General features: G+C 40.4%; 46 protein-coding genes (1 of these 46 cut by a window edge). 18 read left to right on the top strand and 28 right to left on the bottom strand.

The window, feature by feature from the left end:
- Both rarD and AC2SLL_RS07630 read right to left on the bottom strand, forming a co-directional pair.
- Positions 1-616, bottom strand: the 5' portion of a protein-coding gene (gene rarD / locus AC2SLL_RS07635) for an EamA family transporter RarD (protein WP_486531090.1). It extends 389 nt beyond the left edge of the window; the window shows 616 of its 1,005 coding nt (coding positions 1-616); its start codon is at positions 614-616; the stop codon falls past the left edge of the window.
- Positions 617-712: 96 nt separating this feature from the next.
- Positions 713-1,387, bottom strand: a complete 675-nt coding sequence (locus AC2SLL_RS07630) for a DNA-3-methyladenine glycosylase family protein (protein ID WP_486531089.1) — start codon at positions 1,385-1,387, stop codon at positions 713-715.
- 105 nt (positions 1,388-1,492) lie between these two features.
- On the opposite strand from AC2SLL_RS07630, the gene AC2SLL_RS07625 reads away from it, so the two are divergent.
- Complete coding sequence (locus AC2SLL_RS07625; protein WP_486531088.1) at positions 1,493-2,623, top strand: endonuclease/exonuclease/phosphatase family protein; 1,131 nt, start codon at positions 1,493-1,495, stop codon at positions 2,621-2,623.
- Between the two features lie 6 nt (positions 2,624-2,629).
- Here the strand turns inward: AC2SLL_RS07625 and AC2SLL_RS07620 are convergent, their stop codons facing one another.
- The 4 genes from AC2SLL_RS07620 to AC2SLL_RS07605 all read right to left on the bottom strand — a co-directional run bounded on the left by AC2SLL_RS07620 (position 2,630) and on the right by AC2SLL_RS07605 (position 6,746).
- Positions 2,630-3,397 carry a TSUP family transporter gene (locus AC2SLL_RS07620; RefSeq protein ID WP_486531087.1) on the bottom strand — a complete coding sequence of 256 codons (768 nt, stop codon included), beginning with the start codon at positions 3,395-3,397 and terminating at the stop codon, positions 2,630-2,632.
- A 289-nt stretch (positions 3,398-3,686) separates the two neighbouring features.
- Complete coding sequence (gene nfsA, locus AC2SLL_RS07615; RefSeq protein ID WP_486531086.1) at positions 3,687-4,511, bottom strand: oxygen-insensitive NADPH nitroreductase; 825 nt, start codon at positions 4,509-4,511, stop codon at positions 3,687-3,689.
- 257 nt (positions 4,512-4,768) lie between these two features.
- Positions 4,769-6,097, bottom strand: a complete 1,329-nt coding sequence (coaBC, locus tag AC2SLL_RS07610) for a bifunctional phosphopantothenoylcysteine decarboxylase/phosphopantothenate--cysteine ligase CoaBC (RefSeq protein WP_486531085.1) — start codon at positions 6,095-6,097, stop codon at positions 4,769-4,771.
- 112 nt (positions 6,098-6,209) lie between these two features.
- Positions 6,210-6,746 (bottom strand): GNAT family N-acetyltransferase, encoded by a 537-nt coding sequence (locus tag AC2SLL_RS07605; RefSeq protein ID WP_486531084.1) that lies wholly within the window; start codon positions 6,744-6,746, stop codon positions 6,210-6,212.
- 199 nt (positions 6,747-6,945) lie between these two features.
- On the opposite strand from AC2SLL_RS07605, the gene radC reads away from it, so the two are divergent.
- The 3 genes from radC to AC2SLL_RS07590 all read left to right on the top strand — a co-directional run bounded on the left by radC (position 6,946) and on the right by AC2SLL_RS07590 (position 11,661).
- On the top strand, positions 6,946-7,626 hold the full coding sequence (gene radC, locus AC2SLL_RS07600) for a RadC family protein (RefSeq protein WP_486531083.1): 681 nt from the start codon (positions 6,946-6,948) through the stop codon (positions 7,624-7,626).
- 347 nt (positions 7,627-7,973) lie between these two features.
- Positions 7,974-10,769: an acyl-CoA dehydrogenase gene (locus AC2SLL_RS07595; protein WP_486531082.1), complete on the top strand. Its 2,796-nt coding sequence runs from the start codon at positions 7,974-7,976 to the stop codon at positions 10,767-10,769.
- 403 nt (positions 10,770-11,172) lie between these two features.
- Positions 11,173-11,661: a M23 family metallopeptidase gene (locus AC2SLL_RS07590; RefSeq protein ID WP_486531081.1), complete on the top strand. Its 489-nt coding sequence runs from the start codon at positions 11,173-11,175 to the stop codon at positions 11,659-11,661.
- A gap of 266 nt (positions 11,662-11,927) precedes the next feature.
- Here the strand turns inward: AC2SLL_RS07590 and AC2SLL_RS07585 are convergent, their stop codons facing one another.
- The 3 genes from AC2SLL_RS07585 to epmB form a co-directional block, all read right to left on the bottom strand.
- Positions 11,928-12,440: a c-type cytochrome gene (locus tag AC2SLL_RS07585; protein ID WP_486531080.1), complete on the bottom strand. Its 513-nt coding sequence runs from the start codon at positions 12,438-12,440 to the stop codon at positions 11,928-11,930.
- 2 nt (positions 12,441-12,442) lie between these two features.
- Complete coding sequence (locus AC2SLL_RS07580; protein WP_486531079.1) at positions 12,443-14,539, bottom strand: EAL domain-containing protein; 2,097 nt, start codon at positions 14,537-14,539, stop codon at positions 12,443-12,445.
- 481 nt (positions 14,540-15,020) lie between these two features.
- Positions 15,021-16,181 (bottom strand): EF-P beta-lysylation protein EpmB, encoded by a 1,161-nt coding sequence (gene epmB / locus AC2SLL_RS07575; protein ID WP_486531107.1) that lies wholly within the window; start codon positions 16,179-16,181, stop codon positions 15,021-15,023.
- A 74-nt stretch (positions 16,182-16,255) separates the two neighbouring features.
- Between epmB and efp the strand changes: the two genes are divergently transcribed.
- From efp to AC2SLL_RS07560, 3 genes are all read left to right on the top strand, one after another.
- The gene (gene efp, locus AC2SLL_RS07570) at positions 16,256-16,828 is read left to right on the top strand and encodes an elongation factor P (RefSeq protein WP_486531078.1); all 573 of its coding nucleotides are present in this window, start codon (positions 16,256-16,258) and stop codon (positions 16,826-16,828) included.
- Positions 16,829-16,989: 161 nt separating this feature from the next.
- Positions 16,990-17,427, top strand: a complete 438-nt coding sequence (locus AC2SLL_RS07565; RefSeq protein ID WP_486531077.1) for a secondary thiamine-phosphate synthase enzyme YjbQ — start codon at positions 16,990-16,992, stop codon at positions 17,425-17,427.
- 204 nt (positions 17,428-17,631) lie between these two features.
- Positions 17,632-18,315: a hypothetical protein gene (locus tag AC2SLL_RS07560; RefSeq protein ID WP_486531076.1), complete on the top strand. Its 684-nt coding sequence runs from the start codon at positions 17,632-17,634 to the stop codon at positions 18,313-18,315.
- A gap of 52 nt (positions 18,316-18,367) precedes the next feature.
- Here AC2SLL_RS07560 and ubiA read toward each other — a convergent pair whose 3' ends face one another.
- The 3 genes from ubiA to AC2SLL_RS07545 form a co-directional block, all read right to left on the bottom strand.
- Positions 18,368-19,360, bottom strand: a complete 993-nt coding sequence (gene ubiA, locus AC2SLL_RS07555) for a 4-hydroxybenzoate octaprenyltransferase (RefSeq protein WP_486531075.1) — start codon at positions 19,358-19,360, stop codon at positions 18,368-18,370.
- Positions 19,361-19,455: 95 nt separating this feature from the next.
- A complete protein-coding gene (locus tag AC2SLL_RS07550; protein ID WP_486531074.1) occupies positions 19,456-20,166 on the bottom strand; it encodes an HAD family hydrolase in 711 nt (236 codons plus the stop codon).
- Positions 20,167-20,169: 3 nt separating this feature from the next.
- Positions 20,170-21,294 (bottom strand): RluA family pseudouridine synthase, encoded by a 1,125-nt coding sequence (locus tag AC2SLL_RS07545; RefSeq protein WP_486531073.1) that lies wholly within the window; start codon positions 21,292-21,294, stop codon positions 20,170-20,172.
- 1,309 nt (positions 21,295-22,603) lie between these two features.
- On the opposite strand from AC2SLL_RS07545, the gene AC2SLL_RS07540 reads away from it, so the two are divergent.
- Complete coding sequence (locus AC2SLL_RS07540; protein WP_486531072.1) at positions 22,604-26,863, top strand: Rne/Rng family ribonuclease; 4,260 nt, start codon at positions 22,604-22,606, stop codon at positions 26,861-26,863.
- Between the two features lie 611 nt (positions 26,864-27,474).
- On the opposite strand, the gene AC2SLL_RS07535 is transcribed toward AC2SLL_RS07540, so the two are convergent.
- Positions 27,475-28,407: a DUF808 domain-containing protein gene (locus AC2SLL_RS07535; RefSeq protein ID WP_486531071.1), complete on the bottom strand. Its 933-nt coding sequence runs from the start codon at positions 28,405-28,407 to the stop codon at positions 27,475-27,477.
- Between the two features lie 575 nt (positions 28,408-28,982).
- Between AC2SLL_RS07535 and AC2SLL_RS07530 the strand changes: the two genes are divergently transcribed.
- The gene (locus tag AC2SLL_RS07530; protein WP_486531070.1) at positions 28,983-30,692 is read left to right on the top strand and encodes a vWA domain-containing protein; all 1,710 of its coding nucleotides are present in this window, start codon (positions 28,983-28,985) and stop codon (positions 30,690-30,692) included.
- A gap of 69 nt (positions 30,693-30,761) precedes the next feature.
- The gene (locus AC2SLL_RS07525) at positions 30,762-31,445 is read left to right on the top strand and encodes a hypothetical protein (protein ID WP_486531069.1); all 684 of its coding nucleotides are present in this window, start codon (positions 30,762-30,764) and stop codon (positions 31,443-31,445) included.
- A gap of 523 nt (positions 31,446-31,968) precedes the next feature.
- Here the strand turns inward: AC2SLL_RS07525 and ligA are convergent.
- The gene (gene ligA / locus AC2SLL_RS07520; protein ID WP_486531068.1) at positions 31,969-34,011 is read right to left on the bottom strand and encodes an NAD-dependent DNA ligase LigA; all 2,043 of its coding nucleotides are present in this window, start codon (positions 34,009-34,011) and stop codon (positions 31,969-31,971) included.
- A gap of 492 nt (positions 34,012-34,503) precedes the next feature.
- Between ligA and AC2SLL_RS07515 the strand changes: the two genes are divergently transcribed.
- Positions 34,504-34,722 carry a hypothetical protein gene (locus tag AC2SLL_RS07515; RefSeq protein WP_486531067.1) on the top strand — a complete coding sequence of 73 codons (219 nt, stop codon included), beginning with the start codon at positions 34,504-34,506 and terminating at the stop codon, positions 34,720-34,722.
- A gap of 578 nt (positions 34,723-35,300) precedes the next feature.
- Here AC2SLL_RS07515 and AC2SLL_RS07510 read toward each other — a convergent pair.
- Entirely contained in the window at positions 35,301-36,374 is a 1,074-nt protein-coding gene (locus tag AC2SLL_RS07510; RefSeq protein WP_486531066.1) for a cell division protein ZipA, read from the bottom strand.
- Positions 36,375-36,751: 377 nt separating this feature from the next.
- The gene (locus AC2SLL_RS07505; protein WP_486531065.1) at positions 36,752-40,579 is read right to left on the bottom strand and encodes an AAA family ATPase; all 3,828 of its coding nucleotides are present in this window, start codon (positions 40,577-40,579) and stop codon (positions 36,752-36,754) included.
- 345 nt (positions 40,580-40,924) lie between these two features.
- On the opposite strand from AC2SLL_RS07505, the gene AC2SLL_RS07500 reads away from it, so the two are divergent.
- Complete coding sequence (locus AC2SLL_RS07500; RefSeq protein WP_486531064.1) at positions 40,925-41,224, top strand: DUF4298 domain-containing protein; 300 nt, start codon at positions 40,925-40,927, stop codon at positions 41,222-41,224.
- A 127-nt stretch (positions 41,225-41,351) separates the two neighbouring features.
- Here AC2SLL_RS07500 and AC2SLL_RS07495 read toward each other — a convergent pair whose 3' ends face one another.
- Positions 41,352-42,167 (bottom strand): sulfite exporter TauE/SafE family protein, encoded by an 816-nt coding sequence (locus AC2SLL_RS07495; RefSeq protein WP_486531063.1) that lies wholly within the window; start codon positions 42,165-42,167, stop codon positions 41,352-41,354.
- 136 nt (positions 42,168-42,303) lie between these two features.
- Here AC2SLL_RS07495 and AC2SLL_RS07490 point away from each other — a divergent pair, with 136 nt between their 5' ends.
- On the top strand, positions 42,304-43,206 hold the full coding sequence (locus tag AC2SLL_RS07490) for a biotin--[acetyl-CoA-carboxylase] ligase (RefSeq protein ID WP_486531062.1): 903 nt from the start codon (positions 42,304-42,306) through the stop codon (positions 43,204-43,206).
- 116 nt (positions 43,207-43,322) lie between these two features.
- Here AC2SLL_RS07490 and AC2SLL_RS07485 read toward each other — a convergent pair whose 3' ends face one another.
- Positions 43,323-44,141, bottom strand: a complete 819-nt coding sequence (locus tag AC2SLL_RS07485) for an NUDIX hydrolase (protein WP_486531061.1) — start codon at positions 44,139-44,141, stop codon at positions 43,323-43,325.
- Between the two features lie 206 nt (positions 44,142-44,347).
- On the opposite strand from AC2SLL_RS07485, the gene AC2SLL_RS07480 reads away from it, so the two are divergent.
- Together AC2SLL_RS07480 and AC2SLL_RS07475 are read left to right on the top strand one after the other, a co-directional pair.
- Positions 44,348-44,911: an NUDIX hydrolase gene (locus AC2SLL_RS07480; RefSeq protein WP_486531060.1), complete on the top strand. Its 564-nt coding sequence runs from the start codon at positions 44,348-44,350 to the stop codon at positions 44,909-44,911.
- Positions 44,912-45,126: 215 nt separating this feature from the next.
- Positions 45,127-45,615 (top strand): DUF4124 domain-containing protein, encoded by a 489-nt coding sequence (locus AC2SLL_RS07475; protein ID WP_486531059.1) that lies wholly within the window; start codon positions 45,127-45,129, stop codon positions 45,613-45,615.
- Between the two features lie 201 nt (positions 45,616-45,816).
- Here the strand turns inward: AC2SLL_RS07475 and AC2SLL_RS07470 are convergent, their stop codons facing one another.
- A complete protein-coding gene (locus tag AC2SLL_RS07470; RefSeq protein WP_486531058.1) occupies positions 45,817-47,448 on the bottom strand; it encodes an NAD(P)H-hydrate dehydratase in 1,632 nt (543 codons plus the stop codon).
- 153 nt (positions 47,449-47,601) lie between these two features.
- On the opposite strand from AC2SLL_RS07470, the gene queG reads away from it, so the two are divergent.
- Positions 47,602-48,753 carry a tRNA epoxyqueuosine(34) reductase QueG gene (gene queG, locus AC2SLL_RS07465; protein ID WP_486531057.1) on the top strand — a complete coding sequence of 384 codons (1,152 nt, stop codon included), beginning with the start codon at positions 47,602-47,604 and terminating at the stop codon, positions 48,751-48,753.
- A 400-nt stretch (positions 48,754-49,153) separates the two neighbouring features.
- Here queG and lysM read toward each other — a convergent pair whose 3' ends face one another.
- The 6 genes from lysM to AC2SLL_RS07435 form a co-directional block, all read right to left on the bottom strand.
- Positions 49,154-49,648, bottom strand: coding sequence for a peptidoglycan-binding protein LysM (gene lysM, locus AC2SLL_RS07460; protein ID WP_486531056.1), 495 nt, complete (start codon positions 49,646-49,648; stop codon positions 49,154-49,156).
- A 579-nt stretch (positions 49,649-50,227) separates the two neighbouring features.
- Positions 50,228-50,464 carry an acyl carrier protein gene (gene acpP, locus AC2SLL_RS07455; RefSeq protein ID WP_486531055.1) on the bottom strand — a complete coding sequence of 79 codons (237 nt, stop codon included), beginning with the start codon at positions 50,462-50,464 and terminating at the stop codon, positions 50,228-50,230.
- 217 nt (positions 50,465-50,681) lie between these two features.
- A complete protein-coding gene (gene fabG / locus AC2SLL_RS07450; protein ID WP_486531054.1) occupies positions 50,682-51,413 on the bottom strand; it encodes a 3-oxoacyl-ACP reductase FabG in 732 nt (243 codons plus the stop codon).
- Positions 51,410-52,396 carry an ACP S-malonyltransferase gene (gene fabD, locus AC2SLL_RS07445; protein ID WP_486531053.1) on the bottom strand — a complete coding sequence of 329 codons (987 nt, stop codon included), beginning with the start codon at positions 52,394-52,396 and terminating at the stop codon, positions 51,410-51,412. Before fabD ends, fabG begins: the two co-directional genes overlap by 4 nt.
- Positions 52,397-52,651: 255 nt before the next feature.
- Positions 52,652-52,834 carry a 50S ribosomal protein L32 gene (gene rpmF / locus AC2SLL_RS07440; protein WP_486531052.1) on the bottom strand — a complete coding sequence of 61 codons (183 nt, stop codon included), beginning with the start codon at positions 52,832-52,834 and terminating at the stop codon, positions 52,652-52,654.
- 239 nt (positions 52,835-53,073) lie between these two features.
- Positions 53,074-53,682, bottom strand: a complete 609-nt coding sequence (locus AC2SLL_RS07435; RefSeq protein WP_486531051.1) for a YceD family protein — start codon at positions 53,680-53,682, stop codon at positions 53,074-53,076.
- A 167-nt stretch (positions 53,683-53,849) separates the two neighbouring features.
- Between AC2SLL_RS07435 and AC2SLL_RS07430 the strand changes: the two genes are divergently transcribed.
- Together AC2SLL_RS07430 and AC2SLL_RS07425 are read left to right on the top strand one after the other, a co-directional pair.
- A complete protein-coding gene (locus tag AC2SLL_RS07430; RefSeq protein WP_486531050.1) occupies positions 53,850-54,623 on the top strand; it encodes an elongation factor P hydroxylase in 774 nt (257 codons plus the stop codon).
- A gap of 28 nt (positions 54,624-54,651) precedes the next feature.
- The gene (locus tag AC2SLL_RS07425; RefSeq protein WP_486531049.1) at positions 54,652-55,272 is read left to right on the top strand and encodes an L-threonylcarbamoyladenylate synthase; all 621 of its coding nucleotides are present in this window, start codon (positions 54,652-54,654) and stop codon (positions 55,270-55,272) included.
- 285 nt (positions 55,273-55,557) lie between these two features.
- On the opposite strand, the gene rplQ is transcribed toward AC2SLL_RS07425, so the two are convergent.
- From rplQ to rpsD, 3 genes are read right to left on the bottom strand one after another with little or no spacing between them, the layout of a single operon-like run.
- Positions 55,558-55,917 (bottom strand): 50S ribosomal protein L17, encoded by a 360-nt coding sequence (gene rplQ / locus AC2SLL_RS07420; RefSeq protein ID WP_486531048.1) that lies wholly within the window; start codon positions 55,915-55,917, stop codon positions 55,558-55,560.
- Between the two features lie 19 nt (positions 55,918-55,936).
- On the bottom strand, positions 55,937-56,944 hold the full coding sequence (locus AC2SLL_RS07415; RefSeq protein WP_486531047.1) for a DNA-directed RNA polymerase subunit alpha: 1,008 nt from the start codon (positions 56,942-56,944) through the stop codon (positions 55,937-55,939).
- Positions 56,945-56,983: 39 nt separating this feature from the next.
- Positions 56,984-57,625 carry a 30S ribosomal protein S4 gene (gene rpsD / locus AC2SLL_RS07410; RefSeq protein WP_486531046.1) on the bottom strand — a complete coding sequence of 214 codons (642 nt, stop codon included), beginning with the start codon at positions 57,623-57,625 and terminating at the stop codon, positions 56,984-56,986.
- Positions 57,626-57,671 lie beyond the last annotated feature (46 nt).

The following is a 57,671-nucleotide window of genomic DNA, read 5'->3' as shown; positions in this document are numbered from 1 at the left end:
GCATCCCCGTCATAGCCGTCACACCCTGCAAACGACGCATAATATAATAAATAGGATAAGTGCCGCACACCCATAATGTCGCCCACGAAACACTTTGCGAGCGAAATATCTCTAAAGCAATGCCTAACATCGCAAAAACAACCGCCGCCCACTGCAAACGGCTCAACGTCTCTTTAAGAAAAAAGAAGCCAAACAGCACCATCATTAATGGGAATAAAAAATACCCCATCGCCACTTGCACCCCTTGCCCATTAACGGGTGCCCACATAAACAGCCACAGCTGACTAAAGAATATTGGTGTAGGCAGCAACAGCCACACTATCTGCTTAGGTTTATGGAATTGGCGTAAGATGGCAAGGTGCATAACCAATCGGCCTTTTACTATCAAAAAGCCCATCATGACGACCCACATAGACAGCATGCGCCAAATAAAAACTTGCGTGCCGGTTAAAGGTTGGAGCAGGTTACTATAAAAGTAGAGGATGCTGAATAGAATATTTGAAATAATCGCCAATATAGCACCGAGTATAACAACCCGTTGCTGTGCTTCGGTATTTGACCAATAGGTTAGAAGTGGCAACCCTGTTTTATTATGCGCTGTATTTTGATTAGGCATACGAACCCCCATAAACCCTCTGACTTTTAAAGACGTCTAATAGCCAAACGTTACGTTTATACCTACAAAACCTTAATAAAAAGACTTTATCAAAGTCTAAAGCGGAATGGCATTTCTATCTTTCAGCCACCCATAATGAGCCCACAACAATAAGCTGGCAGCACTTCGGTGTGGCGACCACGGCTCAGATAATGTCCTCAGTTGTTTTGGGGTAGGTCTGGCATCAAGTTCCAGTAATTCCATTGCGCCAACTTTAATAGCGAGGTCATCCACTGCCAGCACATCTGCCCGTCCAAGGCTAAATAATAAGTACATTTCCGCAGTCCACTTCCCTATGCCAGTGACCGCCGTTAAGGTCTTGACAACCTCAGCATCGGGTAGGGTTATCAGTGCCTCAAAATCAATATCATGCTCAACTAACGATCGAATATAACGAATCTTCTGCCATGACAGTCCGTTTGCCTTTAGAGCGTCATCTTCTGCCGCTAAAATAGCTTGCGGACTAATTAGTCCCGCAGTCTCAAGCTTATTCCATATGCTACGAGCGGCAGCAACTGAGAGCTGTTGTCCGACCATGGCCCGCATCAATTGATCAAATCCGCCGTCATTACGACGTAAACTGGGAACGCCCACTTGTTTGTAGATCGCTTCAAATCGTGGCTCAATCTTGATAAGCTCTTTGATATGCGACTCCAAATCTTTTGGCGTCTCAATGGTTGTAATCGTTGTCACTGATGGTTCTATATCATTATCATTGGGCGTTGAGGTCATGATGGTCGCTTAATTAGTTTGTTTGGTCGGTTAATAGAGGCCGAATTCAGCACTAAACTGAGTGCTAAACAGAGCTCCAAATTGAGCCCTAAACTGAGAAAAAAGATGACTAAATTGTATGACTTAATAAGTCGTTGTTTATTTTGGCTGACTACTGTTGGCATCTTGATAATGACCTTAAGTCAGCTTTTTGGTCGTTATTGTTGGCAGTTGGAACTATTTAGCCATTATGTGCCACATTTGGCAATTTTGACAATGCTAGCCACTGTTTTATATCCCAAATTCAAGCTGAATGTTAGAAGTATACGAACCATACGTTGGGTCTTTTTAAGCATTGGACTAGTTTTAATAGGCTGGAGCTTACAGCCATTATCTCTACTATTGCCTAAATCTATCGAACTGGCACATTTTAATTCTAAAATCGATAGCCATGCTGAAACTGTGTCTAAAACATCTTTATCTAATGCAAATCCAGACACTGGGCCTTCAAAATCACTCATCATCAGCTATCAAAACGTGAATATCGCCAATCAGTACCCTAAACAAACTATCAAACAATTAACCGAATTTGAAGTAACGTCAAGCTCGCTTGCACAGCCTGACCCTGACATTATCGCTTTGGTTGAGGCAGGCGGAACACAGTGGCAACCGACGCTAAGTAGCCTTGCCAAAGAATATCCAGCTCACTGCGGTGTCAACAAAGACAGCCCTTTTGCCCTGCAAATATTTAGCAAAGATAACTCTGCACAATGCGATATCATTATTTTATCTGGCTTTACTGTGGCGAGATTGGTATTCGCAAACCAATCATCTACTCATCATAACGGGCGATCTAGAGTGTTATATGTCGCTCACCCTCCACCGCCTTTAGGGCATGCATTTGCCGTCGCTAGAAACGACTATCTTGATCAATTGGCCAATCTCATTAAAGCCGATCAAGGACAATTGGTTATGGTGGTGGGAGATTTTAATCTATCTGCCTTTTCGCCTGTTTATCGAGACTTTATCAATCAGACTCAATCCTCTAGTGGCTCTTTAAATGGGACGTTTAGTGGGGCGTTATTTAATGATACGTCATTGCAGCGGACGACGCTAACAGGGCTACCCACATGGCGACCTTTTGGCATTGGGATTGATCATGTTTTAGTCAACTTCAACAAGAACGATGTAACCACTCACGCTATTGACTGGGTAGGATCAGACCATAGAGGGTTTATTATAGAATGGAGAGAGTGAACTTGGCTAAGCGAGTAAGCCAATTATTCCTTGCCAGCCGACGCGCAATCCTAACACGGTTAAAATTACCAACACCAATTGACGAAAGCGGGCTGCTGATAAATAGTGGCGCAGGCGGATGCCAACGATGATACTGCCTATCGATACGAGCGTTAATAGCGCAATTAATAACCAATCACTGGTAGGTAGTGCTTTTATTGGCCCCCATAAGACAATAATTTGTGCAATTTTCCCCAAAAAATAACACATATTACCTACCTTGGCGATAGTATTCTTATCATCGGTTGCAGATAACAAATACATCAGTAGCACGGTTGACATAGCGTTGGTGGAACCGCCAATGATACCCGCAATCAACCCTGTAGCAATCAGGACTGGTTTGGTATTGGGCAGAATGATACGTTTTCCAAGCGCATTACTGAAAACATAAAAGGTAATCACAGCAGCCAACAATAACAAAATATAGCTACTATCTACCCAAATCAAAAGTTTGACTCCCAGCAAACTGCCAAATAAGCTCATTAATGCCAGAAGCCAGTAGTTTTTTAGGTAATAGGTAAAGTCGCCCCACATAGTGCGCTCACCACCGTGAAGCCAAGTCATGATATTTAATGCCAGTGATGGAAAAATAATCAATATAATTGCATGTTGTAAGGAGTACATACTTGCCAGCGCAGTGGTAGTCACTAAGGTAACGCCTAGCCCACTAATGCCATGCAAAAGTGAGGCTACCGCAAAAATTAGCATCAATATAAGCTGTTCAAAGTCTGGCATCACACTTACCTTACCGAATCATTTGTTAGTATCTATTGACAAGAAAAGCCTACCAAGACCAGCTGTCACAGGAGTGCCCTACATAAGTTTGCCAACATATACCCCCTAACTATTATTTAATAGTAAATATTAGATATCATAACTAAATAGGGTGGTTACAGCATTACGTTGTAAAAAAATTGCTCTCAGTCTCCCTTAGTAAAGGGAGACATCAAAGCTAACCAACATTTAAATCGGCTCTAGGGTGTGTTGTAATCCTTTAGATTATTAGGGCACGCCTAGCCACTTCTTAGCGTTTCATAAAGCCTTGTTTGTTAAAGTAGTCTAATATATGAGGGCGTACAGGTTTTGCAAATGTATTATGAACCTGTTTCTGCCAGTCTAGCTTTTTCGGATTGCCACTATTACTACGCTCGGTATAGTAGTCCTCCACAGTGCTATTATACGCCTCTAGCACTGTGTCACTTGCTGGCTGATATTGATTCTCAGATACCAATACAGATAAGGGAAACCGTGGGCGCTGAGGAATGGCTTTTGCTGCTTCAGTAGGATGCCCTAAGCACATGCCAAATAATGGAATAACGTGTTTTGGTATATTGAGCAGATTGCTAGCACGTTCAATATCATTACGCATACTGCCAATATAAACGCCGCCCAAACCTAAAGACTCAGCCGCAACCATGATGTTTTGCGCTAAAAGAGAGGCATCTACCGCACCAATGATGCCTACTTCTGTCCAGTCCAATTGGGATTCAGGGGCAAGCTGATTATGACGATGGCTATCGATACAAAATACCAAAAACTCAGCACATGTCTCGATGTAATCATGCCCTAGACCCTTGCCGTCTGCTTGCGCTTGTTTGTACGTTTCCTCATCCATGCTGTTAGAGATTTGACGAAACTGGGTACGCAGCTTAGGGTCGGTAACTCGAATAATACTGGCTGCTTGTAAATAACTTGATGTTGATACCATACGTCCCGCTTGCAGAATGGTCTCTAACATCTCCGGCGCAATTGGCTCACCGGTATATTGCCGCACTGAACGATGATTCATTAAGGTTTCGATCGTTGAGTTTGAGATTGTTTTGGTCATGTTTTCAACTTGATTACTCATATGTCATCCTTTTTTAAGATTTAAGTGATCGGTATAGAATCATACCTTTACTAAATAAACCAAAAATAATAATGGGGTGCAATTAAATGCGCTTCACATACCTCACTTCACATGCCTAATTTGATACTTGTGATCTATTTACACTACTTTTTTATATTACTTTTCGCTCGTTTTCATCACCACTTTATTTTTGGGGCTACTATGTTTTTGGAGCTACTGTATTGTATAAAAAGCATTAACAATAAATTAAACAGGCTCTAAATAGTATTGCCAATTAAAGTTACTAACTGTTGAGCAATTACCTTTTTGCTAGCTTTGTCTAAGACAACAGGGGTCTGCTGATGTTTATCAGCAAAGTAGACAACCATAGCATTTTCATCACTTGCAAATCCGATGTCTTTACGTGAGACATCATTACAAGCAATCATATCTAACTTTTTCGATGCCAGCTTGCCCCGCGCATACTTCTCAACATCTTGAGTTTCGGCAGCAAAGCCTACCATAAAAATATCAGGATATTCGTGCGATATGGCCGCCAACACATCAGGGTTTTTAACCAGATCTAAGGTCATTTTATCTTGCGTTTTTTTGATTTTTTGCGGTGCCGCATCACGAGTACGATAATCCGCCACTGCTGCTGCTGCAATAAAAATGTCTGTGCCAGTCTGAGTGTGTGCTGGCTGGTCGTGGTCAGAGTGATTTTGATTAGCCGCTACTTGAGTATCAACATCTAACTTAAAAGGTTGAGTGGTAATACCCTTGGCACAAGCATGGGCAGCAGTGAGCATCTCTTCAGCAGATAACACATTAATGCGCTTCACGTTAAAGGGTGTTTTTAAGGAAACTTTGCCCCCCGCAATAATGGTCACGTTCGCACCCGCATCTCGGCAAGCACGTGCCAAAGCAAAGCCCATTTTACCCGTTGAATGATTAGACAAATAACGAACAGGATCTATTGCTTCAATCGTTGGCCCTGCGGTAATGGTCACATTCTTGCCCGCTAATACTTGGGGAATGGTAAGCTTGGCTTTTAGATTTAACACATACTGCAACAAGGTGTCTGGCTCTGGTAATCGCCCTGCACCAATGTCGCCACAAGCTTGATCGCCACTGTCTGGCTCAATGACATGATAGTCTAGGTCTTTAAGAGTCATTACATTTAAACGAACCGCAGGATGTGCCCACATTTGCTGGTTCATAGCAGGGGCAACCATAACAGGTGCCGCTGTTGCCAAACACACCGTGGTTAGCAAGTCATCCGCCATACCCATAGCAAGGCGAGCCAATGTATTGGCTGATGCTGGCGCAATAACCACTAAATCGGCCCATTTCGCTAACTCAATATGCCCCATACCTGCTTCAGCTGTCGTATCGAGCAGTTCGGTATGCACCTCATTCCCCGTTAGCGCTTGTAAGGTAAGCGGTGTAATAAACTCTTGCGCCCCTGACGTCATAATCACACGAACATCAAAACCCGCTTTACCTAATAGCCTTGCAAATAAGGCAGATTTATAAGCCGCAATACCGCCAGTAATGGCTAAAATAACCTTGTTAAAATTTTGAGAAGTCGGCTGTTCTAAAGTCATAATAGGATAATACCTTAATGCGCAAAAGTTTAAAAAAATTATAAAATGCAGTTATGGTAGCAAGATTATGCAGATATTGAATAGGTTTATTATTATACGCTTACCTTTGAACCTAGCTTTGTAAATTGTGACGATATTGAACCATGTCGGTTTTATGAGCGAGGCTATCATACAACTGACGTGCTGCTTTATTACCTTCTTGGGTTACCCAATAGACGCGATTACAATTTTTATCTTTAGCAAAGTGATAGACATGTTCAATCAAAGCTCTACCCACCCCTTCGCCTCTCATAGATCTTTCTACATACAAATCTTCTAAATAGCAGCACTCCGTTGTATCCCATGTATTTGGATGCAATACGACATGGGTAAATCCCACTAATTTATCGCAATCGCCTCTATTGTTGGAAATATTATTGTCAGAGGTCTTATTTACAAGACCCTCATTGCTAGAAACTTGATCCAAATAAGCCCCAAAACCATATATTGGCACGTCATCGTTTAACAGTTTATGCCACGTCAATTTACTAACCTCTAACGGCAGTTCCGTTTTATAAAATTGAAGATAACTCTCCCATAACATCAACCAAGCTTCAAAATCTGCCTCACTTATTGGCCGGAGCCTTATTTTAGTGCTTATATCTGTCATGTTATTGGCCTTACTTAGCAAAAAATGGTTGAATATAAAAAGTTCAAGTAGACAGTGATTCAATGCATTCAGTTAAACAAATGAAGTGTTCATATTATAACTATATGAGATTAGCATACTAATTTCTATTAACAATTGCTAAACTTTAGTAATTATTTTTAAATTTAACTGAATAATAACCTCAGCTACGGCAGGACATATGGCAATTAAAGACTGGCACGAAGATGATAGACCACGCGAAAAGCTACTAAAAGCTGGGGCAGAAAGTTTAACTGACGCTGAGATATTAGCTATTTTTTTGCGGACTGGTACCAAAGAGCATTCGGCTATTGAGCTTGCTCGAAATCTAATAGACCAGTTCGGCAGTATCGCCGAGCTGCTTTCTGCCCCTCAACATGCGGTGCTCGCCTGTCATGGGATTGGAACAGCTAAATACGCTCAAATACTGGCTAGCTTAGAGATGGGCAAGCGCTACCTAGATAGTGACTTAAAGGCAGGGCGTTCTTTAAACCGCTCCCAAGTTGTCAAAGACTATATTACCACTCAACTTCGCCATGAAACCAATGAAGTATTTGCCTTACTGTGCTTAGATAGTGGGTTAACGCTACTAGATTATACGGTGTTATTTGTGGGCGGTATTTCTTCTTGTTCAGTATGTGTAAAACAAGTATTACGTCATGCGTTATCACATGGAGCAAGTCAGCTAATCGTGGCTCACAACCATCCTAATCAAGATGCTAACCCCTCTCAAGCTGATATTGAAGTAACCAAAGCCCTCAAACAGGCATGTTACTTGATAGATATGACCTTAGCAGATCATATTATCATTGGACGTAATCAAACCCTGTCTTTTGCTGAAACAGGTATCGATCCCTTTTAAATACAACCTAGTGGTTAACCCTCCCTACAAATTAACCTTCATTTATTAAGGCCATACGTTTGGTATTCTATAATCTCTGCAAAAAACCTTCTCTTCAACAGACAACGCGCCAACACTTGTTGTGTTTTACAGACAAACCTTACGCCTGCATTTCTAAATCTTATCCCTTTGTCTATTAAATAGGCAACAATATGCATCACGTCTTGATTATCCAAACATATCTGCTTACTCTATAAGATATATACCTATCCATACTATACTATTGCTATACTTGTATTCATTGATACTTCTTTTTTTACTAATTTAATTCTTCACTCCTTTACCTCTCGTATTTTGGGTTTCTTACTATGACCGCACTTACCTTAATTGGTTTATTTATTCTTGCTATTTTGCTGCAACTTTTTGCGCTCTTATTGGTCTTTTTATTCAAATTAAACCGAGTTATAGGTGCTGTTATCATCATCTTAGTGGCTGTTGTGGCAGCTGCTTTATCCGCGTGGTCATTGTTATTAGGCATTCCTCTTATTCTAATGGCCTTGATTGTTATGATTTCGCCGTTACGTCAAACACTAATCTCTAAACCTGCCTATAAAAAATTAAGCAATGCTATGCCGAGCATGAGTGATACTGAAAGAGAAGCGCTCGATGCCGGTACGAGTTGGTGGGAGAAAGAGCTATTTATGGGTGACCCAAACTGGCAGGTGTTTGAAAACTATCCCTATCCCGCTCTATCCGATAAAGAACAAGCCTTTATCGATAATGAAGTTGAAACGCTTTGCCAAATGCTGGATGAATGGCAAATTCACCATCATGACAAAGATTTATCACCAGAGGCTTGGCAATATATCAAAGACAGTGGGTTTTTAGGCTTAATTATTCCTGAAAGCTATGGCGGACGAGAATTTACCCCCTATGCCCAAAGCCGTGTTATGAGCAAAATTGCGTCACGTAGCTTAACAGCGGCTGTATCTTGCATGGTGCCAAACTCACTTGGCCCAGGTGAACTACTCATGCATTATGGTACCGATGAACAAAAAGAGCGATGGTTACCTGGACTTGCACAAGGTAAAGAGATTCCTTGTTTTGGTTTAACTGGACCAGAAGCTGGCTCGGATGCGGGGGCTATTCCAGACACTGGTGTCGTGTGTTATGGCCAATACAACGGCGATACTGTACTTGGACTTAACATGAACTTCTCTAAGCGCTGGATAACTTTGGCACCGATTGCTACTGTTATTGGTCTAGCCTTCAAACTCCACGACCCGCATGGTCTATTGGGCAACAAAGATAAATCTGATTATGGCATTACCTGTGCTTTGATTCCTGCTGATTATGCAGGTGTAGAAGTGGGTCCTCGCCATAACCCAGGTTCGCCCTTTATGAATGGGACGGTTATTGGTAAAAACGTTTTTATCCCGCTCGATTTTATTATTGGCGGCGTTGAAAATGCTGGCAAAGGTTGGCGTATGTTAATGGAGTGCTTGGCGGTTGGTCGTGGTATTTCATTGCCTGCTTTATCAACCGCAGCAAGCGAAATGAGCTACTTAACGGTTGGTGCGTTTGCAAAAATTAGGGAACAATTTAAAATCTCAGTAGGCAAATTTGAAGGTGTGCAAGAAGCCAGTAGTGACATTGCTAGCGATACTTATATGATTGAAGCCTTTCGCCACTTGGTAACTTGTGGGCTAAATCAAGGAGGCACACCTTCTGTCATGACGGCAATGGCTAAGTATTATGCTACAGAAACCATGCGCAGTGTGGTTAACGATGGTATGGATATCGTCGGTGGGCGGGCAATTCAACATGGTCCACGCAACTTTTTAGCATTACCTTATCAGGCCATCCCAGTAGCCATTACCGTAGAAGGGGCAAATATTCTAACCCGCTCATTGATGATTTTCGGTCAAGGTGCCATGCGTTGCCATCCTTATTTGTTTGAAGAATTACAATTACTACAGAGTCCTGATAAAGACGTTGCGATTAAATCTTTTGATGATTTATTCTTCAAACATTTAGGCTATACCTTTAACCGTGCAGCGAAATCCTTCTTTTCAGGTTATTTTGGTGGCAGTGGTTCAGCACCTAAGTTTGCCGACAGCTTTACGCGACCTTATTATAAAAAAATAAATCGACTGAGTGCTAACTTCGCTCTGACAGCCGACATGTCACTTGGCCTACTTGCAGGCGATTTAAAAAGAAAAGAAATGCTATCAGGTCGCTTGGCAGATATACATTCGCACTTATTTATTATGACTGCGGTCTTGCAGTTTTATGCAAATGGAAGCCAATCATCATCAGAAAAATTACATGCTCAATTGGCTTTAGATAAGTCGCTGTATAAAATCCAAGAAGCCTTTTTTGACTTATTTGCCAACTTTCCAAATAAAATGGCTGCCAAGTTAGTAAAACGTATAACCTTCCCATTTGGACGTATTGTTGAAAAACCAAAAGATGCGTTAAGACAACAACTGGGTAATGCTATTTTAATGGACGGCGAGGACAATCCATTCCGTGAACAGCTTAAATCCTTAGTGTATTACACCACGAATGCCAATGACGTGACTGGTCGTGTCGAAAATGCCTATCAAATGCTACTAAAAATAGAGTCTTTATGGCAAACCTTTAAAAAGTCTGAGCATAAGGGTAAGTTTGTTGGTCTAACCTTTGAGGATCACGTACTCACGGCTTTAAATGATGGGGAAATCACAGAAACTGAATCTGAACAACTGATTGAGTATAATGCGGTTCGGTTTGATGCGCTGTTAACGGATGTTTTTGATCGCTATTTATATGAGGCACAGTCTCGCCATAACCCACATACATTAGAAAATGCTGCTGATAACTTAACCCCCTATGTAATTGATGAGGCCATTCATCAATCACAGACAGAATCGAAAGATTCTACCGCGCCCTCCCAACCTGCAACAGGGAGCGAAAATGCTGCTCATGGCTATGAGCAAGATGGCGATGTTGAGCTAACAAGTGAACAAGACACTTTGAAAGAAAAAACTGACCAAACTGATTTTGGTTCTGGCTTTAATAATCCTTCAAAGCTTTCTGACCCTGACTATGTAGAGTTAGATGAAGATAAGGTTCGGGCAGCTGAGTCAATTTTAGAAGAGCGAATGGGTAGAAAACGTTAACAAGATAGATCAATAGATAGATAAATAGATGAATAACTTTCCATTATGAACAGCGCCTAATCTTTAATAAAAACAGTTAAATAAAAAATCGTGCCTATGTGCACGGTTTTTTGATTTCTACGCTTTAACCTAGATGATTTACATCATTAACAACCATCTGCATTTTGTCTTTACTAAGCGATTTTTTAGTCGAATCTGCTAAACATTGTATTCCATACCCTTTTCACATCAATATATCTTCTACTTGGTAGTATGTAGTATAGAAACTAAGTACTCTAGAGATTCAATAAAAATGGCTACAAAAAATACAAAGCAGAAATCTTCCCCAAATTTTATATTAGCATCCCTAAGCTTACTCATAAAGTTAGCGTTGTTTATCATAATATGTCTTTCAGCATATTTAGTGCTCATTCAACTAAAGCCCGAACTTTCCCATAAAGCAGCGCGTTATCTAACCACATCGGTTAAGTATGCCAAGCTGATGACACAAGAGCCACCAACTGACAATAGCTTACCAAACCCATTAATTAATGCCCATTTAACAGATACATGGGGTGCTGCACGCAGTGGTGGAAGGTCGCATGAAGGTATCGATATTTTTGCCAAACGAGGCACCCCTATACATAGCACAACAGAGGGTATAGTAAGAAAAGTAGGCACTAATTCACTCGGTGGCAATGTTGTTTCAATCATCGGACCAGGGGGTGTCAGCCATTATTATGCACATTTGGAAAGCTATGCAGATATTGAGGTGGGCGACTGGGTATACGCTGGCGACATTATTGGTTATGTGGGAGACAGCGGGAACGCGAAGGGAACACCCCCTCACTTGCATTATGGAGTTTATACCAAGGCAGGGGCGGTTAATCCCTATCCTTTACTCATAAAATAAATTCTAAATTTTCTGCACTCAATATTTTACGCTAATGCCAAACACTAAAAACTAATGTTATAAATCAGTGCTAAAACCAAACACTCGAAAAAGAGTCTTTAGGGGCTTAAGTTAAGTTATGGCTAAAATCGCCCCATTATTGTAGGGTTTATGCTGACCTCTACAAAATCCAAATCATTGTATAGTCAAAGAACGTTAAAACCGATACTAGGCAACCGAATAAGAGCGCTACAAGTCATAGAGTCGCCGAGTTTGATGCTTCTCCTTTATTTTTGGGAAGGTATCACTTGGTCAGCACGACCTAAGGTTGATAGATATGCAATAATGTCTTGCCTAATATTTGCCTCGGGGATCGGATCGGATAACATACGAGTATCCGCCATCATGGCAACTGGATCTGCAATATAAGTATCTAAAGTTTCAGCATCCCACGTCACATGAGCACTACTCATGTCGCTGCTATATTTATAATCAGCAAGTGATGCGGAAGGTGCTTCATAGACCCCTATAAGCTGCGGTCCTTTCTTATTTTTCCCTGGTTGTAACTGGTGGCATTGTGAGCAGTACTCTTCATACAAAGCTTTACCATTTTCAGCATTGCCACTCGTATAAATAGGGGCAGTCACTGGGGCACGATTATCTGGCGGTACTGGTGTACAACTCGATAATAATATAAGCGTACATAAAAAGCTTAAAGATAAAATTTTATGAGCATTGGACGTTATTGTTACAAGGGTGCGCAGGCCTTGTGTCACTACCTGTGTCTTTATAGAATACATATTTAACCACGTCCTGTTTCATCTGCGATAATATTGTCAGAAGCTACTTGTAGGTAATTTCCTTGCAAATACCGAGCACCTACACTCCAAGCAGCCGACATTGTAGCAGCAGTTTCTATGGATGGCATAATTACCGGTATAGAACGATCATTCGCTTTCCTTACCAATGCTTTCACTATCCTCAGGTTATCTGCATTCTTCAAGTCATTGACATAATTAGGTGCTAATTTGACGAATGATGGTTCAAGATAATCCGCCAATTTAATTGTTTTAGCGGTAGAACCAAACTCTTTTATCCCAACTAGACTACCTGTCTCTTTAATAGCTGAAAATTGCCGCTTAGCTACTGTCATATAACTAACTAAATCGGCTTCACAAAACTGAACGGTTAATGCCTCTGGATTTCCCCCAACCGCTTTCACTAGTTGCTCAACCATTCTAGGGAGTAAACTATTGACTAACGTTTGGCTACTTAACGTCACAACTATCTTAGTATTCGGCGAGGTTAATCTCACTTTATTCAAATGCTTGCAGGCATTAATTAATACCCATCGGTCAATTTTTTCAATAAGGTTGTGGGTAACCGCAACTGGATAAAACTTCTCAGGAGACATCACATTACCATTAGCCAATGGCAAGTAAACTTGAACGTCATAGAACGAACTGCTATCAGTCTCAATATCGTAGATTGGCTGGTAATATAACTTAAATTTATTCTGTACAATAGACGTTTGCAAATACTCTGCTAACACACTATCGCTATCCTCAGCATACAGGCTTGGTTCATAGAACTTAACCACGTTACCCACGTTACCGCTGTCTAAGAATGCTTGGTTGAGAGTTTTTGATGCTCTATCCATGAGTTTAGTCAGATCAGGCGCTGAAGAATCAATAAACACGCCACCAATGCTCAACGTAGTGGTAATAGTCCGTGAGTCTATTTCAATAAAGAGAGCTGCAACTTTTTGACGAGTATTCTCAGCCAGTTGCTTTACTTCTTCAATGCTGCTTACGCTTGGCATGAGTACCGTAAAAATATTATCGCTAAATCGGTACACTTCACTATCTCTAAATGACTCTTTGAGCGTGTTAGCGACTTCCTTTATGGTAATGTCAATGCCTTTAATACCAGATACTGAATTAATTTTGCCTATGCCATCTACCCGTATAAATAATAGTGCTGCACACTCATTATTATCTTTTGTTGACTGATAAATTTGGGCAAAGCGTTCCTCAAATCCGAGCCGGTTTAGTAGCCCAGTCAAACTATCTTGGCGCTCAGCGACTGCCAGTTTTTGCGCCAATTTTGAAACATGCGATTTAATTTCGGGCTGAATTATAACTTGAGTAACCAGCTCACCATCTAAACTTGCCGCCGCTAACTGTAGTTTCGACTCAAAAATATCGCCATCTTTGTGTTTTGCAGCTAGTTTAAACTCTACTTGATCACGATGACCCTTATCAAAACGGCGTAAAAACTGTTTAAATCTTTCAATATTTGTACTAGGCGCAACAAGGTCAATAATTGGTAGACCTATCAAATCTTCAGGCGTATGAAAACCAAATAGCTCTGCGTAAGAAGCATTGACGAAGATGTGTATCCCCTCATCAATATAGGCCACTGCACTTTTAGAGTTTTTAATTAATACGTTAGCACGTTGCTCAGACTCTAATAAAATCTCTTTCATAGCAAGCATCTCACGTCTTACAATCAAGCTATCGTGTAATACGCAAATCGCTAAAACTATCTGAGATTTGTCGGCAAACGGTATTGACCTAATCATATAGGTATCTATAATTTTTGGTAACCCATCCTTGTTTCGTCCAATCCTCTTATCATTATCAACCAAACATATTAAAGGTAAGTCAACTTTGTAATCTTGTAAAATACTGATAATATCAGTAAAACCCATATCATAAGCTTTACCAAATATTAAAATATCCCAAGGTTTTTTTAAGCTTTTTATAAATCCCTCTTTATTGTCTAAAAACCCTAGATTTACCTCTTTATAATAGTTATTCAACAAATCCACTAAGGCCTCAGCATAGATCTGGTTATCATCAATTATTAATAAGTTTAATAGCTCTTTGCGTGCCATGGTTTTCCTTCGTATAACATTAGGTTCAATATGAATCACTTAACGCTAATAAATACAGTTACTACATAGATATCAAAGTCAAATTGATTAGCATAAATTTAAAAGGAGGATAAATATACATCACTACCCTATTTAAAGTGTTACACATTAAAGGGAAACTGTAAATTAAAGATAAGGCGCTAAATAAAGTTAGAACCTGTATTCATAAGCTAAAGTTTGCGGATTTTTAGAATAAGATGTGCTAATACGAGGCATTATTAAGCTGAACGCTCGGGTTGAATAGCCATTTTCTATGTAATCCTAACTTTAACGAAGTAGCGGCTTATTTTAGGCGAAAATAACCCATTATAGGGTGTGAATACAGATTCTTAAAATACGAAAATACAGAGGAGCCTACTCCAGATTGTTCCGCTAACTTTTATCATACAGCAACTATAAGAGTTGTGTTCAGATGTCCATACAACACAACCCTAAAATCACTCTAAAGATACAAGTTTACTGGTGTTTTGAAGGGTTTATTCGGTAATTCTTGTACTAACTTTGGCATCAAATATCCTGGTAAGTGTTCAAGCAATTGCCAATACAACCTCACTGCTTGCGATTTCTGCTTATCAAAATGTGCTGCCCCTGCCACTTTATCAAGTAAATGTAGATAGTAGGGCATGACACCCACCTCAAATAATCTACGATTAAGATCAACCTGAACATCAACAGAGTCATTTATACCAGCAAGTAGTACGGCTTGATTGAGCAGAGTGATACCACGACGTTTTACCTTTAATAAAAACTGACCTGTCTTAGTATCAATCTCATTAGCGTGATTAGTGTGTATAACCATGATAATCTGGCAACGGCTAGCGGTAAGGCGATCTAATAGTTCAGTATCCAATCGCTCGGGAATAACCACTGGTAGCCGAGTGTGTATGCGAACGACTTTAATTTGTGGTAAGTCTTCAAGGGCATCAAGCCATATATTCAAACGTCGATTTGAAACGCTTAATGGGTCGCCGCCACTTAAGATAACTTCGTCAATATCTGAATGCTGTACAATATAATCCTGAATTTTAGCCAGCTGTTTGATTTTTGGTAGGTTCATCTGATAATCAAAGTGTTGCCTAAAACAATAACGGCAATGTATGGCGCAGGCACCCGTCACTGTGACCAACACTCTCGAACGATATTTGTGCAATAAACCCTGAATAGGGTTGTGCTGTTTCTCTGCCAAAGGGTCATTCACATAGCCATATACTGATATCTTTTCATCCAGATATGGCAGCACTTGGCGTAGCAACGGATCCTTACTATTACCCCGCTCCATTTTTAACACAAAACCTCGCGGCACACGCAGCCCAAAAGTTTTAGGAATGTATAGTGAAGACTTTATATGAGTTAAGTCTAAAATATCCAGCAACTCATCCACATCTGTTATGACATCAGCCATCAGTGATTGCCAGCGTGGCGAATTATTGAAAACGCCAGAAGCATCGAAGCAGTCATCATTGCTGTTTTGATTATTATCTATTTTGTGATTGTCTATTTTATTACCGGCAATTTTATCACTATCTATTTTATCACTGGCAATTTTATCACTATCTATTAGTGGTATTTGCTTATTTGCTTGTTTGGACAAATGGTTTATCATAGTGCTCATTATGTCAACTTATTAACTATTAGTAATTTTTTAGCATTCTTTATTTAGTATTCAGGAGCTGTATTGTGGCAAATTTTTCAACCAATGAATTCAAAGCTGGTCTTAAAGTTATGTATGACGGGCACCCTTGCGCCATCCTCGATAATGAATTCGTTAAGCCAGGTAAAGGCCAAGCGTTTAACCGTGTCAAACTACGCAATTTACGTACCGGTAAAGTACTTGAACAGACCTTTAAGTCTGGCGAAAGCTTAGCAGGTGCTGATGTCATTGATACAGAAATGAACTACCTATATAACGATGGCGAATTTTGGCATTTTATGCACCCAGAAACTTATGAGCAAGTACAAGCAGATGCTACTGCAATGGAGGATGCCAAACAATGGTTGAAAGAAAATAGTAATGCCTTGTGCACCCTCACTTTATTCAATGGCGTCCCTATCTCTGTTACCCCACCAAACTTTGTTGAACTTGAAATTGTCGAGACAGACCCTGGTGTGCGTGGCGATACCTCTGGTGGTGGTGGCAAGCCAGCTATCCTTGAGACAGGTGCTGTCGTGCGTGTACCATTATTTGTTCAACAAAACGAAGTGGTTCGTGTTGATACTCGTACAGGTGATTACCAAACTCGTGTCAGCTAGATACAAACTCTAAATTTTACGGGTTACTATTTTATTTAAATAGTTACTATATTAAGAGTTACTATTTTATCAAGAGTTTGGGCCCAATTATAAATTCATTCTATAAATTGGGCTTTTATATAACTTCCCTCTAACTTTCATAGAGCACAGCACAATTAAGTATGGCCTATCATCAGACAATTATAACACTCCCTGCTTATCAGCGTGGGGTGCACCTCATTACCCATCATCTTTTAAATGCGATTAATAAGTTAATGTCTGATAATGCGAAGTATTGCGCATCCTCTGGTCTGGTACACTTATTCCTGCAACATACGTCTGCCAGCTTATCCATTAATGAAAACGCTGACCCAGATGTTCGCCTAGACACTGAAGATTGGCTGAATAAGATAGCACCAGAAAATCAACCTGAATACCGACACACGCTTGAAGGCTCTGATGACTTGCCTGCCCACTTAAAAAGTATGATGCTAGGCATTAGTTTAACGGTCCCTTTAGTGAATGGCGAGCTTGGTCTGGGTCGGTGGCAAGGCATATACCTTTGTGAGCATCGTGACCATGCCAGTGGGCGAAATATTGTTATAACGGTCAGCACTTAATCACAGTTTTGGCTCGTCTAAATTGTCCTTGTTCCTATACCCATTAATTATTACTTTGTCTAAAAACCCGATTTATGCTTCATGTTACAGGATTGCATCCTTCAATGACTTCTTTTTACTGCGGCTGGATTTTTGATTTAATATTTCATTATATTAACCATATACCCTCCCTACCCTCCCAGCATATAACCAATGAGCATACTTATGATATCGACTAAATCATCTTTTAAACATTTCAAATTCATACCCACTATTACTTTTATCGGCAGTATTTTACTTGGTACCTCTGCCTGCCAAAAAACGGATACGCCTGATACCGAAGGTCAAGTGTCGGACGTTAAAGCATCTGAAACAACCTCCTTAGAAGACACGAAGGCAGATGTTGTCGATGAGATTGAAGATGAGTCTACAGATAACGGTAGTAACGAGGCTCTCAACGTTCATTCTGTCGATAAAGATGACCCAATAGATGTCAACGATATCGCTGGTCAAAAAGAGAGAGTAGAGGCTGTCTCTGACAAGGCTTTAGAGGGCGATGATTCCCATAGCGCCAACATTCATAATCAAAGTACTAACAAAAAGCCTTCTTTGTCAGATAAACAAGTGACTGATGTGGAGTATCGAGATAAAAGTGGACAAGTAATTTATGTTACTTTTCAGACCTCAGCAGTAGATGTTTTAGAAGCCGATTTAAAATTACCTTCTGGCAAGCGAGTAACTCTGACTGCGCCCGCTGGTCAAGGCAACAACCCAACCTATCGTTCTGAGGATGGCGCTATTGAGCTAGTGACCCATGGCGGAGGTGGTTCAATTGATTTAATATATAAAGGTAAATCAGCTAAATACGAGGCAGTGAGTGCGGAAGCCGAGGTTATTACACCCATGTAATTTGTTTAACTGATGCAAAACAGCCCATAAGGCAGCATTACCTACAATACCCTTATCCCTGTACCGCCAACCAAATACAGCTAAAGGCTATTAAAACAAAGACATAGCGACCCACCCAAACATTGGCTAAAAATGCTTGGAAACAAGCGTCTGGATGTTGCGTCCTGCACGCTTTGTTTTGTTGAGCAAACATCAAGGCCACGAAGCCAAGCCCAAATATAGGGATCAAACCTAATACTGTGTCTACAAAGTAGTGATATAGCACTAAGCCCATTAGCCCTAAAAAGGCAGTTTGCAACAGGGCAATAATCAGTACGTCATGACGCCCAAATAAAATAGCTGTCGATTTAACACCTATTTTTAAATCGTCATCGCGGTCGGCCATCGCGTACTGAGTATCGTATGCGACTGTCCAGCACATATAGGCAAGAAACAATAACCAACACCATACATCTGGAGTACCCTGCACTGCCACATAGGCCATGGGAATAGCCCAGCCAAATGCTGCTGCCAAAAACACTTGTGGTAAATAAGTAAAGCGCTTCATGAAGGGGTATATAAACGCCAAAGCTACAGCAGCAAACGACCAATAAAAGACGTTAATAGGCAAAAAGATTAGCAAACCACAGCTAACAGCTGATAGCACGAGAAAGGCTCCTACAGCTTCACGTCCTGACAACCTACCATCTGCTAAAGGTCGCCCCTTCGTGCGAGTAACCGCCCCATCAACCTTTCGATCTGCAAAGTCGTTAATGGCACACCCTGCTGATCGCATCAAAATGGCACCCAATGCAAATATGATCAACACCTTCGCTGAGGGCAGGCTGGGAAACAATATTGCTGACGAGCTATAATTCATATTCAGCGTATTTGAATCAGTAAAAACATCAGAGCCGGCACCTAATGCAGCTAAAAATACCGCCCATAAAGTTGGCCATAGCAAAAGCTCAATACCGACAGGCTTATCTAGACGAGTAAGGTGTATATAAGCTCGTAACTTTTTCTGAAAAGTACTGGAGGTGTTAAAAGTATCGTTTTTAATCATGGCAGCTGTGCACTAACTGGTTAATGAGAGATAAAATATATACAACATAAGCTGAGCTTAACGTAGGCCGTTTGATTGATTAGCGCATCGCTGTTTTAACCACTGGTCAGCAGAGTTATCAACTCTTTGGGTGTATCGACTTGAAAAGTTGGCGATTCAGCGGACAGTGCTTCACGACTGGCAGCCCCATAATTAACTGCGATAGAGGTCATATTTATTGCATTGGCCATCTTAATATCGTGAACACTATCACCAATAAATACCGCCTCTTCGGAGCAGTGCCCTGTTTCCTCTAAAATTTCAACCAACATTTGCGGGTTTGGCTTTGAGCCAGATTCATCAGCACAGCGGCTACTAACGAAGTAGTGTCGACTGTTTGAGAGGGTCATCATCCTATCAAGTCCAGCTCTCTTTTTACCCGTGGCCACTGCAAGCTGCTTACCTTGTAACTTTAATTGCTGCAACATCGCTTCGATACCATCAAAAAACCTTGTGTGCGGTTGTGATGCCTGCGTGCTACTACTGATGTAATAATCTGCATAACTTTTCTGAATGGCTAAATGTTGCTCCGAGTTGGCTTGCGGATAGACAATCTCAATCCCGCGAATAAGGCTCAGGCCAATAATAGATTTAATAGCATCGTCGGTGGCGCTGAATCCATGCTTTTCGCCTGCAACATGCATGGATTCCACAATCAAGCCTATAGAATCCATCAAGGTGCCATCCCAATCAAAAATAATCAAGCTTTTGTCTGTTAACATTGATTCGGCTTGGGGTTCTGCTTGCACAGAGTTTTTATACAACATAACTTATGGCTCAACTGCGTTAGGTAGCTCAACTATAGCGGGAATAATAGATTGCATATCTTCAGGTAACGGCGCACAAATGTGTGGGTACTCAGGAATAGTCAACTGCCATGCGTGTAGACACAACCGTCTGACATTTGTGGTGTCTTTGATATGGTATTTATCGTCGCCCAATATGGGATGCCCTATATAAGCTAAATGCACCCTGATTTGATGGGTACGCCCTGTCAGTGGCATAGCTTTTATAAGGCTAACAGGCTCGCCAACTATCTCATAACGGGCCAATACTTTACATTTGGTTTGGCTGGGTTTAGCGTCTTTGGCAGAGCCAGACTTAGTGTGCGTCTCCACTTTAACCCGTCTTTCACCACTGGCCAAAGTATAGCGTAGTAAAGGCGCATCAATATCAAAGTCGTCAAGTGCGGGTTGGCCTTTAACAATACATAAGTAACTTTTTTGAATGGTTTTCTCTCGCAAATGCTCTTGTAGCACTTTGAGGCTTGAGCGCTTCTTAGCTATCATTAAAAGCCCTGATGTATCTCTATCAATACGGTGTACAAGCTCTAGGTATTTTTTCCCAGTCGCTTCACGCATGGCCTCAATCACACCAAAATCAAGTCCACTACCCCCATGCACCGCCATACCAGATGGCTTATTTAATACAATGAGTCCATCATCCTCATACACCACCCGCTCAAGCAGGTTTTTTGCAAATTCAGCGCCAATGATAGGTTTTTCTCGAGTGGCTAATTTGACCGGTGCAATACGTACAATATCGCCACGGTGTAACTTATCGTACGGCTTACAGCGTTTATTATTAATTCGCACTTCATCTGCACGAATCATTTTATAGATGTGCGGGCGAGGCAATCCTTTTAAACGCGCCAGTAAAAAATTATCCACACGTTGGTCATGTTGATGACGTGAGACTTCAAGATGATTGACTTGACTAAAGTCCGCAATGTCATCATCCGCACTTTGCGGGCGTGCTTTAGTCGAGTTTCGTCTTATGGATTCAGAATCCGATTCTGAATCTGGCTCATGACTGCGCTGGGAGGCGTAATCCTGACCAAATTCAGATTCTGGCAATTTCACTTCACTGGATATGTTTGGTTTATCTGTGTTCATTTTATCTGCTTACTTATTAGAATTATTAAAATCACTGTTAGGAATTAACAGATTTTGTTAGGCGTTTCGCAAAAGATTTGCTATAGTCTAACACGTTGACTTTAGGTCACGTGCATTGTTCTGAGTAAACCTTTACTTTTTTGGGTCACTCATTTAGTATGCTCGTTTCCAATATCGAAGCTCTATTAATGCCTCTCGAGGTATAAGTCAGCCCACAATGTTATCTTTATAAACAATAATGATGGGTTTGTGATTACTAAGTAACTTACAACTGCTTTTTACTTCGCCACAATAGGCGCCACGAACCCCTTAAAACTTAACATGAACACAATACAATGAGCATAGGGACTGTGAGAATCACTTGTTAAAAGCCAGTGTTATCCTCCTTTACCCTGTAAAGCTTATTTAAAAGCTTAAATGTAATCTATAGTGCTGGTTGCTACTTTTGTTAATACAACCTTACTCCTTGTTTTAACACCTATTAGCCACCTAATATAAGCGACTTAAATAAAGGCCGCTATATGTTATCAGATTCTTTAAGCGTAGTTTGGAAAAAACAAAAAAACTGACTGGCTCCATGTTAGCGGTCAAATAACAGTAAGTCTGCGCATCTTAATCTCACTTCGTGCGCTCACTAATAGTCATAAAGCCGTTATTTGCCAAGTACGCCCCGCTAAACGAGTCTTAAAAGTTGATAATATACGAGAAATACTGACACAATAAATAGTTAAATCATCAAGACGGTGCCATTTTTAATACCTGAAACAACCATTGATATGCCTCCTCTAAACCTTTTAATTTTAGAGAAGCAAATTTATATATGGCAGGTAGTGACTTAACAACTCACTGCTCTCAAATATTAATGATGACCCCTCTTAAATGTTATAACTTGCAGTTTACTTAATTGTTGTCATAACCGTCATTTATATAATTACGGCTGGCGATAACCAGAAATAATAAGCTCCAAACGTTGTGCTTGTATTATATAGGCAATACTCTTGCCTTAACTACTAATACATCAAGCTATTAAATCGCTGGACTGCAAGGCACAAAAAGTATTAGCCAAACCAGCTAGGTTCTAGCAATACATTAACTGCTATAGGCTCTACTTTACTAACAGTATTTTATGCTTAACTATTAAATTAAAGTAACTATTCTCACCATTGTTTTTAGTGCTGGTATTTTAAGCAAACACTCTCTTTCTTTTTTTTGAAGGTGGGTTACTGCTAATGAGTAACAGACACGCCAATCTACCAAGCTTATACCTTGCCTCAAGTGTTGTGTGTTCATGATTTATTAGGACACACCAATGAAACGCATCTTAATTAACGCCACTCACAACGAAGAAGTACGTGTTGCTTTATGTAATGGCAATCACTTATATGATTTTGATCTAGAAAACCGTACCCGTGAACAGAAAAAAGCCAATATCTACAAAGGTCATGTTACCCGTGTCGAGCCATCCCTTGAAGCTGTATTTGTTGAATACGGCTCAAAGCGTCAGGGCTTTTTACCCATTCGTGAAATTGCACCAGAATATCTGTCTGGCAAGAAGATTCGTGATGAAAACATCCGTAAATTAATCAAAGAAGGCGATGAGCTTATTGTTCAAGTCGAAAAAGAGGAGCGGGGTAATAAAGGCGCTGCCCTATCCACTTATGTATCTTTGGCTGGGCGCTATTTAGTATTAATGCCGAACAATCCTAAAGGCGGTGGTATCTCTCGCCAAATCTCTGGCAAGCTTCGTGAAGATATGAAGCGCATGCTCGGTAATCTAGACTTACCTAAGGGTATGAGTGTTATTATTCGTACTGCTGGCATAGGCAAAACTCAAGACGATCTTCAACATGATTTAGATCACTTGTTAAATATTTGGAATGCTATTCAAGATCAAAATAAAAAATACCCCTCACCTCGCCTAGTTCACCAAGAAGCAGGGGTTGTCACACGTGCAGTTCGTGATTACCTGCGTGATGACATCTCTGAAATTTGGATTGACAACGAAGAAGCTTTCATTGAAGCCGAAACTTTTGTCAAAGCAGTGATGCCAAAGCAAGTTGATAAACTACGTAAATATACTGACTATGAGCCTATGTTTACAAGCTTCAACGTTGAGCGCCAAATCGAAACCGCTTATCAACGTGAAGTACGTCTGCCATCAGGTGGCTCAATTGTTATTGACCAAACAGAAGCGTTAGTATCGATTGATATTAACTCAGCCAAGTCGACTAAAGGCGCTGATGTATCAGAGACGGCATATCATACAAATTTAGAAGCTGCTGACGAGATTGCACGTCAATTACGCCTGCGTGATATGGGCGGGCTTGTGGTTATCGACTTTATTGATATGAACGATAGCAAACATCAAAAAGATGTTGAAAAACGCTTGGTTGATGCAACCAAGTATGACCGTGCTCGCGTACAATTTGGCGAGATTTCACGCTTTGGCTTAATGGAAATGAGCCGTCAGCGTTTGCGCCCTTCTCTTGAAGAATCAACAGGTTACATTTGCCCACGCTGTCATGGTAACGGTATGATCCGTGATTTGCGCTCGCTGTCTCTTTCGATCATGCGTCAAATTGAGCAGACTGCCCTAAAAGAGCGCCACGGCGAAGTACAAGCAGAAGTACCAACAGATATTGCTGCGTTCTTATTAAATGAAAAGCGTGAAAGTCTGGTTTACTTAGAACAAGACAGTGGAACACGTATTACAATTTTACCGCACGCTCATCTTGAGTCGCCTAACTTTAATTTACATTTCAATCATCAAGGCTTTGCACCATCGAGTTATGAGCGCGTGACGGATACTCAAGAGCAAGAAGCCAGCGACCGTGGCTATGAGGTCAATTGGCAAACTGCTGAGTCAGAACGCCCTGCGCAACAGCCGATCCGTCAGCCCCGCACTTCTAGTACCAATGCAATAGACTCTACAGCGCCTGTAGATAAACCTACTGTCATTCAACCTAATCAATCTGCCAATAACCCACCGGCACAGGCGGAACTTGATAAATCAAAACCCTCTGCTGTTGCTTGGTTATCAAATTTATTTGCCCCTACTCCAGAAGCTAAAAAAGTAACATCGGTAACAAGTGCAGACGCAGCTCAAGCGATTGAAGCTATCGTTAACACTGGTGCTCAAAGCCTTGGAGCATTTGGTAGTATAAGTACTCCGATTGTACCCTCTACTGAATCGGAACCCACTAAAACGGCTGTTAAAGATTCCTCAAACGATGATGGTGCTAGTGTAAACGGCAGTGATAGCTTAGCCGATGATAATGAGAGTGATAAGGAACGTCGCCGTACACGTAACAATAGAAGTCGCAACCGTTACGATAAAAAAGGCGAGCGAAATAAAACAGATAATCGTCGTCACAAACAAGACGATAACAATAATGCAACTGCCGATGACACAAATCAGCAACCTACTCGTCGTCAGGAGAGCTCAAATGACCCTCAAAAAGAGCTACCCAAACGTGAGCCAAATAGCCGACGTGACTCTCGTGGACCAATAGAGCGTGGTGAAGCAAAGCTACCTGAGGAATCTCGCAGCACTGATAAATCAAGCGATAATTCTAATAAAGACTCACAGAGTAAGCGTTCTAGTTCTAGACAGTCACAATCAAAGTCGGAGAGCCATAAAAAGTCGGGTTCAGATAAATCAAGTAGTCGCTCCCTCAATGAACGTGATTTGAACCCCAATGAGGTAAGCTTGAATGTAACAGAAGCCAAGCCCACTCATAAGCCAACTGAGGTGGTTCATATATCACTTGATAACTCAAAACCAACCCAACAAGGCGATAATGCGGAAACACAATCAGCCAACACAGCTGCACCTGTTGACGCTAAAAAAGACGCTGTGACGCAAAAAAGGGAGGAAGATATCATAACTGACTCTACTCCAGTTACTGATTCTGCACTTGAAGGGACTGATGTTAAAGCGCTATCGTCTGAATCAACCGCAAAGGCTGTGGAAACGAAACGTGATAATAGAGAGTACTCAAAACCCCAGAATGTAGCGACAGGGTTAGAGACAAAAGGCGGTAAAACGTCAGAAAAAGTTGAAACTGATAATTCGCCATCACTTGAAGCCAAAGTTGAGGTTAATGACGTTATTGATGATGCTCTAAACACCTTACCCCTGACCTTTGATACCAAGGCCCTATTTGCTGATCGCTACGTAACAGCGCAAAAGTTTGGTAAAGCCAGTAATGACCCTCGTATCGTTAAACGATTGATGAATAAAGATCACATAGATAAAGGGTTAAAGGATGAAAGTAGCCTAAAAGACACTGCTAAAAAGACTGAACCTGAATCGGTAGACGCGCCTATAAATGAAAGGGCAGTCATTAAGGGAACAGTAGGCGAGTTTATCCATACCCATCTTGCACAAGCAAACGCTCGCTTGCAAAAAGATGGCGTTATAAACTGCTTCTTAGCAGCATTAAATGCTCATAGTGAAACGTCTGGCAGTAATAAAAAGCCTAGTAGGGTTAAAAAGAAGACGACAACCACAGAAAATGATGAGTCTAGACAAGCGTTTAGCTTTGTAAATTACGGCTATAAGCCACTATCGACAAACGACCTTAAGCATTTTGCCACAATGACGTCAGCGGTAGCCTCTCATCATACTGAGCAAGGTAAAACCCAGGTTGAGCCTACACCAGTGAGGGCACGTGCCGCTAACGATCCACGCGGTCAGCATCCTGACTATATTCCTCCTGTTGAAAGTGAACAAGAGGCTGTTGATATAGCGGTAGAGACCACATCAGCAAGCTTGGATACTATTAACAATGCTACTGAGGAAACTAACCCAACAACTAATACAGCGACTGATAGTTCGGCCATAGAGACGCAAATGCCGACTCAGTCTGACAAATCGCCAGCAGCGGCCATGGCTGAACTGCTAAAGCTCAATGTTGGTCACTTTGTTTATCGAGTATTGGGACAAGATGGCCTTGATATGATCAGCGCTGGTAATACAGAAGCGGCATTCTTAAAGGCCCTACGCCAACCGTTTGATGTATTAATATCTGTAGCTTCAGCTGTTGATTCTATTATCCACCCTGATCAACAAAGTGATAATGCTGATAGTCAATCTGAACATCCAAAAAGTGACCCAGTTGATTCAGATGCTTCAACAGCTAATGCCATAGATGCTAGTATTACTGGCAAGATGACTCATAAAATAGCTGACATCATCACTAACCAACAACCTGCCAGCGCGTTGACTAATGCTGATCAAGTTGAAGAAGTCAGCGAGCATAGTGCTGAGATTATTGAACATAATTCGCAGGACGGCAATACTACAGCCAGTAGCTCAAGCTCTCATGCGGTTGATTCTAGCACTCAACAAGATTCTGCTACTCAAAAAGAATCAACGCCCTCTCCTGCAAATGGGGGATCAAATAAAACGAGTATCGAATCGTATAAGAGTATGATTGAAAATATCTCCGAACAGCTATTGCCGCAAACAGGCCTACTTAACTTAACCACGCCTAAAGTACCTAAGTCTCGTACGCGTAAAGATAAAGAGGGTTCTGAATCAGCAAATCAATCTGACGACGGTTAAACGTGACTGTTAAGATAGAATTTTTGCTTAATAGCATAAGTTTTTAATAACATATGTGTTTAACAGTATGGATTTTTAATAGCATAGGTGGCTTAATAGGAATATGATAGTATCAGAAGAATAGGGACTATTAGTTTAACTGGATGTTAGTATGAGGCACTTTTAATAGCAATAAGCCATAATACTAATATCCCTAACTGTTATTGTGATATTTTAGTCCTAAAAATTGAATACCATGTTAGATGCGACAAGTTTAATCTCCGCACTCATGAGCGCTACCCTATTGATTTGATATCATCACTATAAAAAAATAAGCCGCTAGATAACAGCGGCTTATTTTTTATCTGCTTTGTTTTTTATAGTCATTTAACTATAGTCAGCGAAATACTAAACGGTTACAGTGTTAACCTCGTTAAGCCTACTGCAGTAGTACTAGCACTCGGTTGCCTTGTAACCACTTTAGATTTCTTTGGCTATATAAGGCACTTGAAAATAGTTACAAGACCAGCAAGCGCAACTGCGACAATCAGTGAACTAAACAAGTTACACCGTAACTGTTTAAAGGAGCTGGTTAAGGGAGCTGGACTATATAAACTAATGGTCCTCAATTTCTATGAATGTGCCGCACCCCGTCCCCGTACCTTAGTAATACCAGTAACGATAGCCAGCGTTATCACACCAATAACAAAACCAATAATACCTTCTAACAACATGGTAGATAGGCTAGAGAACATACCTGACAAATGCGAAATATCTGCAACTGTATGATGTAAATAACCAATGCCGTGTGAGATAATACTCCCCCCAACCAAAAACATCGCAATAGTTCCTGCGATAGATAAAAATTTCATGATTTTTGGTGCTGCATTTATCATAAATCTACCCAGCATTTTAGTGCTAGAGCTGGCATTCTCTTTTTGTAACAAATGTAGCCCCACATCATCAATCTTTACCAGCGCTGCTACCAACCCATACACCCCAATCGTAACGCCAAGGGCAATAATAGACAGTACCATACTTTTTTCAAGTAGACTGGCCCCAGACTGAGTGGCCGCTCCTAGCGCAATAACAATAATTTCGGCTGATAAAATAAAGTCTGTACGAATCGCACCTTTGACTTTGTCTTTTTCATATTCTACCAAATTAACACTTTCGTCGGCATTAGCCGCTCGGCGTGCTTCATGCTCTTCATCATGTGGTAACAGCTTTGGCCAAAATTTATGAATTACTTTTTCGGCCCCTTCATAGGTCAAAAAAAGCCCACCCAACATGAGCAGTGGGGTGACTAACCAAGGAATAAAATAACTGATTAATAGTGCCGCTGGCACTAAAATGACTTTATTAATAAATGAGCCTTTGGCAACCGCCCAAACCACTGGCAGCTCACGACTTGGTTTAACACCAGTAACTTGCTCAGCATTAAGCGCTAAATCATCACCAAGCACTCCCGCTGTTTTCTTCGCCGCAACCTTAGTCATGACAGACACATCATCCATTAAAAGACTAATATCATCGAGCAACATCAATAAGCTTGCGCCTGCCATGGGATCTCCTTAAGTACAATTAATAAATCGCAGAACACGATCGTAACCGTGGATTAACTGTGAAAAAATGAATGATTTGTTTTAATAACGTTAGTTTAGCTCGAAAATCGCTGAAAACCATATTAGGATTGTAAGTATTGACCTTTATTTATGTCTTTTTTAGTTATTTCGTCCTTATTTATTTAGTCCTTATATAGCTATAGACCTTATAGATATGACATATAGCTATAAACATACATAGCACTAAAGCTTATGGGCCTATTCAATTAAACAATCCTTTAGTTTAAAGTTCATGTTAAAGTTAAGCGACATCTTTTTTCTTTCGAATGGCTTGCTGTTCAATACGCTTAACTCAATACCCTTAACTCAACATGCATCGCTCAATATGTATGATTTAATATAGTTCATCAGGGTCGTCATTTAAAACGCGCATCAAATAACCGAGCCTCAAATAATTGAAACATAACCTACTTAGTCAGAATCTTATGCTATTAGACCTTTGAAACTAAGAATATAGAACTAGTCATACCAGTCTAAACAATTACATTCAAGCAATTTATATACAGGGAATACGTATGAACCATCTCACTCGCCCAATATCGTCAAGTCAAACCTTGTCAAAACGTCCTCTATTTGTCGCAACACTAACCGTACTATCGCTTGCTGTATTAAGCGCCTGTAGCCAACAAGATATGACGGCCAATAAAGAGACCACTCAAACCATCTCCAATGATAACTCATCACACTCAGTGGTGTCGCCCACTCCAGTAATAGTCATGGAACAAATGGCAGCAAACGATGCAATGAGTAAGTCCTCCATTGCGCCAATGTCTCATAGTTACACCTCCTTACAGCTTCCAATAGCAATACCAGAAGCAAACGAGAATTATGCCGAGATTGATCGTAACCCAGTGCATTCTACTCGTGAGCAAGCTTTTGCTACGTTAAGCATAGATACAGATACCGGTAGCTACGCCAATGTACGCAGATTTATTAACAACGGTGGCCTACCTCCCAAAGATGCCGTGCGCGTTGAAGAGCTGATTAACTATTTTGATTATGATTTTAGTGACGCTACTAAAAAGTCTGATGCCCCGTTTTTGGTAAGTACTGAAGTGGTTAAAGCGCCATGGCACCCAAACAATCGCATCGTAAAAGTCGCTATTAAAGCCGAAGATGTTTATACCTCAATGCAAAGCCAACCCCCGGCAAATTTAGTGTTTTTGGTGGATGTTTCAGGTTCAATGAATGCTACTGATAAATTACAATTGGCTCAATCAAGCCTTAAAATGTTAACCAAACAACTGCGAGCACAAGACACCATCACTTTAGTGACCTATGCGGGTAATACAGAAGTAGTGTTACCGCCTACAGCAGGAAACGAGACCAAAAAAATATTAAATGCGATCGACAATTTAAATGCTGGCGGCTCTACCAATGGCGAGGCGGCAATAAAACTTGCCTATCAACAAGCCGAAGAAAACTTTAAAAAGCAAGGCATTAACCGTATCTTAATGCTTACGGATGGCGACTTTAACGTGGGTGTAGCAGATGTGGAGGATATGCTGGATATCATCAAAAAGAACCGTGATAAGGGTATTTCATTATCTACCCTAGGCTTTGGTCAAGGCAACTATAATGACCATATGATGGAGCAAGTCGCTGACAATGGCAATGGTAATTACAGTTACATTGACACCTTATCCGAAGCCAAAAAAGTATTAATTGACGAGATGTCCTCTACCTTTAACACGGTGGCAAAAGATGTCAAAGTTCAAGTCGAATTTAACCCAGCATCGGTGTCAGAATGGCGTTTAATTGGCTATGAAAATCGCATATTGGCCAAAGAAGACTTTAATAACGATAAAGTAGATGCAGGCGAATTGGGAGCCGGAAAATCGGTTGTTGCCTTATTTGAAGTCACGCCAGTAGGTCAGAAAGGGCTATTAGATGACAGCCGATATAAGCAATCTAAACCGACCGCTTCTACCAATAAAAATGAACTTGGATATTTAAAAATCCGTTATAAAGCTCCCAATAGAGATGCTTCTAAGCTCATCGAATTCCCAATTGCTAATCGTGTCACGAACGCTTCAGCAGATACCAATTTTGCTATGGCAGTGGCAGGATACGGGCAGCTATTGTCTGATAGCAAATACATAAATAACTATTCTTATGCTGATGTGAAGCGTCTTGCTCAAGCAGGCATGCATAGCAAGCAGGACAAAACGGATAGCCGCCGTGAGTTTGTTAAATTGGTAGAACTTGCTGATGCTTTGGACTAAGTTTCGCACCATAATTGCACTAATGCTGTTTGACACTTTATGTTAAAGATATTTAAGCTGAGATCTATGATGAATAACGCTGAATTGATTGGCAACTGCAAGTCATTAGTCCCATCACTCACACTGGCAATGATGTTATTGGCTGGTGCGACATTGCCACTCATGCTCTCTGGGTGTGATACTTCCAAACAAGCCGATAGGACTAATGCAGAGGTTGAAGAGGATGCCCAGTTAACTGAGCATCTAGCAAGCGTAAAATTCACAAAGGAAGCTAATGGTACTGCTGAGTCAGATTTACAAACTTCAGATATAAAAAACTCAGATACCCCAATGTCACTTAATGATTTATCCACTGAGGCACCCACTTCTACTCGCAATAAAGCGATTGATATTGATTGGGCGCAAATTGACTCAGATGTCGAGGCTATCGATAGCGCTGACTTTGATTACCCCTTTGCACTTGATAGCAATCCTGTCAAATCGTATGCCGAGTATTTTAAAGTAACGCCGAGCGAGGCTCAGCATAGCCTAACTATTGGCATGGCCAGCAATGAGCCATTGGATGGGCTACTGACCCAGCTTGGCGACAGTTATGTATCACACGAGTTAACCGATGGTAAAAACATAGGGCTGATTGTTCACACCACGCCTAATGTGACCTCCAGCACTTTTAATTACGTGATTGCCAATAAGTTCGCCCGTGGTTTGATTTTACCAATTGAGATAAAACCGGATGCAAAAGTGAGTCAGTAGAGATTGGGAATGTTTAGCGAAGAAAAAGACAGCAAGAATAAAGGTAGCAGGTGCTGTCTTTATTCTATAGTCAGCGAACTACTAAACGGTTACGGCGTTAACCTCGTTAAGCCTACTCCAGTAGTACTTGCACTCGGTTGCCTTGTAACCATTTTAGACTTCTTTAACTATAATAGTTGCTATCGATAGAATTGATATACTTCAAAAAAGCAGCCCAACCTTATTAACTTAGTAATCTTATTAAGCAATAGGTCATTGATAGGATGAAGTATCTTAGATGTTAAGTGATATATTTGTTTAGTGATATCGTTGCATCTTGAAAATGAGAGCGGTTTAGCCCCGATTGTAGCGAATATACTTGGTTGAACACTGGGTTGCAGTGACTTAGCCAGAAGTATTATCGAGAAAACAGGAATGCGGCTGGCTATTTAGACACTGCCCCAGTGGACAGCCAAGATAGTAGCGGGAAAGCGGGATTAGCTACTACTCCCTCCGGTATTATGTTATAAATCCCGAACTAATCTTAGTTGCTAATTAATGCCAAAAACTCAGCCTCTTCAACCACTCGAACCCCAAGCTTTTCTGCTTTGGTCAGCTTAGACCCTGCCTTCTCTCCAGCCAGTAAAGCAGATGTTTTAGAGGAAACGCTACCTGATACCTTAGCACCCAAGGCTTGTAGTTTGGCTTTGGCGTCATCACGGGACATACCGCTTTCTACCAATGTACCGGTAATGACCCAAGTTTCGCCGTTTAAAGGCAAGTCTTCAGTGACCACTTGCTCAATTTTTTCCCAATGCACGCCTGCATCTATAAGTGCTTCGATGACCTCCACATTATGCTCAGCACGGAAGAAGTTATGAATTTGCTCTGCGGTAATATGCCCTATGTCTGGCACTGCTTCAAGCGCCTCTATACTAGCTTCCATCAGAGCGGGCAAATCTCCAAAATATTGTGCCAAGTTCTGAGCGGTTGTTTCTCCAACGCCGCGAATACCTATCGCGTATATAAAGCGAGATAAGGTGGTATCTTTACTGGCTTCGATGGCGCTAAGCATGTTGCTAACTGATTTTTCGCCCAGTTTTTCGAGGTCTCGTAGCCTATCTTGATGCTCGTGCAAATGATAAATATCTGCAACGTTCTTTACGATGTCCTGCTCAAAAAAGCTTATCAACCAGCGCTCGCCCAGACCATCAATGTCCATTGCTTTACGAGAGACAAAATGAATCAACGCTTCTTGCTGCTGTGCCGGACAAAACAACTCGCCAGTACAGCGTGCTAGTGCTTCGCCTTCTGGTAACACGACCGGTGAATCACATACAGGGCAAAACTTAGGCAGGGTCACGGGCTGTGTACCCTCGGGGCGCATGTCATGCCAAACCCGAGTGACTTTAGGTATCACATCGCCAGCTCGGTGTACGCTAACCGTGTCGCCTGCTCGAATATCTAGGCGCTGTATTTCGCCAATATTGTGTAGGGTAACATTGCTGACGGTAACGCCGCCCACTTGTACGGGCTCAAGTTTACCGACTGGGGTAATTTGCCCTGTGCGGCCCACTTGCCATTCAATGCTGTTGACCTTGGTCATTACCGTTTCTGCAGGAAACTTATAGGCCGTTGCCCAGCGAGGTTCACGAGATAAATAGCCCAGTTGGTTTTGTAGCGCTAAGTTATTTACTTTAATGACCATGCCATCAATTTCAAACGGTAAATTTGGGCGTGTTTCTATCATAGAGTCATAGTAGGCTTGGATCTCTTCAATATCCTGCACTACTTTTACCGCACTCACTGTAAAGCCAATCTCTTTGAGCCATGCAAGCGCAGCAGACTGTTGTTCAATAGATTCTGGCAACCCTTGGTTGACTGAATAAGCATAAAATGCCAAGGGGCGGCTGTCTGCAACTTTTGGGTCAAGCTGACGCAAACTGCCTGCTGCTGCATTGCGAGGGTTCGCAAACGTTTTCTCGCCCATCTCAAGGGCTTGTCGGTTCAACTTCTCAAAGCCGGCTTTTGGCATGAGCACCTCTCCGCGTACTTCTAAGGTGTCTATGTCTTTTATTTCTTCAATGATTAAGGGCAGGTTATTAATGGTTTTTACGTTTTGAGTAATGTCCTCTCCCATTTGTCCATCACCACGCGTGATTGCTCGCTCAAATTGCCCATTGCGGTATTTAATTGACACGGCTAAGCCATCAAGCTTTAACTCTACTTCGTACTCAGGGTTTTTGTCAGACTCACTTAGGCGGTCATTTACTCGGCGCATAAACTCGCCTAAGTCTTCCTTTTTAAACACATTACCAAGAGATAGCATAGGAATATCATGTTTAATCTGCGAAAACGAGGGTAAAGGTTTATCGCCAACACTCGCCGTAGGGCTATCGGGCTGGGTTAGGTCTGGGTAGCGCTCCTCTAGCTCGATTAGGGCTAGGCGCAGTTGATCGTACTCATTATCGCTAATAGTAGGCTCGTCCATCACATAATAAGCGTTATTATGCAGACGCACTTCTTTGATTAAGGTACGCATTTTTGCAACTATTTTGGTTTGTTGCTCAGTCAGATTATCATTCATTTTATTATCAACTTACTTAACAGGTATCTACATAAGATTTAAAACATAGGGCTCAAAAAAATAGGGCTCAAACAAATAAGGCTCAAACAAATAGGGCTACTTTTATATCGTTACAATCTTTTAGGCGAAATCGTTTAGCTAAAAGGTACGGCTGGCATGAGCTAAAAGTAATAGATTTATTGGCCGTATAAGCTGTCATATATGACACTACTATGAAACCGCTAAAACAATGCTATAAAACTCCTATTAAAATAGGATAGCTACTACTACTTAATGAGCGGCAAAAAGTGATGCCTTAAATGTATAACATAATACCAATTATGAGGATAAAGATAAGATGGATTTTCATCAAATACGATTATTTTTTACCAAAATATTGAAATACTAATGAAAATCAGCCTCAGTTTTGTGGCAATAATCCCATTTTAAGTCATGGCATATAAATAACTGTAAATGATGTCTAAATTGAAGGGGTTGAAGGGAAAGCCTTAAATGGCAGTGTCTATAAGTCTGTATTTTAGGCATTTATGGCTTAATGAGGACTTTGGTCGTATTGAATGTATTATTGTCAATGCGGATGTGGGGCAACGCCACCGTGTTGGTACTGGTAAATTTGAAATTAACGGCCGCACTGTGCAAATTAACTTTATTTTAGCCTTAGCGCGATGCGAAGTCGCTATGCAGAATTTCCTAGCCCAAAACCAAAGATAGTTGATTGTTATCTCCAGCATGTCGACCATGCGAGAAACACCTAAGCATCTCACAGTTTTATGCCACCACAAAAGCGAGATTAGTTCATCTTAACTCAAGGCATACGTGCAGAAAGGGTAGCAGAAAACTCGCCCATTAATATTATTATGCTCAATATTATCACACATCTTATCGGCTATATATGAGCTGAAACCAATAAGGGGATAAAGCTAGCATATGGATGAGATGTTGAAACCGGCAGTAAAGTATTAGTTGCAGACATTTACTCTAGTATGGATAAAGCGTGCTAACCGAGTATATCATGGAGCTAAGCTACCAAAGCCCTGAAGCATCTCCCCCTTAATCTGGTTAATAAAATCGCATAATCGGTCATTAAAGTGGCGGTTAAAGAGCATAGCGTGGATAAAAAAACCTTATACTATAGCAAGCCTAATGTATGGTTTTTCATTTCATATATGACTCCCACTGGCAAGAAGCTCCTATTACAAAAGTAGCCTGTAGCCTGCTAGAGCGGAAAAGATCTATTAAACCTAAACAACCCATAAACCTAAACCAGCCATAAACCTAAACCAGCCCACCTAGAATCTTGCCGCATGATATTCTTGAACTTGATTACGTAGTTGCTGTCTACGTTCTCGAGTAAGAGGTTGATTGTTTTCATCCAATACTTGAGCATCCAATTGTTTTGCAATAAGACCCACTATACTCATCATGCTATCAAAGCCCTGCATCGCTTTTGGATGCGGTAATGATAAAAATAACACTAACCCTTTAAAAGTAGCATTAGGTAATGAGTTTAAATCAAAAGGAGCAATACCGTCATCAGTCATACCCATCATACTAAACCACAGTATACCGGTACCATTTTTGTTCTCATAACGATGGAACATATTCATTGCACCATACTTCAAGCCATATTGCTCAACCAACGACAGTACCGTTGAACCCTGAATAGTGTCAGCGCTATTATGGGGGGTTAAGGTAATGTTAATGTTTTCTTCAGCATGGTTTAGTGGACTATTTTGATCCTGATCTACCGCTGCTAGTAGATGCTGATCTAGCATTGGGCTGTTTTGATTAAATTCAGGCTCTTCAACCGTTTCAATGACGGGCATTAAGTTTTCAGTTGCTGAGGCAAAACTCGAAAATAAATCATCATGCTCCTCATCACTGTGTGAACTATGACTTGGCTGACTGTCATCTCGTTGAGTATTACCTATTTGCTTAGAAGCTGACTGAAACAGTTGGTTGTCTTCAATTTGTTGCTGCTCCTGCCAGTTTTTGCCTAGTTCACGTTCTTGCTCATTAGCATACTCAGACTCCGAAGAATTACCAGTTGCGTCAGCTCTACGATCATTGACTGGTGTGTCAAAATAATCCGTGTTAACGGGAGAAATTTGGTCTGTATTAATGACTGGCTTATCTTCTAGGTAGCCTTCTGGATGTTGTTGACTGGGCAACGTTTCAACTTCTGACTCATTATCCACATGGCGTTCATGGCGTGGAACGATTGGTATACCATTTTTTTCAGCGATAGCAGCTTGTGGAAGGTCGGCATTTTGACGATTGCGAAACCCACGAATGATCATAAATAGGCCAACCACCATAATCACAACTGCAATGATAATTAAAATATATTGTACGGTGGTCATGATGTTCGTGTCCTAAAAAAGAGTATTAAGAGTATTAAAAATAACATTAGTCTAGCACGCTTAAGGTAACTCGTCATTAAAGCTTAAAGCAACTGTCACAAACTTAATATCATTAAAGCGGTGTCTGTTAGACAAAAGAAACATAAGGGGGGATTTAATCCCTTGCCAATAAATAAACAATACAAATATAAATGCAAATTACTCAAACTAAAACTACCTAAATACAGGTCATTTGCTAACTGGTTGTTTAAATAAGGGTGTCTTCACTAAAGATCGCTTACTTGAAGTAAAGACAACCATCAATAGTCTAATATACGTTAGTATTAATATTCTAGTATTGATATTAACGTATATTTGTAGATTTTAGCATAACACGCTTAGACAGTAGGCTCTAAATACTTCTCCGCTTCTTCTAAACTTACACTGACTAGGGTTGAGATACCTGCTTGCGGCATTGTAATACCCTTTAGCTCATCCGCAATTTGCATCGCCAGCTTATTATGGCTAATAAAAATAAACTGCACATCATTGGCAAGCTCTTTTATAAGGTTAGTAAACCTTGCAACGTTTGCATCATCTAGTGGTGCATCAACTTCATCAAGAACACAAAAGGGTGCTGGATGCTGCTTAAATATCGCAAAAATTAAGCTGAGGGCGGTTAATGTTTTTTCTCCCCCTGATAATACGGCCAGCCTACTGTTCTTTTTACCTTTTGGTTGAGCCATTAACTCAAGCCCAGCACGCCAGTGTTCAGATTTAGTTAAGGTCTCATCTTTAACCAGCGTCAAACTTGCTTGACCTCCCCCAAACACTTTATTAAACATTCCAGTCAATGACTCATTCACTGACGCCAACGTATCTAAAAACAACGACTTAGTTGTCGCATCAATAGAAGCAATAGCATCCACTAATTTGTCCATACTGGCAGTAATGTCGTTAATTTGCTGTTCCAGTGGCAGTAGCCGCTCGTCTACTTTAGCAAGCTCAGACGCTGCTGCCAAATTGACAGGACCCATTGCGCTTAGTTTTTCCGCTAATTTTTGTTCATGAGATTGGAGCTCTTTCAGTTTAGACTCAGATACTTCACGCTCATGCACAACATAATCTGCCAAAATGGTAGATGGGCTAACCCCAACATCCAGTGCTACCAACCGTTCACTAGCTTCTTCAATCCGCTCATTCGCCACAGCGATATGGGTGGTGTATTCCGCAAGCTTCGTTTGATGCTTATTAACGATGAGCGCCACTTCATTCTGGTGGTGTTGTAAAGCTGTTATCTCAGCGCTTAAGTTTTTAATGCGTGCACTATGCTCCTCTAAGGTAACTTTTTGTCGCTGGGTGGTGTCCGTATCAGCTTTGACCATCTCCTCTAGTTTTGGTTGCTCATTTTGTGCGGTTTCAAGCTCTTTTACTAACTTTTGATACATATCATTGAGTTGCTCAAGCGACGCAGTCAACTGTTGTAATTGAGCCATGATATGAGCGGACGCCAACTCCGCCTTGTTATTTTCAAGTTGCAACTGAGTATAAGCCTCATTATCCAGCTGTTCTTGTTCGTTCAAGCTTTGACGCTGCTGCTCAAGTTCATTTTTCTGAAAGAGTACCGCCTCAAGCTGAGGATTTAGCTCATCGATTAATTTATAACTGGTCTCATCTTTACCAGCAAGCGCTTGACGCTCTTGCTCCAACATCTCACGTTCAGCATCAAGCTGACGACGTCGCTGTAGCAAATGTGAATGCTCACGCTGCCACTCTTCTCGTTTTGCCAAGAGCTCAAGTCGCTGCTGCTTTAACTCATGCTGACGATGTGTTAGAGCATGAAATTGTGCTGATAACTCATCATTAACTACCTTTAATCGTTCATGGTCTGCTTTGTTGGCTTTAATAATTTTTGCAAGCATCTCTGTTTCATTCTCAACTAGACTTAGAGACTCTTCCAAAACTGCCAGACGCTCTTGTTGCTGTATGCGAGCGCTTAAAAACTGCTCATTTTGGTCATTACCATTTAATTTGCTCAAATGCAAAGCAAAGGTTTGGGTAATCAACCAACCAGAGCAGGTTAACAGAAGTGACCCTGTCGGTAACTGCTTTAATAACTCGGCAAAATCTTGTTGGGCGGTTATACCCTCAGACATCTTGCTATCCTGATACAAATAGCAGTGATGCCAAATGGCGAGATTTGGGCGGGCAATGAGCTGTGATACTGGTTGAATGTTTGGATTAACAAGTTGCGGTGCACTATTGGCGTTCGCCCCCTTATTAGGTTCAACTAAAAACACGCTATTTGATCTATCTATAAGACGTTGTATAGAGTTTTTAGTTTTATTATCAGGCCAGCCTAAATTTTCAGGCAAACCTGATATATTAGTGAGTAGCTCTGTCCAATCAAAACCACCCTCATTATTAATGCCTATATCTTGTCCCTGTAGCACTCGACTATCTAACCAAAGACCTAACCATTGGTCCAGCACGTCTGCGTATTGCTTGCCCACGTCAGTCAGCTCAATCGTCTCCTGTAGCCTTGGTAAGGTATCAAGCTGATTAAAGAGACTGCTCAGACTATCTTCCACACTATTCTCTAAGTTATCTCCGCTATCTGATACGTGCTTTAAGACATTGGACTTCATTCTTATCGGGCGGTACACAATAGCATGTAACGTATGGTATTCGCCCATCAAAGTCGCATGTTGCTTTTCAAGTTGGGCAAATTTAGTCTGATTTTCCGTTAATTGTTGTTCAAGCCTATCCAGCGCAGGCTGCTCCATATCTAGTCTATCTGCAATATCATCTTGCTGATTTGTCAGGCTTGATAGCTCGTTATCAAGCTTACTAATTTTGGTTTCTAGTGCCGCTAAACGGCTTGTGGCTGAGTCGTGAGCAATTTGCTTACCTTGATCAACTATTAACTGCCATTTTTTGGCTTCTAATTGCCAAGCTTGCTCTTTGGATTGCCATTTGTCTAAGTCAAACTGCAAGCGTTTTATCGCCTGTTGAGCCAACGCAAACTGCTGCTCAGCACTGCGTTTTTGACTTTCAAGGTCGGCGACCTTGGCTGTGACCTCCTCCCACTCTGCTTGCATGGGCTCAAACGTCGCTTTATAGTGTTGCTTTTGTTTTTGCAGCTGCTCAAGCTTTGGTGTTAATACGGCAATAATATCCGCTTGGTTTTTGGCTTGCTTCTTTAGTTTGATTACGTCTTGTTTACTTTGGGCCTGTCTATCACTATTAGCTTGCAAGCGACGCTCAAGTTGACTGATTTTTTCTTTTATCGTCGCAAGTTTATGCTCGCTTTGTTGCCTCTGTAGATCTTGTTCATGCAGCCTGTCTCGAGCCTTATCTTTCAGCCACTGTTCTTGCACCATACGCTCATTTAACTTACCAAGCTTCACTTTGTATTTTTCCATTGTGGCGTACAATGTCTCGACTTCGGCGCTCAATTCATCTTGCAGTGCTTTGTACTGCATCTGGGTAGACTTCGCTTGATGCAAGTGCAAAATAGCTACCTGCTGCTTAACTTTGTTCAATTCATCGACGACCTGCTGATATTCATTAGCACTTTTCGCTTGCTTGGCAAGTTTATTTTTCTGTTGAGTTAGCTCAGCTTCAATATCGCTTAATCTATCTAAGTTTTCACGCGTTTTGGCAAGCTTCTTTTGAGTCTCTTCACGCCTTGCTTGATAACGTGACACACCTGCTGCTTCTTCAATAAATTCACGTAATTGCAGCGGGCTTGAATCTACAATACGTCCAATCATACCCTGCTGAATAACGGAATAACTGCGTGGTCCAAGCCCCGTACCTAAGAACACATCTACCACATCTCGACGACGGCATTTCGTACCATTAATAAAGTAATCAGACTTACCTTCAATATTGACTTGGCGACGCACGGATAACTCATGATATATATTTAGCTCATGGCGAATGCCTGTTTGCTCATCCTGAGTGTGTTCAAATGTCAGCTCCACACTGGCTAAGCTTTTTGCCGCTTTATCTTGCGTTCCTGCAAAAATAACATCACTCATCGCTCCGCCACGTAGCTGCTTAGCAGAAGACTCTCCCAAAACCCAACGTATGGCATCTATGACATTAGATTTACCGCAGCCGTTGGGGCCCACAATGGCAGAAATACCATGTCGGAAACTAAAAGTGGTTGGATTGGCAAAAGATTTAAAGCCTGCCAGCTTCAGAGATTTCAAACGCATGATGGGATGCTTTACCGAAAAAAACGAGTGGCTATTCTACCTGAAATCGTGTCGTTTTTTTAGAGTTTATAACTTGTAACAATAACAATGTGGTTTTATATTGATATCACTCATCTCTGCGCCCATATTACTAACTATAGAAATATCTAAAAAAACCTTCACATAATACAGTCTTTAAAAAAACCTTAATACGAACAGCTCTTAACACATACCGTTATTCAGAAACGTCGCTGTTAACAAACAGCCCTATTACTTGAATTACTAAACCTCAAAAACAGCATCCATAACCCATGAGTAATAGTGGATGACCGTGAAAGTAGAAAGCAAAAGGAAGTAGAGAGCAAAATGACCAAACATAATCCTCAAGAATTGCAGCAGAAGTACGAACAATGGCGCGACTTATATCGCCAGCAAGCCGAAGCACAAAAGCAATGGCTAGAAGCAGAAGCCCTATTTGATCAGTTAACAATGTATTACCAAAGCCCGCAGTGGATGGAAGATCATAAACGTGACTTAAGTGTCGATTGCTCAGGTCAAGAATATTCTATACTAAGCGAAGATGCGCTGTGGAATATGTTAACCGACAGAGACGAATTGGCCAAACGTTGGATACGTCTAGGGCTAGATGCTATTGATAAAAACTGATAAATTGCTTAAGTTATTATGTTTGCTTACCTACCATGACATCAACATGACATCAAAATCACTTAAATAACTACAATTTAAACAGCTAAATAGATAAATACTTAAGTACTTAAAATAACTTAGTGACTTAAACAATACCCATACCGTGCAATCCCGACCACAATAGTTGACCACCCGCAAATATCAGTAATACGCCAAACGCTTTTTTCAAGCTCGTTGCAGGCAATTGGTGCGCGAGTTTAGCACCAAACTTTGCAGTCATAAAACTGGCAGCTGAAATACAAAAAAAAGCAATAATATGGACAAAACCAATCGCACCTTCTGGTAGATTAGCAACGTCTTGACCAAACCAAGCGAAGCCAATGGCACCCGCTAGCGCAATAGGCAACCCACAGGCGGCTGATGTACCAACTGCTTGACGCATGGGTAAACCTGCCCATGTCAAATATGGCACTGTCAAACTGCCACCGCCAATACCAAATATCGCCGAAGCCAATCCAATGCCAGACCCTGCTCCAAACTGTGCAGGTGCAGGAGGTAATGGTTTACCAACTTGCTCTTTATTGGATAAAAACAACATCTTTAAAGCAATCATTAATGCTGCTGCGCCAATGAGAGCTTGCAACATTAAGCCATTTATTTGGTCCGCTACTGCGGCACCAACCAAACTACCGATGACTAACCCCCCTGCCATGTTTTTCCACACTTCCCAACGCACGCCATTCCGCTTGTGATGTGCCGTAAGCGAGCTGATTGAAGTAACCATAATGGTAGCAAGTGACGTGCCCACGGCTAAATGAGTAACAATCTCAGGAGCAAACCCATAAGCGGTAAAGATCCAGACCAATGCTGGCACAACAATCATGCCACCGCCCACACCAAATAACCCAGCGCATAGACCAGCAAATACACCAGCCACAACAAACCAAACTATCATTGTCATATTGTTTTGCCTGTCTCAACCTGTTAGTACGCCAGTATAACAAACTCGCTCAGTAACTCGATATTAATATGCTAGTATTCATCACATATACCAGATTACTAAACCCATTCGTTGAGTCTTTCTACAAGGTCAGTCAATGTATAACTCGTTTTCACATCAAATTGCCCACCGTCATGTTCCCGTTAGCCCCTCGACTAATAGCCAGCTAATCAAGGAAATTAAGACTGGAAACATTGATGTTACTCTGCCCTATATGCTCACTGCTAGTTGTCAAACTCAGGGGCGTGGTCAACACAACCGTACATGGCAATCGCCTAAAGGGAACGTATATTTATCCGTCTATCATCCGTTAGAGAGTCCTTTATCAGGGCTATTATCTTTAGTGGTAGGATGCCATTTAACCCGCCTCACTATTATTCAACAAATAAACCAGTGGCGTCTGCAAAATGGCTGTGAAACTATTGGCGTTAAATGGGCAAACGATGTTGGATTCTATAATCTTAATAGACGTTTAGATAAACCTGATCGGTATTTGGACAATGAATGCACACAAAACACACTCATGTTTAACAAGCTTTCGGGAATTCTAATTGAGCCAGTTATGACCCACAGTCGTCTTACTGGGGTTGTGGTTGGCGTGGGTTTAAACGTAGATAATGCCCCCAAGCTTGATAAGGTAACGCAAGAAGGAATGGACTATCAAGCTATTAGCTTAAATCAAATGTTAGAAGAATTGATGCAGGATACTCTGAGTCCTGAAGATTTATACCTGCCTATTTGCGACACTATTCTACGCGCCATTAATCAATACAATCTATTCACTATCGACCCATATAGCATCCATCAATTTATGAACGATTATGCCGCAATGAATGTACTGACTGGCCATCACCTTATCGTTCAACAGCAGGACAAAACCATTTATGGAACGGCTTCTGGCATCAACCCAAATGGTAGCTTGAGGCTGACAGATACTAACGACAACAATAAAATGATTGATATTTATACAGGGACTATTTCTGTACTGGCTAATACGTAGCCCTAATAATTAGCATATAAAAAAATTAGCATATAAAAAGGGAAAAATATTTTATCTTAGGACAGCTTGAGCATTTGAATCATAGGCCGCTACTTATTTAGTACTACTTTTTAAAGCTACTGATTTAAATAGGTATCATTTGACGAGTTTAAGAAACGATAATACCACTCTATTTTAACATTAAAGCTAATTTCTAATAAACTGGCTAAAATGCGACCTGTTAGCCCCCAGACGGTTTCATTATCTATAGTCCAACAGGGGGTTAATAGCTCAACAGTTTGACCATTTTTCTGATAATCTACTTGATATTCAGTGGTGGGCTGCTTTATTAACGTGTCAAGATCTGCCCAAAAGATACGATCTATCTCACCCAGCTCTGGCACATAAGTTATGTTAGGTTCAACCAACGCCACGATCGGGCGCACGCTCATACCGGACTTTGATATCTGTGTCGGCAGTTGCCCAACAATCTGTACTTTACTGGGTGGCAACGCTGTTTCTTCACAGGCTTCACGCAATGCAGTAACCACATTATTATGATCAGCTTCGTCATATTTACCACCAGCAAAAGACACCTCACCTGCGTGCGCATTTAAGTGGCCAGCACGCCTCGTAAGTAGTACCTTAGGACATGCCTCATTGGTAATAGCCACCAACACCGAGGCATCTGCATTCACCGTATCAAGCAAATAGTCTAAAATAGCTTTGGCAGAACCAATCTCGCAATCTTGCGTGACATAAGATTGCGCAGTAATGTGTAAGTCAGTAGCCTGCTCAGCCAAAAACATATGCGCCTGAACATTAAGCGCTAGTTTTTTCAAAATAGGCGTGTCAATATGCTCAGGCAAGGCCACAGCCAACTCGTCAAATCTTAACGAATGTGAAAGTGGACGAAGCGAGGTGAGAGGTGAACTATTTTTGCGATAATTTGCCATAGGTCATTTATACTGCCTTACTGTTACCCTAGCCTAACGGATTCATATTAAGTATGCTATCGTGATGATTGTTCGTCTCAGTCACTCAAGACACTCTAATTCTAACTTAAATGTAATATAACCTGATCAATAACTTTTAAGACCCTTGTTTAAGATACTGATTAAACATCGATTAAAATAGTGAAAATATACAAAAGGACACTCTTATGGCGTACTGCTTACAATGTGGTCACGAAGCGGAGCAAAAAATTCCTGAAGGCGATCATAAGCCACGCTTAGTTTGCCCAAGCTGCCATCACATTCACTACGAAAACCCAAAAGTCATTAGCGGTGCGCTCGTTGTTTATGATCATAAAATACTGTTGTGTCGTCGTGCTATTGAACCCAGATATGGGTTTTGGACAATTCCTGCTGGCTTCATGGAAATTGGTGAAACCATTGCAGAAGGGGCTGCACGTGAAACTGTTGAAGAAGCGGATGCTATTGCCACAAATTTAAACCTATACTGTATCTACGATCTTCCAGACATCGGACAAATTTATACCCTTTATTTGGCTAATTTGCAGGATGGTAAATATGATGTAGGTCCTGAAAGCCTAGAGTGCAGTTTATTTAGTGAACAAGACATCCCTTGGAATGATATCGCCTTTGAGGCGGTTAGGCGAACATTAACCCATTATTTTAATGACCGAAAAAACTTTAGTTCTCACGACGACTTCCCAATCCATCAAGAGGTCATATCTAAAGATCAAAGTATTAAACGCTACTAAGATATTTGGGTTTATGTGACTAAAACCGAATTTAAATTTAGTTGATCGTTTCATTAAAAAAAACAACTATTGGCTGTTCATTTATAATTCAATATATCTTACAATCCATTAAGTGGCTATATCCTGTGTACGTGATAGGTGCATAAACGAAGAGCTTCAAATCATCAGTAAGTGATAACGAATTGACCCTTTTGACTAATTTATAGGTTAAGCGCATGACTCTAGTACAATTAAAAGTACCATTAAAAAAGCTTTTTGAAACAACTACAATGGCTATAGCTTTCATTGCCATGCTCACTCCTGCGAGTGCCACCACGACAACGGTGTATAAGTCTATTGGTAAATTTGGCGAAGTTAAGTTTTCACAATTTCCACCAGAGGGTTCAAAAAATGAAGTGGAAATTATAGAGCTACGTAGCAATGGACGACAGTTGGATGCTGGTGAATTAGCTGGGAAGACCAACCCACCTGCAGCTCAATCAAACGTTTTATCTCAACAGCAAACCATCGAACAAGAGTTAAAAGATAATGCCCAACGTTGTCAATCACTGCGTAATAATTTGACCAATCTCAACTCTGGTGGTCGCATATATGAATTAGATGCCAATGGTGGTCGTAAATACTTAAGCAATCGTGAGATTGAATTAAAACGTGAAAATTATCAAAAGCTGATCGACCAATACTGCACGGGACAAGCAATCTGACTCTCATACCTTTTTTAAAAGGGAATTCGCAGGGTCTGGTCTAACAGTCTAACCCGCTGGCTGAGCTTACTTGAATAACTTACACTGGTTTTAGTCGCTGCTTTAAATTTAAACAAGTTAATTTATTGCGTTTAATTCAACAGTGTACCAAAGGTATACGCTTGAAAACTCATACATTTTTGATGATATAAATCAACAATATTAAGTTAACTCTTTCAACACCTGCCCTATCATGCTGTGCATATCGCTAGCCTGAACTGCCCACTCGCCTACTTTATCCGCTAATTTATCTCCTGCCATAGCATGGATCATCACTGCTTGTTGTAAGCTGCTACACATTTTGTCATGCATTGTGCCAAACATAGACTTCTGAGCCAATAAACCGGCAACTAGTCCAGACAGTACATCCCCCATCCCTGCTGTGGCCATTCCGGCATTACCTGCGCCGCACACATATACCTCATCTTGCTCAATAACAATTGAACCTGCACCCTTCAAGAGCCAATTGCCCTTATAACTATCCGCTAAGCTTTTCACTGCATCTAATCTATTGGCTTCGACAGTCTTAACATCATTACCTATCAGTCTTGCCGCCTCGCCACTGTGTGGCGTGTAATATATTTTAGGCGAGTTTTGATCATTATCTGAACTGCCAGAATATGAAGCAAGCCTCTGTTTTAACTCAGGTTGTTGACTTACTAACTCTGCTAAATGATACAAGCCATCTGCATCAATCACTATATCTATTCCTGCGAACATGGCGGATTCTAAATACGCATCAAATAAAGCTTGGCTTTTATCATCTCGCCCAAGCCCCATACCAATAGCAACCACATCGCATTGCTTAATAAGACGCGTGACACCATTAATATCATGTAAATCAATAGTCATTGCATTGGGTAATGTGGTAATCAAACTTCCATGAAATGCCTCATGACAGGCAACAGTTAACTTACCCACACCTACCACAAATGCACTCGATGCGGATAATATGGCGGCACCGCCCATCCCTTGTGAGCCATCAACTTGATTACCGCCAATAATTAGCACATGTCCAAAACTGCCTTTATGAGAGTTACTATTTCGCTTAGTCATAACTTGCGCCATATACTGTAATCTAGCATCTGGCTTATATTCAAGGATGCTTGGAATAAGAGGAAAGTCCACCACATTACCGCTAAAATCGACCCCATCTTTGATATGTAACCCAATCTTACGTGCCACTAAACATAATGTGCTGTCTGCTTTTACGGCACAGTCATTAAATACCTGTCCCGTACTGGCAACCAGCCCACTTGGCACATCAATCGCCACTATGTTAATGTTGAATAGCTTCGCATTTTCGTTAATGGTATGAATCGCTTGAGCATAACTACCCGTAGGCGCTCTATCTAAACCAATACCAAATAATGCATCTATAAATAGGGTCGCATCAGCAAACTGTTCATTTTTTGGGCTGTGCTTATCTTCTATAATTTGCTCAAAATTTATACTCTCAATACCATTATTTTGTGCTGTCTGTTGCGCTAACTTCGCATCGTCGCTGGTTACTTGTCCGACTTCAATAACGCGGATATCAGCACCTAATTGTTTAAGATAAGTTGCTACAAGCCAGCCATCGCCGCCATTATTCCCACTACCAACCCATACATAGCCTTTAAGATTTTTATTATTATGCGTATATATCCACATCGCCATTTGCCACGCTGCTTGCTGCATCAACCCAAAGCTAGCATTACCAGACTCAAACCATTTGTTTTCAATAGCATAAACTTGGCTTGGAGTATATAAAGGTGTCATTTTTTTATTAATTGCATTAGCATTAGATTTCATTTTCTCCCCTTTATATTAAGGTATTAAGGTTTAATGTACTGATAAACTTGCTGGTTGGTTAGGGGTAACACCGTCATTTTCACTCTTACCTTTTAAAAATAACTCACTATAGCTTATCATACTCTTTTATCCTGATGCTTTGAGCTCTACCCTATGTCTAACCCAAAATCTGACCATTCGATTAAAACCAATGCCTTTAGTCATCCAGAAGATGTTAAAGCTTGGATTCGTGAGCAAGCTCAGCAGTTAGGGTTTGCCACTTGCGGATTTGTGAGTGTTTATAACCCCGTTTTTAAGCGTCAAATGCAAGGATTAAAGGATTGGCTGGCTCAAAGCAATCATGGTCAAATGACCTTTCTTGAAAAAAATCACGATAAGCGTGCCAATCCTTCATTATTAGTCGAAGGCTCTCGTACCATAATATCTGTACGTATGGATTATCTTCAAATACCCCCAAAACCACGCACTGTGCAAGATAATGCACGACCAAACAATGCGATTATCGCTCGATATGCTCGTGGTCGTGACTATCATAAAATCATGCGTGCTAGGCTAAAAAAATTGGCTCTGTCTATTGAACAGATGCTCCCGCAGTGGCAACACCTTGACATCAATACGGATGCCCCCTTTATATTTAGACCCTTTAGTGATTCAGCACCTATTTTTGAACGGCCGCTAGCTGATGCAGCTGGGCTGGGCTGGACAGGCAAGCATACACTACTGATTAATAAGCAAGCAGGGTCTTTTTTTGTATTGGGCGAGTTATTTTTGAGCCTTACTCTCCCAGAAGATGAGCCTGTACAAGCACACTGTGGCAGTTGTTCAGCGTGTATAGAAATATGCCCGACTCAAGCGATTACTGCCCCCTATCAACTGAAGGCTAATGCCTGTATTTCATATTTAACGATTGAACATGATGGTGCCATTGATAAGCAATACAGGGAAGCTATCGGAAATCGCATCTTTGGTTGTGATGATTGTCAGCTAATTTGTCCTTGGAATCGTTATGCTAATGTTACTGTTATTGATGACTTTCATGCCCGTCACGGACTCGATAATAGCACACTCATTGAGCTTTGGAATTGGAGCGAGGAACAGTTCCTCGAGCGTACGCAGGGAAGCCCCATAAGACGGACGGGTTACATAAATTTTTTACGCAATATATCTATAGGTTTGGGCAATGCCCCATATAACCCTGAATATCTTAGCGCATTAAAACGTCGATTAGGACAAATTAATGACATGCTCGATGAACACATAATTTGGGCAATTGATCAGCAAAACGCTAAAAATAAGCAGGCTTAGTTAACTGTGTTTGTAAACTTTATTTTATAAACCTTGTCCCATGTCATGTTTAATATAAGATCTAAATACAAATCCAATTAACCACAAAGTTGCCTAATTTGTAATGCTCTTCACTAAAATAAACAGTTTTTTTTAACTAAACAGGCATCTACCAACAAAACGTAGTTATCCCTATCATCACTTATAAAAATTCCCATAAAAAAAGGCATACTATAAATGTATGCCCTTCTATATAAAGCGTTAATCAACTAACTTTCAACTCACTATCTTTCAACTCACTGTTTTTTGTGAAGAGCTACTTATTTAGTGATTAACATATTACTTTAGTTTTATTTTAGTTACTTAACTATTAAATATAAATACAGATAAATATAAATACAGAATTTAATAATAAATTAAATTATGGCTTAGGAATACGTAAGACTTGACCAGGATAAATTTTATCTGGGCTGGTCAGCATTGGTTTATTGGCTTCAAAAATTTTATTATATTCATTTGCTGACCCATAAACTTCTGCAGAAATTTTTGATAATGTATCACCCGACTTAACCGTATACATTGTCGACTCAGGGGCATCATCTTTAATATCAATATTATCAATAACTTTAGCAACGTTTTGAACATTACCAATCGCGATAATGGCTTTTTCACGGTCTGCCTGAGTTGCTGCACTACCGCTTATTTCAGCAGTATCGGTGCTACCATTATATTTGACTTTAAGATCACTAATATCAAGATTTTGTTGCTGAATACGCTTTAACAAAAGGTTTGCAACAGATTGAGCTGACGGCTCGCTAGATTCTGGGGTATTAGAGTCAGCTTTTGACTCTGGATTCTTCTCATCGCGGTTAAATATTTTATCGCCGATGTCCTTTGCGAAACTAAAAATTCCCATAAATTTCTCCTATTACTTTTTATTAATTAAGTTATTAATTAAGCCAATGTTAATCATATATTTATTATAAATAATTAATAAGACTGGCTAGTGATATAAGTTTTTTAACTTATCAACTAAAAGTATAGCCATAACGGATAGAATAATCACTATCCAAATGTAGCGTATTGTTACATTTTATTAATTCTACTTTATATGACTATATAGAGAGCTACCCATCTTGTGTCTACTATAGTCAACATATTTGCCATTACAGGTACTTCATAAGGCATCTACGCATAAATAGATGTATTGGATTGATCTAAAATGAATAAACTTAGGCCCAATAACGCTAAATTAACAACTTAGTGTCTGTAATATATTAGTGGCTTTAATAATGCTAATTTATTTTTCAGTAAAAATATGATCTTGCTCTGGGAAAAATATGGTTTTGCTCTGCAAATTAAACCTATTAATTACCGCAAAATACATAAACACTATCCATAAAAAAACCACGATAAATCGTGGTTTAGCAAGCGTCAACACGCTTTTAAACGATAGGCTTACTTACCAAAGCTACAAATATCCATTAAGATAAAGTTACAGCTTTGACTTAACGTAATCAATCGCTTTTTGTACGGTTGTGATTTCACTTGAATCATCATCAGGGATAGTGATATCAAAATCATTTTCAAATGACATTACTAGCTCTACTAAATCTAAAGAATCTGCACCTAAATCATTCATAAATGAGGCATCATTACTAATGTCTTCAACATTAATGTCCAGTTGTTCAGCTACTGCAGTCTTTACTTTTAACTCGATATCATCGCTCATGAAAGTCTCCTTACTCAATTTAAAGCATAATTATAATATTGATAATATTGTAACTATGACGAACGAAATGGTCTTGACAACCATCCCTTATAGTTTAGTTTACAAGTGTTCATTGTATCAAAAGGATTTACTTATTACTAACCTTTTTATAAGCCATTTAGCAATTTTTTTAACAGTTTGGCTATTTAGTTGTAATTTTGCCTTTGTAATACAGGGGCTATGACATATACATGCCACCATTAACAGGTAAAACAGCACCCGTAATATAACTTGCTTCATCACTTGCTAAGAAAGAGACTGCCGCTGCCACATCTTCAGGTTGACCTAAACGACCTGCTGGTACAGCATCAAGCATAGAGTTTAATAAACGCTCATCTAGCTCATCAGTCATATCTGTTTCAATCAGACCAGGTGCCACACAGTTTACAGTGACTTTACGTGAGCCAATCTCACGAGCTAACGTACGACTAAAACCTTCTACACCTGCTTTGGTAGCTGCATAATTTGCTTGACCAGCATTACCCATCTGCGCAACCACAGAAGTAATATTTATAATACGGCCTTTACGAGCTTTCATCATACCACGCATAGCACGCTTGCTCATGCGATATATAGAGGTTAGGTTGGTTTCAACAACTGTATCCCAGTCCTCACTACTCATACGCATGAGAAGCCCATCTTTAGTAATACCAGCATTATTTACCAATACCTGAACACTACCATAAACGCTTTCTATTTCTTCAAATAATTTCTCAATGTGCTCAGGTTCATTGACATTTAAAGCTCTGCCAATACCACCAGCATCATGTAAATAATCATCGATAGATTGCGCCCCTTCAGCAGTAGTTGCAGTACCAATAACAAAATGACCTTCTTTTGCAAATCGCTTAGCAATTGCTTTGCCAATCCCTCGGCTAGCGCCCGTTACCAATGTAATAGTACGGCTCATGACAACTCCTCTAATAATTTAATTATACGTGCAGGCTTATCTGTAGGAAAACTTGCAATAGGTGTCTCTTGTCTTTTTGCAAGATTACTTAACACCGTACCTGCACCACATTCGATTAGCAAGTTTATATGTTTATCTGCTAAATTTTGCATGGTTTGCGTCCAAAGCACAGGCATACTTAACTGCTCAGTTAGTGCTTGGGTAATATTGGTAACCGTCTTTTCAACAGCGGCATTACGATTTTGAATTACCGGTATTCTTGGTAAATTAATATCACTTGCTTTGAGTTTTTTTGCTAAAGCGTCGCTGGCTGGCTCCATTAGAGCACAATGTGAGGGAACGCTCACTTTAAGGGGCACGACTTTTTTACCCATGGCCTTAATCTGCTCAATCAGTGCCTCTACACCTTGCTCATTGCCTGCAACCACCACTTGACCAGGGCTATTAAAATTAGCGGCACTGACGATATACTCATCACTACTGCTTTTAACTTGGTCACATATACTGGTCACCTGACTGTCTTCTAAACCAAGTACAGCGGCCATTTTCGTATCAATATCGGCCACAGCCTCCTGCATTAACTTGCCTCTAGCATGGACTAATTTAACAGCATCACTTAGACTTATAGCACCTGCTGCACACAGCGCACTATACTCACCAAGTGAATGACCTGCCAAAAATAAAGGCTCAATATCAGCTTGCGCTTCTAAAATGCGCCAAATAGCTATACTTGCCGTTAATAAAGCAGGCTGTGTATTCTCTGTTTTACCCAGCTCAACATCATCTTGGCAAACTTCCCATAAGTCAAACCCCAACGCATTGCTAGCCTCTTGAAACGTGGCATTAACTATCGGATACTCTTCACTAAGCTCAGATAGCATACCCACAGTTTGAGATCCTTGTCCGGGGAAAACAACTGCGATACGCCGAGGTAAATCCGATGAAGCTTGTTTTTTGACTGGTTGCGACTGTGATATCGACATTTTATTGCCTACTTATATTTTAGAATAGTTTGTTCAATTTAGATCCGATATAAGGCGGAGTTAAACAGCACACCTTATAAATAATATACCTATAATAGTATATAAGGGTAACATAATATCTAATTTATAAGACTCAACTAGATATATCTTATATATGTATCATTAAAAATAAGAAAACCAAGCTTCCTAATGACACGTTCGCATTAGATAAGCTTGGCTCTTATATGAAACTCAATCATAAAAATGATTTATGAATTAGTCGTCTTGATTTGCCTTAAACAATTGGCGACCACGGTAAAATCCATCTTTAGTCATATGATGACGACGATGTTTTTCACCTGTTGTGGCATCAATGCTCAACTCAGCAACTTCCATATGGTGGTGTGAACGACGCATATCACGACGTGAGCGACTTTTACGACTTTTTTGAACAGCCATGGGACTAGCTCCTATTCTAAAACATGCTTTTAGCGCCACCAAGTATAAATACAGCAACGCTCATCTAGCAAAAATGAGTTCTCTATTGACCAAAATAAGAGAAACTCTTATTAAAAATCAAATAGGGTTAAAATCTGGGAATAATAAACGAGGGATTATACGCTTTTTATTCCATTAAATAAAGGGGCAATTCTACTATTGTTCTTATACATCGACTTTAATCACACAACCATGCTAACTCACAGTTTGCCTTTTAATTCTGCTAATGCGGCAAACGGACTTTCTGCCTCTTCTTCAATAATATCCCCTACCTGTTCTACTGCCATTTCACAATCATCATGTTTCGCCGATAAAGGAACATCCAGTAATAATTCATCCTCTATAAGCTTTGTAATCGGTAACAAACGTTCACCTTTTTTATTCTCTGCATAGCTATCTAAGAGTTCATCAAGCAATAAATAATCATCTGATTCATCTACCAGACTCTCTTGCGCTTCATTTTCCAGTAAAACCAATTGATTGTGATGACCTACATCTATGTTTAAAGGTTCTAGGCAACGCTGACAAATTACCCAAATCTTACCTGAGAAATCCATTGTTAATGTCAGCAACTGACCTATTTTTTTCATCTCAAACTTTAGATCAATGGTTTCATCTAAATATTTGGCAGGAACTGAACTAGCCAAACGTGGCATATTTCTAGGTATGATAGTACCATACCAGTTATATCCCACGTCTTGCCACTTTTCCAGATTAATATGATTTGGTAAATTTTCTTCAACGTTATTGGAGGAAGACTTAGAAGCCGTTTGGAAAGCGTTCATTTTTCTCACATTCTTAGTTAACATAATGTCATCTCACGATTTTCAAATAATACAGATATAGCACTATTGTAAGCTATATAATGCAGATAGTCCTTATAGCAATGTATATTAATATTTTTAAACAGGTCGCTACTCGCACTGTATAACGCTATCTCCTTAAAAAAACTCTTTTACCAGTTACAATGCCTACTATGTCAAATATTAATTTTAATGAGTTACCTATAAGTAAATTAATAGATTATTTGTCTTACTCGTCCACTACCCATATTAAACTCGAGCATACACATTTTATCTTTGCTACTTCAACCTCAAGCGTTAATGATCAAAAGTCTGTAAGAGAGCTAGCTAAGCTATGGCAGGATATTCAAAATAAAAGACGCCAGTCTCATGACATTACTAAGCAAAGTTATAGAAAAGACATCGAGATACTTGAAGTTGATTGGCTAATAAAAGTTTTTAATCAGACATTTAGACCACACAATGTTGTACTCACTCGTGGAAAAAATGAACCAGAATACTTTCCCGCCACACAAACCCAACCCGCTAGATTAGAATTTGCACATGGTTTTTTCTCTAGTGCACTACATGAAATCAGCCACTGGTGCATTGCAGGGGTCAAACGTCGAAGCCTACCAGATTTTGGCTACTGGTATGCACCAGATGGACGAAGTGAAGCGCAACAAAGGGCATTTGAACGTGTTGAGATAAAACCGCAAGCTTTAGAATGTTTATTTACTCTAACATGCGGTAAAGAGTTTCGGGCATCACAAGATAACCTGAATGCAAACTTTGATACTAGCAAAAGCACTTTTGCAATAGACGTCTACCACCAAGCGCAAATATTTATTGAAAACCCAGATCTTCTACCATCTGACGCAAAAAAGCTATTAACTGCACTTTCACATTTATGTCATGATATAAACAAGACAATAAAGCAATATGAGCATAGTATTATGTCTGAGTAGTTAAAAATTATTTTATTGAAGGTACCCCATGCAAACCTTATATATACATCCAAGTAATCCACAACCAAGACTAATTAAACAAGTCGTTGAGGCGTTGCAAAATGACTTATTGATTATCTACCCTACGGATACCAGTTATGCTTTCGGTTGCAAAATTGGTTCAAAAAATGCCTTAGCAAAGCTTAAACAAATAAGGCAGCTCGATGATAATCATCAGTTCACATTACTGTGTCAAGATTTGAGCGAGATTGCGACTTACGCTACAGTAGATAACCAACAGTTTAAAACGTTAAAGGCTATTACTCCTGCACCGATAACCTTTATTTTGAATGCCACAAAGGATGTACCTAAGAAACTATCACACCCAAAGAAAAAAAGCATTGGTATTAGGGTGCCTTCAAACCCAATTGCACAAATGCTTTTACAGGGAATAGGCGAACCTATTCTAACAAGTTCACTTATTATGCCTGATATGCAGTTGTCTCTAGATGACCCATTTGATATCGAAGAGAAGCTTAGTAATCAAGTTGACGTTTTAGTCAATGCAGGCATTCTAACCACTAAACTAACTACTGTGGTCGATATGACAGATTTTCCACCTACTCTAATCCGTCAAGGTGCGGGAGATGTATCAGAGCTAGTGGAATAATAAACCTAGATCCAACATTTATTCAGCATAAATAGATCATCAGAGCAAGACAACTCAATAGCTTAATCATAGCTCGAGCTCACTTTATCGTTATGAGGTGTATAAATGTATGTAATCCAATATACTGTCACTAAGACTAAAAACCACTAAGACTAAAAACAAATTACTCAATAAGCAGTAGTGAAAGTTTAATACTAAAAAACCCCAGTTGCTCTATTAATAGTATATTCACTACAATTAATAGAGCTACTGAGGTTTTAGTATAAGTATAAACTTAACTAATGTTTAGTCACGGTCTACAAGCTCAACATAAGCCATTGGTGCGTTATCACCATCACGATTACCACATTTGATGATACGTAAGTATCCACCTGGGCGGTCTTGATAGCGTGGTGCTAACGTACCAAATAACTTTCCAACCATATCTTTATTACGCATACGGCTGAAAGCCAAACGGCGGTTAGCAACCGTATCTTCTTTTGCCATAGTAATTAAAGGCTCAGCTACACGACGTAACTCTTTAGCTTTTGGTACAGTTGTTTTAATCAGTTCATGTTCAAACAGTGAGTTTGTCATGTTCTGGAACATGGCCTTACGATGGCTGCCGGTGCGACCCAGCTTAACTCCACTCTTACGATGTCGCATGGTCAAATATCCTTAATAGTTAACGGCTACGATAAGAAAAACGATCATCAACACGTAGATCTGCTGGTGGCCAATTTTCTAAGCGCATATCCAGTTCAAGATCTTTAGACGCTAATACGTCTTTAATTTCAGTCAATGACTTCTTACCAAGATTTGGGGTTTTCAGGAGTTCTGTTTCAGAACGCTGTACCAAATCACCGATATAGTAAATGTTTTCAGCTTTCAAACAGTTGGCTGAACGAACCGTTAGTTCTAAGTCGTCCACTGGACGTAATAGGACAGGGTCAACTTCTTCTTTCTCTTTCACAGGTTCTGGCGTTTCTTCAGCTTCTAGATCTACAAAGATTGAGATCTGTTGCTGCAGAATCGTTGCCGCTTTGCGAATTGCCTCTTCTGGATCGATTGTACCATTGGTTTCTAGCTCAATGATTAAGCGATCAAGATCAGTACGTTGTTCAACACGAGCGTTTTCAACTTGGTAAGCAACACGTGAAACTGGACTAAAACTAGCATCTAGTTTTAAACGACCAATAGCTTTTGTGTTACCGTCTTCACGGCGTAAGTTAGCAGGCTCATAACCACGGCCCATAACCACACGTAAGCGCATTTTTAAATGCCCACGTTCACCAAGAGTACCTAATACTAAATCGGGATTAGCAATTTCAACATTATGCGGTAAATCAATATCTGCCGCAGTAATTATGCCAGCCCCTTTTTTGTCTAAGGTTAAAAACACTTCATTTTGATCGTGCATGGTAATTGCAAGACCTTTTAGATTTAAAAGTAAATCTAAAACATCTTCCTGCAGACCTTCAAGAGTAGAATATTCATGATCTACTCCTTCAATCTCTGCTTCAATTACTGCTGCACCAGGCAATGAAGATAAAAGAATACGACGTAGGGCATTACCTAATGTATGCCCAAAGCCGCGTTCTAACGGCTCGAGCGTGACTTTTGCATTGGTTTCATCAACCGCATCCACATTAATGGCATTTGGCGTTAGAAACTCGGTAGCACTTAGCATCATATTGTCACCTCGATTAGTTAATCTAATAATTATTTGCGTTTACTTAGAATACAATTCAACGATTAAGCTTTCGGTGATTTCAGCTGGTAGATCAGTACGATCTGGCGCTTGCTTAAATGTACCTTGCATCTTGCTATGATCAACGTCTAACCACTCTGGTATACCACGTTGAGTTGCAAGTTCAATAGCATTCTTAATACGCAACTGTTCTTTTGCTTTTTCATGAATAGCGATAACATCGCCATCTTGGACCTGAATTGAAGGAATGTTTACACGAACAAACTCATCACGACCGGCTTTTTTAACCATAACAGAGCGATGGCTAACTAACTGACGCGCTTCTGCACGTGTTGAGCCGAAACCCATTCTATAAACGACATTATCTAAACGGCGTTCAAGCATTTGCAACAGGTTCTCACCAGTTGCACCACGTGCTCGTGCAGATTCTTTGTAGTAGTTAGCAAATTGGCGCTCTAAAACCCCATAAATACGTTTAACTTTTTGTTTTTCACGAAGCTGTAAAGAATACTCAGAGCTTTTGCTACGACTATTTCCATGCTGTCCAGGTACACTACCTGATTTTTTAGTCTTAACGTCATAAGGTTTAATGCCTGATTTTAAATGTAAATCAGTACCTTCACGACGTGACAACTTTAATTTTGGTCCTGTATAACGGGCCATGCTTGTGTCTCCTTGAGTTACGTCTTAATAGTAACTTGTAACGGTA

The sequence above is a fragment of the Psychrobacter sp. CX97 genome, assembly GCF_057396285.1.
The sequence above is the reverse complement of the archived record's forward strand: the minus strand, read 5'-3'. Positions and strand labels throughout refer to the sequence as shown.

Coding starts and splice junctions, on each gene's coding strand:
- AC2SLL_RS07630 (WP_486531089.1), bottom strand. CDS start 1,387: ATGACCTCAACGCCCAATGATAATGATATAGAACCATCAGTGACAACG.
- AC2SLL_RS07625 (WP_486531088.1), top strand. CDS start 1,493: ATGACTAAATTGTATGACTTAATAAGTCGTTGTTTATTTTGGCTGACT.
- AC2SLL_RS07620 (WP_486531087.1), bottom strand. CDS start 3,397: ATGCCAGACTTTGAACAGCTTATATTGATGCTAATTTTTGCGGTAGCC.
- nfsA (WP_486531086.1), bottom strand. CDS start 4,511: ATGAGTAATCAAGTTGAAAACATGACCAAAACAATCTCAAACTCAACG.
- coaBC (WP_486531085.1), bottom strand. CDS start 6,097: ATGACTTTAGAACAGCCGACTTCTCAAAATTTTAACAAGGTTATTTTA.
- AC2SLL_RS07605 (WP_486531084.1), bottom strand. CDS start 6,746: ATGACAGATATAAGCACTAAAATAAGGCTCCGGCCAATAAGTGAGGCA.
- radC (WP_486531083.1), top strand. CDS start 6,946: ATGGCAATTAAAGACTGGCACGAAGATGATAGACCACGCGAAAAGCTA.
- AC2SLL_RS07595 (WP_486531082.1), top strand. CDS start 7,974: ATGACCGCACTTACCTTAATTGGTTTATTTATTCTTGCTATTTTGCTG.
- AC2SLL_RS07585 (WP_486531080.1), bottom strand. CDS start 12,440: ATGTATTCTATAAAGACACAGGTAGTGACACAAGGCCTGCGCACCCTT.
- AC2SLL_RS07580 (WP_486531079.1), bottom strand. CDS start 14,539: ATGGCACGCAAAGAGCTATTAAACTTATTAATAATTGATGATAACCAG.
- epmB (WP_486531107.1), bottom strand. CDS start 16,181: ATGATAAACCATTTGTCCAAACAAGCAAATAAGCAAATACCACTAATA.
- AC2SLL_RS07565 (WP_486531077.1), top strand. CDS start 16,990: ATGGCCTATCATCAGACAATTATAACACTCCCTGCTTATCAGCGTGGG.
- AC2SLL_RS07560 (WP_486531076.1), top strand. CDS start 17,632: ATGATATCGACTAAATCATCTTTTAAACATTTCAAATTCATACCCACT.
- ubiA (WP_486531075.1), bottom strand. CDS start 19,360: ATGATTAAAAACGATACTTTTAACACCTCCAGTACTTTTCAGAAAAAG.
- AC2SLL_RS07550 (WP_486531074.1), bottom strand. CDS start 20,166: ATGTTGTATAAAAACTCTGTGCAAGCAGAACCCCAAGCCGAATCAATG.
- AC2SLL_RS07545 (WP_486531073.1), bottom strand. CDS start 21,294: ATGAACACAGATAAACCAAACATATCCAGTGAAGTGAAATTGCCAGAA.
- AC2SLL_RS07540 (WP_486531072.1), top strand. CDS start 22,604: ATGAAACGCATCTTAATTAACGCCACTCACAACGAAGAAGTACGTGTT.
- AC2SLL_RS07535 (WP_486531071.1), bottom strand. CDS start 28,407: ATGGCAGGCGCAAGCTTATTGATGTTGCTCGATGATATTAGTCTTTTA.
- AC2SLL_RS07530 (WP_486531070.1), top strand. CDS start 28,983: ATGAACCATCTCACTCGCCCAATATCGTCAAGTCAAACCTTGTCAAAA.
- AC2SLL_RS07525 (WP_486531069.1), top strand. CDS start 30,762: ATGAATAACGCTGAATTGATTGGCAACTGCAAGTCATTAGTCCCATCA.
- ligA (WP_486531068.1), bottom strand. CDS start 34,011: ATGAATGATAATCTGACTGAGCAACAAACCAAAATAGTTGCAAAAATG.
- AC2SLL_RS07515 (WP_486531067.1), top strand. CDS start 34,504: ATGGCAGTGTCTATAAGTCTGTATTTTAGGCATTTATGGCTTAATGAG.
- AC2SLL_RS07510 (WP_486531066.1), bottom strand. CDS start 36,374: ATGACCACCGTACAATATATTTTAATTATCATTGCAGTTGTGATTATG.
- AC2SLL_RS07505 (WP_486531065.1), bottom strand. CDS start 40,579: ATGCGTTTGAAATCTCTGAAGCTGGCAGGCTTTAAATCTTTTGCCAAT.
- AC2SLL_RS07500 (WP_486531064.1), top strand. CDS start 40,925: ATGACCAAACATAATCCTCAAGAATTGCAGCAGAAGTACGAACAATGG.
- AC2SLL_RS07495 (WP_486531063.1), bottom strand. CDS start 42,167: ATGACAATGATAGTTTGGTTTGTTGTGGCTGGTGTATTTGCTGGTCTA.
- AC2SLL_RS07490 (WP_486531062.1), top strand. CDS start 42,304: ATGTATAACTCGTTTTCACATCAAATTGCCCACCGTCATGTTCCCGTT.
- AC2SLL_RS07485 (WP_486531061.1), bottom strand. CDS start 44,141: ATGGCAAATTATCGCAAAAATAGTTCACCTCTCACCTCGCTTCGTCCA.
- AC2SLL_RS07480 (WP_486531060.1), top strand. CDS start 44,348: ATGGCGTACTGCTTACAATGTGGTCACGAAGCGGAGCAAAAAATTCCT.
- AC2SLL_RS07475 (WP_486531059.1), top strand. CDS start 45,127: ATGACTCTAGTACAATTAAAAGTACCATTAAAAAAGCTTTTTGAAACA.
- AC2SLL_RS07470 (WP_486531058.1), bottom strand. CDS start 47,448: ATGAAATCTAATGCTAATGCAATTAATAAAAAAATGACACCTTTATAT.
- queG (WP_486531057.1), top strand. CDS start 47,602: ATGTCTAACCCAAAATCTGACCATTCGATTAAAACCAATGCCTTTAGT.
- lysM (WP_486531056.1), bottom strand. CDS start 49,648: ATGGGAATTTTTAGTTTCGCAAAGGACATCGGCGATAAAATATTTAAC.
- acpP (WP_486531055.1), bottom strand. CDS start 50,464: ATGAGCGATGATATCGAGTTAAAAGTAAAGACTGCAGTAGCTGAACAA.
- fabG (WP_486531054.1), bottom strand. CDS start 51,413: ATGAGCCGTACTATTACATTGGTAACGGGCGCTAGCCGAGGGATTGGC.
- fabD (WP_486531053.1), bottom strand. CDS start 52,396: ATGTCGATATCACAGTCGCAACCAGTCAAAAAACAAGCTTCATCGGAT.
- rpmF (WP_486531052.1), bottom strand. CDS start 52,834: ATGGCTGTTCAAAAAAGTCGTAAAAGTCGCTCACGTCGTGATATGCGT.
- AC2SLL_RS07435 (WP_486531051.1), bottom strand. CDS start 53,682: ATGTTAACTAAGAATGTGAGAAAAATGAACGCTTTCCAAACGGCTTCT.
- AC2SLL_RS07430 (WP_486531050.1), top strand. CDS start 53,850: ATGTCAAATATTAATTTTAATGAGTTACCTATAAGTAAATTAATAGAT.
- AC2SLL_RS07425 (WP_486531049.1), top strand. CDS start 54,652: ATGCAAACCTTATATATACATCCAAGTAATCCACAACCAAGACTAATT.
- rplQ (WP_486531048.1), bottom strand. CDS start 55,917: ATGCGACATCGTAAGAGTGGAGTTAAGCTGGGTCGCACCGGCAGCCAT.
- AC2SLL_RS07415 (WP_486531047.1), bottom strand. CDS start 56,944: ATGATGCTAAGTGCTACCGAGTTTCTAACGCCAAATGCCATTAATGTG.
- rpsD (WP_486531046.1), bottom strand. CDS start 57,625: ATGGCCCGTTATACAGGACCAAAATTAAAGTTGTCACGTCGTGAAGGT.